This window comes from Nonomuraea sp. NPDC003727, assembly GCF_053586935.1.
On sequence record NZ_JBSFNE010000003.1, the window covers coordinates 512,700 to 570,370 of the forward strand.

51 protein-coding genes (1 of these 51 only partly in view) are annotated in these 57,671 nt (G+C 72.1%); 25 read left to right on the plus strand and 26 right to left on the minus strand.

What is annotated here, in order from left to right:
- From ACWDLG_RS11130 to ACWDLG_RS11145, 4 genes are all read right to left on the minus strand, one after another.
- Positions 1-732 carry the 5' portion of an MFS transporter gene (locus ACWDLG_RS11130; RefSeq protein WP_449918440.1) on the minus strand. It extends 624 nt beyond the left edge of the window, so the window shows 732 of its 1,356 coding nt (coding positions 1-732); the start codon lies at positions 730-732; its stop codon lies beyond the left edge, outside the window.
- Entirely contained in the window at positions 729-4,316 is a 3,588-nt protein-coding gene (locus ACWDLG_RS11135; protein WP_449918442.1) for an MMPL family transporter, read from the minus strand. The genes ACWDLG_RS11130 and ACWDLG_RS11135 overlap by 4 nt, the downstream gene beginning before the upstream one ends.
- Positions 4,309-5,934 (minus strand): fatty acyl-AMP ligase, encoded by a 1,626-nt coding sequence (locus tag ACWDLG_RS11140; RefSeq protein ID WP_449918445.1) that lies wholly within the window; start codon positions 5,932-5,934, stop codon positions 4,309-4,311. The genes ACWDLG_RS11135 and ACWDLG_RS11140 overlap by 8 nt, the downstream gene beginning before the upstream one ends.
- 121 nt (positions 5,935-6,055) lie before the next feature.
- Positions 6,056-6,691: a hypothetical protein gene (locus ACWDLG_RS11145; protein WP_449918448.1), complete on the minus strand. Its 636-nt coding sequence runs from the start codon at positions 6,689-6,691 to the stop codon at positions 6,056-6,058.
- Between the two features lie 63 nt (positions 6,692-6,754).
- Here ACWDLG_RS11145 and ACWDLG_RS11150 point away from each other — a divergent pair, with 63 nt between their 5' ends.
- From ACWDLG_RS11150 to ACWDLG_RS11180, 7 genes are all read left to right on the plus strand, one after another.
- Complete coding sequence (locus ACWDLG_RS11150) at positions 6,755-7,381, plus strand: IclR family transcriptional regulator (protein ID WP_354914374.1); 627 nt, start codon at positions 6,755-6,757, stop codon at positions 7,379-7,381.
- 72 nt (positions 7,382-7,453) lie between these two features.
- The gene (locus ACWDLG_RS11155) at positions 7,454-8,614 is read left to right on the plus strand and encodes a homogentisate 1,2-dioxygenase (RefSeq protein ID WP_354914372.1); all 1,161 of its coding nucleotides are present in this window, start codon (positions 7,454-7,456) and stop codon (positions 8,612-8,614) included.
- A complete protein-coding gene (locus tag ACWDLG_RS11160; protein ID WP_449918451.1) occupies positions 8,611-9,369 on the plus strand; it encodes a hypothetical protein in 759 nt (252 codons plus the stop codon). Before ACWDLG_RS11155 ends, ACWDLG_RS11160 begins: the two co-directional genes overlap by 4 nt.
- Positions 9,369-10,466: a fumarylacetoacetase gene (gene fahA / locus ACWDLG_RS11165; protein ID WP_449918454.1), complete on the plus strand. Its 1,098-nt coding sequence runs from the start codon at positions 9,369-9,371 to the stop codon at positions 10,464-10,466. Before ACWDLG_RS11160 ends, fahA begins: the two co-directional genes overlap by 1 nt.
- A gap of 53 nt (positions 10,467-10,519) precedes the next feature.
- Entirely contained in the window at positions 10,520-11,686 is a 1,167-nt protein-coding gene (locus ACWDLG_RS11170; protein ID WP_449918457.1) for an Ig-like domain-containing protein, read from the plus strand.
- A 124-nt stretch (positions 11,687-11,810) separates the two neighbouring features.
- Positions 11,811-12,242: an NfeD family protein gene (locus tag ACWDLG_RS11175; RefSeq protein WP_449918460.1), complete on the plus strand. Its 432-nt coding sequence runs from the start codon at positions 11,811-11,813 to the stop codon at positions 12,240-12,242.
- A gap of 4 nt (positions 12,243-12,246) precedes the next feature.
- On the plus strand, positions 12,247-13,314 hold the full coding sequence (locus ACWDLG_RS11180) for an SPFH domain-containing protein (protein WP_449918462.1): 1,068 nt from the start codon (positions 12,247-12,249) through the stop codon (positions 13,312-13,314).
- 100 nt (positions 13,315-13,414) lie between these two features.
- Here the strand turns inward: ACWDLG_RS11180 and ACWDLG_RS11185 are convergent, their stop codons facing one another.
- From ACWDLG_RS11185 to ACWDLG_RS11205, 5 genes are all read right to left on the minus strand, one after another.
- The gene (locus ACWDLG_RS11185; protein WP_354914358.1) at positions 13,415-14,584 is read right to left on the minus strand and encodes a Gfo/Idh/MocA family protein; all 1,170 of its coding nucleotides are present in this window, start codon (positions 14,582-14,584) and stop codon (positions 13,415-13,417) included.
- 30 nt (positions 14,585-14,614) lie between these two features.
- Positions 14,615-16,240, minus strand: coding sequence for a hypothetical protein (locus tag ACWDLG_RS11190; RefSeq protein WP_449918465.1), 1,626 nt, complete (start codon positions 16,238-16,240; stop codon positions 14,615-14,617).
- A gap of 25 nt (positions 16,241-16,265) precedes the next feature.
- On the minus strand, positions 16,266-17,147 hold the full coding sequence (locus tag ACWDLG_RS11195; RefSeq protein ID WP_354914354.1) for a carbohydrate ABC transporter permease: 882 nt from the start codon (positions 17,145-17,147) through the stop codon (positions 16,266-16,268).
- Entirely contained in the window at positions 17,144-18,106 is a 963-nt protein-coding gene (locus tag ACWDLG_RS11200; RefSeq protein ID WP_449918468.1) for an ABC transporter permease, read from the minus strand. Before ACWDLG_RS11200 ends, ACWDLG_RS11195 begins: the two co-directional genes overlap by 4 nt.
- A gap of 359 nt (positions 18,107-18,465) precedes the next feature.
- Positions 18,466-19,599 (minus strand): ROK family protein, encoded by a 1,134-nt coding sequence (locus ACWDLG_RS11205; RefSeq protein ID WP_449918471.1) that lies wholly within the window; start codon positions 19,597-19,599, stop codon positions 18,466-18,468.
- 140 nt (positions 19,600-19,739) lie between these two features.
- On the opposite strand from ACWDLG_RS11205, the gene tdh reads away from it, so the two are divergent.
- From tdh to ACWDLG_RS11225, 4 genes are all read left to right on the plus strand, one after another.
- On the plus strand, positions 19,740-20,783 hold the full coding sequence (gene tdh / locus ACWDLG_RS11210) for an L-threonine 3-dehydrogenase (RefSeq protein ID WP_354914348.1): 1,044 nt from the start codon (positions 19,740-19,742) through the stop codon (positions 20,781-20,783).
- A 108-nt stretch (positions 20,784-20,891) separates the two neighbouring features.
- Entirely contained in the window at positions 20,892-22,061 is a 1,170-nt protein-coding gene (locus ACWDLG_RS11215; RefSeq protein WP_449918474.1) for a glycine C-acetyltransferase, read from the plus strand.
- Positions 22,062-22,225: 164 nt separating this feature from the next.
- Positions 22,226-23,107 carry a LysR family transcriptional regulator gene (locus ACWDLG_RS11220; protein ID WP_354914344.1) on the plus strand — a complete coding sequence of 294 codons (882 nt, stop codon included), beginning with the start codon at positions 22,226-22,228 and terminating at the stop codon, positions 23,105-23,107.
- An 87-nt stretch (positions 23,108-23,194) separates the two neighbouring features.
- Positions 23,195-24,007: an SAM-dependent methyltransferase gene (locus tag ACWDLG_RS11225; RefSeq protein ID WP_449918478.1), complete on the plus strand. Its 813-nt coding sequence runs from the start codon at positions 23,195-23,197 to the stop codon at positions 24,005-24,007.
- A gap of 172 nt (positions 24,008-24,179) precedes the next feature.
- Here ACWDLG_RS11225 and ACWDLG_RS11230 read toward each other — a convergent pair whose 3' ends face one another.
- Complete coding sequence (locus ACWDLG_RS11230; protein WP_354914340.1) at positions 24,180-25,013, minus strand: amidohydrolase family protein; 834 nt, start codon at positions 25,011-25,013, stop codon at positions 24,180-24,182.
- A gap of 135 nt (positions 25,014-25,148) precedes the next feature.
- Between ACWDLG_RS11230 and ACWDLG_RS11235 the strand changes: the two genes are divergently transcribed.
- The 3 genes from ACWDLG_RS11235 to ACWDLG_RS11245 all read left to right on the plus strand — a co-directional run bounded on the left by ACWDLG_RS11235 (position 25,149) and on the right by ACWDLG_RS11245 (position 27,666).
- Positions 25,149-26,039 (plus strand): TIGR04222 domain-containing membrane protein, encoded by an 891-nt coding sequence (locus ACWDLG_RS11235; protein WP_449918482.1) that lies wholly within the window; start codon positions 25,149-25,151, stop codon positions 26,037-26,039.
- A 211-nt stretch (positions 26,040-26,250) separates the two neighbouring features.
- Positions 26,251-26,751, plus strand: coding sequence for a GNAT family N-acetyltransferase (locus ACWDLG_RS11240; protein ID WP_449918485.1), 501 nt, complete (start codon positions 26,251-26,253; stop codon positions 26,749-26,751).
- Positions 26,752-26,880: 129 nt separating this feature from the next.
- Positions 26,881-27,666, plus strand: a complete 786-nt coding sequence (locus ACWDLG_RS11245; protein ID WP_449918487.1) for a nucleotidyltransferase domain-containing protein — start codon at positions 26,881-26,883, stop codon at positions 27,664-27,666.
- A 30-nt stretch (positions 27,667-27,696) separates the two neighbouring features.
- On the opposite strand, the gene ACWDLG_RS11250 is transcribed toward ACWDLG_RS11245, so the two are convergent.
- From ACWDLG_RS11250 to ACWDLG_RS11280, 7 genes are all read right to left on the minus strand, one after another.
- The gene (locus tag ACWDLG_RS11250) at positions 27,697-29,289 is read right to left on the minus strand and encodes a GTPase family protein (RefSeq protein ID WP_449918489.1); all 1,593 of its coding nucleotides are present in this window, start codon (positions 29,287-29,289) and stop codon (positions 27,697-27,699) included.
- Positions 29,286-31,145, minus strand: coding sequence for an ABC transporter (locus ACWDLG_RS11255; RefSeq protein WP_449918490.1), 1,860 nt, complete (start codon positions 31,143-31,145; stop codon positions 29,286-29,288). Before ACWDLG_RS11255 ends, ACWDLG_RS11250 begins: the two co-directional genes overlap by 4 nt.
- Before the next feature lie 69 nt (positions 31,146-31,214).
- On the minus strand, positions 31,215-31,895 hold the full coding sequence (locus ACWDLG_RS11260) for a response regulator transcription factor (protein ID WP_449918493.1): 681 nt from the start codon (positions 31,893-31,895) through the stop codon (positions 31,215-31,217).
- Between the two features lie 41 nt (positions 31,896-31,936).
- Positions 31,937-33,310, minus strand: a complete 1,374-nt coding sequence (locus ACWDLG_RS11265) for a sensor histidine kinase (protein WP_449918496.1) — start codon at positions 33,308-33,310, stop codon at positions 31,937-31,939.
- A complete protein-coding gene (locus ACWDLG_RS11270; protein WP_354914324.1) occupies positions 33,307-34,008 on the minus strand; it encodes a response regulator transcription factor in 702 nt (233 codons plus the stop codon). Before ACWDLG_RS11270 ends, ACWDLG_RS11265 begins: the two co-directional genes overlap by 4 nt.
- Positions 34,009-34,034: 26 nt before the next feature.
- Entirely contained in the window at positions 34,035-35,189 is a 1,155-nt protein-coding gene (lhgO, locus tag ACWDLG_RS11275; protein ID WP_449918498.1) for an L-2-hydroxyglutarate oxidase, read from the minus strand.
- A complete protein-coding gene (locus tag ACWDLG_RS11280) occupies positions 35,186-36,142 on the minus strand; it encodes an NAD-dependent epimerase/dehydratase family protein (protein ID WP_449918659.1) in 957 nt (318 codons plus the stop codon). The genes lhgO and ACWDLG_RS11280 overlap by 4 nt, the downstream gene beginning before the upstream one ends.
- Between ACWDLG_RS11280 and ACWDLG_RS11285 the strand changes: the two genes are divergently transcribed.
- Genes ACWDLG_RS11285 through ACWDLG_RS11300 form a run of 4 tightly spaced genes read left to right on the plus strand, consistent with a single transcriptional unit; the run spans position 36,024 to position 37,602 of the window.
- Positions 36,024-36,365, plus strand: coding sequence for a hypothetical protein (locus ACWDLG_RS11285; RefSeq protein WP_449918671.1), 342 nt, complete (start codon positions 36,024-36,026; stop codon positions 36,363-36,365). The two genes, ACWDLG_RS11280 and ACWDLG_RS11285, sit on opposite strands and share 119 nt — an antisense overlap.
- Positions 36,358-36,939: an RNA polymerase sigma factor gene (locus tag ACWDLG_RS11290; protein WP_449918500.1), complete on the plus strand. Its 582-nt coding sequence runs from the start codon at positions 36,358-36,360 to the stop codon at positions 36,937-36,939. The genes ACWDLG_RS11285 and ACWDLG_RS11290 overlap by 8 nt, the downstream gene beginning before the upstream one ends.
- Positions 36,926-37,213 carry a hypothetical protein gene (locus tag ACWDLG_RS11295; RefSeq protein ID WP_449918502.1) on the plus strand — a complete coding sequence of 96 codons (288 nt, stop codon included), beginning with the start codon at positions 36,926-36,928 and terminating at the stop codon, positions 37,211-37,213. Before ACWDLG_RS11290 ends, ACWDLG_RS11295 begins: the two co-directional genes overlap by 14 nt.
- A 14-nt stretch (positions 37,214-37,227) precedes the next feature.
- Entirely contained in the window at positions 37,228-37,602 is a 375-nt protein-coding gene (locus tag ACWDLG_RS11300; RefSeq protein ID WP_449918503.1) for a hypothetical protein, read from the plus strand.
- On the opposite strand, the gene ACWDLG_RS11305 is transcribed toward ACWDLG_RS11300, so the two are convergent.
- The 4 genes from ACWDLG_RS11305 to ACWDLG_RS11320 form a co-directional block, all read right to left on the minus strand.
- Positions 37,574-41,146, minus strand: coding sequence for an SCO7613 C-terminal domain-containing membrane protein (locus tag ACWDLG_RS11305; protein WP_449918506.1), 3,573 nt, complete (start codon positions 41,144-41,146; stop codon positions 37,574-37,576). The two genes, ACWDLG_RS11300 and ACWDLG_RS11305, sit on opposite strands and share 29 nt — an antisense overlap.
- 117 nt (positions 41,147-41,263) lie before the next feature.
- Positions 41,264-42,466: a hypothetical protein gene (locus ACWDLG_RS11310; protein ID WP_449918509.1), complete on the minus strand. Its 1,203-nt coding sequence runs from the start codon at positions 42,464-42,466 to the stop codon at positions 41,264-41,266.
- A 7-nt stretch (positions 42,467-42,473) separates the two neighbouring features.
- The gene (locus tag ACWDLG_RS11315) at positions 42,474-43,754 is read right to left on the minus strand and encodes an MATE family efflux transporter (RefSeq protein ID WP_449918510.1); all 1,281 of its coding nucleotides are present in this window, start codon (positions 43,752-43,754) and stop codon (positions 42,474-42,476) included.
- Positions 43,751-45,007: an MATE family efflux transporter gene (locus ACWDLG_RS11320; protein WP_449918513.1), complete on the minus strand. Its 1,257-nt coding sequence runs from the start codon at positions 45,005-45,007 to the stop codon at positions 43,751-43,753. The genes ACWDLG_RS11315 and ACWDLG_RS11320 overlap by 4 nt, the downstream gene beginning before the upstream one ends.
- 95 nt (positions 45,008-45,102) lie before the next feature.
- On the opposite strand from ACWDLG_RS11320, the gene ACWDLG_RS11325 reads away from it, so the two are divergent.
- Complete coding sequence (locus ACWDLG_RS11325; RefSeq protein ID WP_449918514.1) at positions 45,103-46,071, plus strand: aldo/keto reductase; 969 nt, start codon at positions 45,103-45,105, stop codon at positions 46,069-46,071.
- 7 nt (positions 46,072-46,078) lie between these two features.
- Here the strand turns inward: ACWDLG_RS11325 and ACWDLG_RS11330 are convergent, their stop codons facing one another.
- A complete protein-coding gene (locus ACWDLG_RS11330; RefSeq protein ID WP_449918516.1) occupies positions 46,079-46,330 on the minus strand; it encodes a DUF2530 domain-containing protein in 252 nt (83 codons plus the stop codon).
- 107 nt (positions 46,331-46,437) lie between these two features.
- Between ACWDLG_RS11330 and ACWDLG_RS11335 the strand changes: the two genes are divergently transcribed.
- The 5 genes from ACWDLG_RS11335 (at position 46,438) to thpR (ending at position 50,615) form a co-directional block, all read left to right on the plus strand.
- The gene (locus ACWDLG_RS11335; RefSeq protein WP_449918519.1) at positions 46,438-47,892 is read left to right on the plus strand and encodes an NCS2 family permease; all 1,455 of its coding nucleotides are present in this window, start codon (positions 46,438-46,440) and stop codon (positions 47,890-47,892) included.
- Complete coding sequence (locus tag ACWDLG_RS11340; protein ID WP_449918522.1) at positions 47,889-48,023, plus strand: hypothetical protein; 135 nt, start codon at positions 47,889-47,891, stop codon at positions 48,021-48,023. Before ACWDLG_RS11335 ends, ACWDLG_RS11340 begins: the two co-directional genes overlap by 4 nt.
- A 314-nt stretch (positions 48,024-48,337) precedes the next feature.
- On the plus strand, positions 48,338-48,766 hold the full coding sequence (locus ACWDLG_RS11345; RefSeq protein ID WP_449918525.1) for a MarR family winged helix-turn-helix transcriptional regulator: 429 nt from the start codon (positions 48,338-48,340) through the stop codon (positions 48,764-48,766).
- 23 nt (positions 48,767-48,789) lie between these two features.
- A complete protein-coding gene (locus tag ACWDLG_RS11350; RefSeq protein ID WP_449918527.1) occupies positions 48,790-50,010 on the plus strand; it encodes an MFS transporter in 1,221 nt (406 codons plus the stop codon).
- 59 nt (positions 50,011-50,069) lie between these two features.
- Entirely contained in the window at positions 50,070-50,615 is a 546-nt protein-coding gene (thpR, locus tag ACWDLG_RS11355; RefSeq protein ID WP_449918530.1) for an RNA 2',3'-cyclic phosphodiesterase, read from the plus strand.
- 186 nt (positions 50,616-50,801) lie between these two features.
- Here the strand turns inward: thpR and ACWDLG_RS11360 are convergent, their stop codons facing one another.
- Both ACWDLG_RS11360 and ACWDLG_RS11365 read right to left on the minus strand, forming a co-directional pair.
- The gene (locus ACWDLG_RS11360; RefSeq protein ID WP_449918661.1) at positions 50,802-53,759 is read right to left on the minus strand and encodes a sacsin N-terminal ATP-binding-like domain-containing protein; all 2,958 of its coding nucleotides are present in this window, start codon (positions 53,757-53,759) and stop codon (positions 50,802-50,804) included.
- Positions 53,760-53,848: 89 nt separating this feature from the next.
- Complete coding sequence (locus tag ACWDLG_RS11365; protein ID WP_449918532.1) at positions 53,849-54,649, minus strand: DUF3027 domain-containing protein; 801 nt, start codon at positions 54,647-54,649, stop codon at positions 53,849-53,851.
- A gap of 94 nt (positions 54,650-54,743) precedes the next feature.
- Here ACWDLG_RS11365 and ACWDLG_RS11370 point away from each other — a divergent pair, with 94 nt between their 5' ends.
- Positions 54,744-56,330 (plus strand): MFS transporter, encoded by a 1,587-nt coding sequence (locus ACWDLG_RS11370; RefSeq protein ID WP_449918535.1) that lies wholly within the window; start codon positions 54,744-54,746, stop codon positions 56,328-56,330.
- Between the two features lie 123 nt (positions 56,331-56,453).
- On the opposite strand, the gene ACWDLG_RS11375 is transcribed toward ACWDLG_RS11370, so the two are convergent.
- Positions 56,454-56,846: a cold-shock protein gene (locus tag ACWDLG_RS11375; RefSeq protein WP_449918537.1), complete on the minus strand. Its 393-nt coding sequence runs from the start codon at positions 56,844-56,846 to the stop codon at positions 56,454-56,456.
- Positions 56,847-56,933: 87 nt separating this feature from the next.
- Complete coding sequence (locus ACWDLG_RS11380; RefSeq protein WP_449918540.1) at positions 56,934-57,536, minus strand: HAD family hydrolase; 603 nt, start codon at positions 57,534-57,536, stop codon at positions 56,934-56,936.
- Positions 57,537-57,671 lie beyond the last annotated feature (135 nt).

The window sequence follows — 57,671 nt, forward strand, 5'->3', positions numbered from 1 at the left end:
GGCCCCCGCCACGCACGCCAGACCCGCCCCGACGATCACCGGCGCCGTCCAGCCGTACTCCGAGCCGTGGATCAGCGCGAACGTCCCTGACGACAGCACCACCGCCGAGGCCGCCACGCCCGGCAGGTCCACCCGCGCCGCGCCGCGCTCCCTGCTCTCGGGGACGACCGCGACGGCCAGCGCGGTCACCGCCGCCCCGATCGGCACGTTGATCAGGAACACCCACGTCCAGTGCGCGTGCTGGCTCAGGTAGCCGCCCACCAGCGGCCCGAGCGCCAGGGCCCCCGCGCCCGACGCCATCCACACCGCCACGCCCGCCGACCGCTGCCGGTCGTCCTTCCCCGCGAGTACGGCAAGCGTCGCGGGCAGGATCAACGCCGCGCCCACGCCCTGGACCAGCCGGGCGGCGACCAGCAGCTGGATCGTGGTGGCGAGGCCCGCCGCGAGCGACGCCCCGGTGAACGTCACCAGGCCCGCGACGAGCGCCTTCCTGCGCCCGTACACGTCGGCGAGCCGGCCGCCCGCGAGCATCAGTCCCGCGAAAGTCATGATGTAGCCGGTCGCCACCCACTCCAGCATGGCCAGCCCTGCGCCGAGATCCGCCCTGATCGTGGGGAGGGCGACGGTGACGACCGTGTTGTCCAGCGTGGTCACGAACCCGGCGAGGGCGACGACCAGGAAAAGCGGCCAGACCCTGGAGCTCCTCTTGGCGTGGACGGTGACCTGGGTCATCCCTCCACCTCCTGCCAGCTCCAGCCGGGGCCGTCGGGGCTCGCCCTGACGACCCTGGTGCGCGGCTCGACCTTCACCCAGGTCAGCCGGGGTTCGGGGATCTTCGGCTCGTCCGGCTCCGCCGCCCCGTCGTGAGGAGGAGCCCCAGGAGGAGCCGCCGGAAGGTCCTGGCGAGAGTGCCGGCCCGGCTGCGGGCGGGGCCTGCGGGGGGCGGTGGTGCCGGGGTACGGGTTGAGCCCCCGCTTGCGCCGCACGCCCTTCCCGGGGAGAGCGTCCGCGCCAGGGAGCGCGGCGGAACGAGGGCTGGTGTCGGTCCCGAACAACGGGCCGGGACGAGGGCTGGGGTCGGTCCCGAACAACGGGGCGAGACGAGGGCTGGGGTCGGTGTCGGTCCCGAACAGCGGGCCGGGGGCGAGCACGAGCCCCGGATCCGTGTCCAGCGCGGTCCCACCCGAAGCGTCCGGCACAGGACCGCCAGACGAACCAGGCACCGGACCGGCCGAGACCCCCACAGGACCGGACACCGCGCTGGCCGAGACCCCCGAACGACCGAGCACCGCGCTGGCCGAGACCCCCGAAGAACCGGACACCGCACTGGCCGATCCTCCCGGCACGGGGGCCGCCGAAGAGCCGGACCCTGGACCGGCCGACGGGCCGTGCTCCGGGCTGGCTGACGGGCCGTGCCCCGAGCAGGCCGACCGGCCGGGCCCCGGGCTGGCCGACGGGCCGGAGCGAGAACCGGCCGGGCGCTCCTCCTCGTCGGCCCAGTGCCAGCCCGGCCCGTCGATGTTGGGCCGGACGACACGCCGGCTCCTCCGCCCGCCGGCCTCCGCCCCACTCCGCCCGGAAGCGCTCTCCGCCCTGGGCACCTCGGGCATGCTGTCGGGCCCAGGCCGGCCGGACACACCGGAACCGGACCTGCCGGACGAGCCGGGTACAGGCGGAACAGGAAGGGCGGCCGCCTGGGGCACGGGAGCCGGGGAATCCTCCGGCCGGGGCGAAGTGCGGGTTGGGGAGAAGCTGGAGGTTGGTGAGACGGCGGGGTTCGGGGAGACGGAGTCGGTGGGGGTTGAGGAGCCGAAGTCGGTGGGGGCTGAGGAGACGATGGGAGCTGGGAAGACGGTGGAGGGTGTGGAGACGTCGGGGGTTGGAGAGACGCCGGAGACGCCGGGGGTTGGGGAGATGATGCCGGGTGTCGGGGAGACCGCCAGGATCGGAGGGGTGGCGGCGAGGGCGCGGCGGGTGGGCGCGGGAGCCACGGCGGCCCGCGAGCGGCGGGACCCGGAAACCGCGGCGGTGGCCCGGGAGGCCGCGGCGCGAGGGTCGGTGGCAAGCGCCCGCGAGGCGGTGGTGCCGGCCGGGGCGGCGTGGGGGCCGGAGGTGGGCGGGGGCTCGTCGGGAAAGTGTTCCCGCAGCTCGATCCGCCGGTGGAGCCCGCGTAACGGACCGGGCAGCCACCAGTTGGCCGCTCCCATCAGCCGCATGGTCGCGGGCACCAGCAGCGCCCGCACCAGCGTGGCGTCCACCACGATCGCCACGAACATCCCGACTCCGAGCAGCTTCACGATCGTGATCCCGGCGGTCGAGAAGGCCCCGATGACCACCAGCAGCAGCAGCGCCGCGCTGGTGATGATGCCGCCGGTCTTCTGCAGCCCGGCCGCGACCGCCGCCGCGTTGTCCCCGGTCCGCAGCCACTCGGCCCGTACCCGGGACAGCAGGAACAGCTCGTAGTCCATCGACAGCCCGAACACCACCGCCAGGATGAGCACCGTGACCGTCGCCTCGATGGTGCCGGTGGGTGTGAAGCCGAGGAGTCCGGCCAGGTTGCCGTACTGGAAGGCCCACACGATGACCCCGAAGGACGCGCCGATCGACAGCACGTTCATCAGCAGGGCCTTCACCGGCAGCAGCAGCGAGCCGAACGCCGCGAACAGCAGGACGAAGGTGGCCCCGCACACCACCAGCGCCATCCACGGCAGGGTCGCGGCGAGACTGTCGACCAGGTCCATCTGCGCGGCGGTGGGCCCGCCGACGACGACCGACCTGATGTTCGGCTCGGGCGTCATCGATCTGATCAGGGTGACGAGCGACCGCGCGGAGTCGGACATGGGGTCGCCGTCGTAGCGGACGGCCAGCCGTACGGCGCCGTTGTCCGGGGAGAAGCCGGTGACGTCGACGCCGGTGACGCCGGGCAGGCGGCGCAGGCGGTCGGTGAAGGGTTTGACGTCCGAGGGCAGCACGGGTGTGAGCGGGCTGACCACGGTGTGGCCCTGGCCGAGCGGGCCGGGCAGCAGCGGTTCGGCCTCCTGGAAGTCGCGCTCGACGAGCACGTGGACGTCGACGGCGGCCATGGAGTTCCGGGCGAAGGAGGTGTCGACGGCCTCGGCGACCTGGCGGCTCTCGACCCGCGGCGGCAGCACCCGGTGGTCGACGTTGCCGAACTTCACGTCGACGAACGGCAGCGCGAGCGAGATCAGCACGGCCGTGACGCCGACGAGGTAGAGCAGCGGGGTGCGCATCACGCTGGAGGCGACGGCGTGCCAGGCGCCGCCGTTCCGCGGCCCGCCGAAGGAGGGGGTGATGCGGAGCGCGTCGACCTTCCGCCCGAGGATCCCGAGAACGGCGGGCAGGACGACGAGCGCGGCGACCATCGCGACGAGCACGACGGCGGCGGCGCCGAGCCCGATGGAGCGCAGGAACCTCTGGGGGAACAGCAGCAGCCCGAGCAGCGCGGTCGCCACGGTGAGCCCCGAGAAGGCCACGGTCCTGCCGGCCGTGGCCATCGTCGCCACCACGGCCGCCTCGGTGGACGTCCCGCGCCTGATCTCCTCGCGGAAGGCGCTGAGCACGAACAGGGAGTAGTCGATCGCCAGGCCCAGCCCGAGCATGGTGACGACGTTCAGCGAGAACACCGACACGTCGGTGACCTCGGTGAGCAGCCGCAGCAGCACCAGCGCGCCGAGCACCGACAGCAGCCCGACGAGCAGCGGCAGCCCGGCGGCGACCAGGCTGCCGAAGACCAGCACGAGCAGCACCAGCAGCACGGGCATCGAGATCGCCTCGGCCCTGGCCAGGTCGGCGCCCGTCTGGGTGTTGAGGTCGTCGAGCAGCGGCACCGCGCCGCCGATCTTGACGGACAGCCCTTCGACGGTGCGCAGCCGCTGCTCGATGGCGGTGTACGCGCGCTGCTTGTCGCCCTTGAGCGTGATCAGCGCGTAGGTGGAGCGGCCGTCCCGCGAGATCATCGTGGCGGAGCGGGAGGTCCAGTACGTCGTCATCCGCCGGACGTAGGTGGCCGGCAGGCGGCGCAGCGAGTCGTGGACGGCCTTCCTGTACCTCCGGTCGCGCGCCGGGACCGTGGGGTGGGTGTAGAGCACCACCACGTCGGGCGAGTTCCCGCTGTACCACTCGTCGTTCCAGGTCGCCGACGTGGTCGACTCGGCCGCGGGGTCCTCGAACCCGCCGTCGGCCATCCGCCCGAACAGTTCCAGGCCGAAGGGCGCGACGAGGACCGCGACGGCCACGCTCAGGACGAGGAGCGTCCAGCGGCCGCGGTAGACCAACCGGCCGAGCGACTCAAACAAGCGCGCCCTCCAGGTAGGCCTGCCGGCAGGCCCGCCGGGCGATCTTCCCGCTGGAGGTGCGCGGCACCGCGCCCGCCGCGACCAGCACGACCTCGGCCGCGACCTCGTGGCCGCGGGAGATGGCGGCGCGGACCTCGCGGACGACGCTCTCGTCTGTGCGGCCCGCCCGCGACCGCTCGGCCACGACGACGAGCCGTTCGGTCTCGGCGCCCGGCACCGCGAACGCGGCCACGTGTCCCTTGCGCACGCCGTCGGAGGCGTCCTGCGCGGTCGCCTCGATGTCCTGCGGGTAGTGGTTGCGCCCGTCCACGATCACCAGGTCCTTGACGCGGCCGGTGACGTAGAGCTCGCCCTCGTGGATCACGCCGAGGTCGCCGGTGCGCAGCCAGCCGTCCGCGAAGACCTCGGCGGTGCGCTCGGGGTCGCGCCAGTAGGCGCGGGCCACGTTCGGCCCCTGCACCAGGATCTCCCCGACGTGCCCGTCACCTGGGGAGTCGATCCGCACCCGCTGCCCGGTCGGCTTTCCGCAGGAGACCAGCGTGCTGGCGACGCCCACACCCCCGTCACCGTCGTACGGCACGGCCCGCCCCTCCGCCAGGGCGTCCCTGTCGAAGTCGGTGACCAGCGGCGGCGCGTCGATGGATCCCGCCGTGACGAAGACCGTCGCCTCGGCCAGGCCGTACCCGGGGGTGTGGGCTTCGGGCCGCAGGCCGTACGGCGCGAAGACGGAGGTGAAGCGGGAGACGGTGGCGGGTCGCACCGGCTCGGCCCCGTTGAGCATGACCCGCACCCCCGACAGGTCGAGCCCGTCGAGGTCGGCGGGATCGCTCGCCCTGGCGGCGGTGTACTCGTAGGCGAAGTTCGGCCCGCCGGTGTAGACGTCGGCGTGGCCGGACAGCAGACGCATCCACCGCGTCGGCTTCATGACGAACGCCACGGGGTCCATGAACACCGCCTGGTTCCCGCCGACGATCGGGCAGGCGATGATCGCGATCAGTCCCATGTCGTGGAAGAGCGGCAGCCACAGCGCGGCGACCGAGGTGCGGGGCTTGGCGCCGAAGGCCTCCCACAGCTGGGCGGCGTTGGCGCCGAGGTTGCCGTGGGAGATCTCCACTCCCGCGGGGGTCCTGGTCGAGCCGGAGGTGTACTGCAGGTAGGCGAGGTCGCCGGGGCCGATCGGCTCGTCCTCCCACTCGTCGGCGAGCAGGTCGGAGACCGTGTCGACGGCGATGACGGCCTTGGCGGGGGGCAGCCGGTCGGCCGGTGTGGCGCTGGTGGTGAGCACGACCACGGGGTCGGCGTCGGCGTAGGCGAGGGCCAGCCGCTCGGCGTGGCCGGGCAGGTCGGGCGAGAACAGCGGCACGGCCACCACCCGGGCGTACATCGCGCCGAGCATGGCCACCACGTACTCCAGGCTCTGCGGCGCGAGAACGGCCGCCCTGTCGCCGGGCGCGCAGACCTCGCGCAGCCGTACGGCCAGCGCCCGCGCCTTGAGGTCGACCTGCCGCCAGGTGAGCGTGCGGGCGCGCCCGTCGCCGAGGTGGTCGACGAAGGTGTAGGCCGGAGCGTCGGGGATCTCCCGCGCCCACCGGGCGACCCGGCCGATCAGAACGTCCATGCCGAAAGTCCCCTCGCCGCTGACAGGGACCTAGCAAATTACGGCAGAAAGCCCTGCGATTCTTGCCAAAGGCCTGCACATTCCGCGACCGGTCTTGTTACCGGCGTGACAACCCGCCGGGCTAGGCGATGATGATCCGGACGACGACGCCCGAACAGTCGCTCGCCACGCAGACCTGGACGGGGACGGTGTAGACGCCGGGCTTCTCCGGTACGCCGCCCACGTGCCCGTCCGGCCCGATGGTGACGCCCGGCGGGAGCTGGCGGGGGTCGATGACGGTGAAGGTGGGCAGCACGCCGCGCGGGGCGCCCTCGATCTCGATCTCGCTGTCCATCATCACGTGCACCCGGCCGGGGAAGGTGAGCTGGGTGGGCGACCACGACACCCTCGTGTGCACGACGAGCGTGATCGGCTCGCGGGTGCAGGTGTCGCCCTTGCAGATCTTGAGGGTGGAGGTGTAGGTGCCGGCCCGATTCGGCGTGCCGTACAGGAAGCCGATCTCGGAGATCCCGACGCCGGGCGCGACCTCTTTGCGCTGGAAGTAGTAGCCGCTGTCGACGGTCAGCACCCGCTCGTCGACCTCGACTCCCTCGGTGACGTGGAAGATGTTCTCGACGAGCAGGTGGGGACGGGTGTGGTCCTGGATCACGGGGGTGTCGCGGACCATGGAGACGGGTTGCGTGCTCACGGAGGGAAGGAGAGGAATGGCCGCGAACACGGCCGCGATGGCCGCGAGCGCCAGCCATTTCAACTGCATGACGCATTACCTACCCTTTCGCCGGTCGGCGTCACACTCCGCACACGCGGACATAATCAGGACATGGCTGAATCCGCCCAGACGCTTGAACGCGGGCTCCACCTGCTCAGACTGCTCGCCGACGGCCACGGCGGGCGCACGCCGACCGAGCTCGCGGCCCAGCTCTCGCTGAGCCGGCCGGTGGTCTACCGGTTGCTGACGTCGCTGCAGAACGAGGGCTTCGTCCGGCGCGACCGCGAGGGAAGGGCGCATCTCGGCTACGGCGTGCTGGTGCTGGCCCAGGCCGTGCAGCCGCTGCTGAGGGCGGCGGCGCTGCCGACGCTGCGCAGGCTGGCCGAGGAGGTCGGCGCGACGGCTCACCTCACGGTGGCGGAGGGTGACGACGGTCTCGCCGTCGCCGTGGTCGAGCCCTCGTGGACCAACATGCACGTCGCCTACCGGGAGGGCGCGCGGCATCCGCTCTCCAGGGGCGCCGCGGGCCAGGCGATCCTGGCGATGCGTTCGGGCGAGGCCGGGTATCTCGTCACGGAAGGGCAGTTGCAGGAGGGTGCGCGCGGCGTGGCCGCTCCGGTCACCGGGCTGCCGTGGCTGGAGGCGTCGGTGGGCGTGGTGACGTTCGGTCCGCTGGACGAGCGGGTCGGGCCCCGGGTCGTCGAGGCCGCGAAGGAGCTCACCGTCGCGCTCGGTTGACATCTTCGCCCTGATAAAGGACCGTGAATACGGATAGAGGACACTATTGTCCGATAAACGGACGGAGTTGCGATGCCGTACTACCGCCAGGTGGGCGAGGTCCCGCGCAAGCGCCATGTGCAGTTCAAGCGCCCGGACGGCGGGCTGTACGCGGAGGAGTTGATGGGCGAGGAAGGCTTCTCGTCCGACTCGTCACTGCTGTACCACCGCTACCTGCCGACCGCCATCATCAAGGCGGAGGCGGTCGAGTCGCCGCTGCCACTGGCCACCTCACCCAACCTGCCGCTGTCCCCGCGGCACTTCCGCACCCAGGACCTGACGAGCGCGGGCGACCTGGTCAGCGGGCGGATGCTGCTGTCGGCCAACAACGACGTCCGATTGTCGTACGTCACGACGGACCAGCCCAGCGAGCTCTACCGCAACTCCAAGGGCGACGAGTGCGTCTACATCCAGCAGGGCACCGTCCGCTTCGAGTCGACCTACGGCGCCATCGAGGCGGGCGAGGGCGACTACGTGGTGATCCCGACCGGCACGATCCACCGCTGGGTCCCGTCGGGCCGGGTCAACGCGCTGGTCATCGAGGCGTCCGGGCACATCAGGCCGCCCCGTCGCTACCTGTCGCAGTACGGCCAGTTCCTTGAGCACGCCCCCTACTGCGAGCGTGACCTCAGGACGCCGCAGGAGCCGCTGCTGGAGGAGGGCGAGGAGGTCCCCGTCCTGGTGCGCACGCGCGGCGGGCTCACCCGGCTGACCTACCGCCACCACCCCTTCGACGTGGTCGGCTGGGACGGCTACCTCTACCCCTACGCCTTCAACATCGACGACTTCGAGCCCGTCGTGAAGAAGACGCACGCGCCGCCGCCGGTCCACCAGACCTTCGAGGGGCCGGGATTCGTGGTCTGCTCGTTCATGCCGCGGCCGCTCGACTTCCACCCCGAGGCGGTGCCGATCCCCTACAACCACCACAACGTCGACTCCGACGAGTTCATGTTCTACGTGGGCGGCGACTACTCCGCGCGGGCCGGCTCCGGCATCGACGTCGGCTCGATCTCGCTGCACCCCGCCGGCTTCACCCACGGCCCGCAGCCAGGCGCGGTCGAGGCGGTGATCGCCGCGGGCGCCACCCATACCAACGAGATGGCCGTCATGGTCGACACCTTCCGCCCGCTGGACCTCGGCGAGGGCGCCCTGGCGTGCGAGGATCCGGCCTACGCGTGGACGTGGGCCCGATGAGCGCCGTCGATCCCGGCACGCCGCGGGTCCGGACGGCGCTGTTCTCCGCGCTGGTCGACGACGCGGGCCTGTTCCCGCCGACGTCGCTGCACATGGACGAGGCGGTCGCCCGCCACCAGCGCGACCTGGAGTCGGGCAACCCCGTGCTGACCCACCGCTTCCTCTGCCCGACCAGCCGGATCGACGGCCTGCGCCGGCAGGAACAGCAGCCGCAGCTGGTCGGCCTGATCGTCGACACCGAGACCGTGCCCGACTTCTCCGACCTGCCGGTGGACTTCGTCGAGAGCACCGCGATGCTCCAGGTCCCCGAGCACGTCAGGTTGTTCGTCGAGACGCACCCGAGGCACATCTCCCCCGTGCCGCACGGGGTCGGGCTCAAGGTCCGCTGCGGCGGCATGACCGCCGACGCCTTCCCGTCGGTCGGCGAGCTGTCCGAGTTCATCAGCTACTGTGCCGAGCACGACCAGCCGTTCAAGGCCACCGCCGGGCTCCACCACGCGGTGCGCCACTTCGACCCCTCGCTCGGCGTCGACCGGCACGGCTTCCTCAACCTCGTCCTCGCCGTCTGCGCGGCCGTCGAGAAGCGCGACCCGTTCCGGGTGCTCGGCTCCACCGACGTGGGCGACCTCGTCCGGCAGGCGCAGGCCGTACCGGAGGACGTGGCCCGGCAGGCCAGGCGGATCCTGGTCAGCTACGGTTCGTGCAGCACGGCGGCGCCCGTGGAAGACCTGAAGACCCTCGGATTGGACGGCTGATGAGCTGGGGACTCGACAACCTGCCCTACGGGGTCTTCTCGCGTGCGGGCCAGGCGCCCCGCGTCGGCGTGCGGTACGGCGATGCCGTCCTCGACCTGGCCGCCGCCCTGCACGACGAGGTGTTCGCCACCGGCTCGCTGAACGCCTTCATGGCCCGCGGCCACCGGGCCTGGCGTGACACGCGCGCCCTGATCGTCGAGAAGCTGTCGACGGACCGGTCGATCACCGGACCGCACCTGGTGCCGCTCGACCAGGTGACGCTCCACCTGCCCTTCGAGGTCGCCGACTACGTCGACTTCTACTGCTCGATCGAGCACGCGTCGAACCTGGGCCGGATGTTCCGCCCCGACGACGAGCCGCTGAAGCCGAACTGGCGGCACCTGCCGGTCGGCTACCACGGCCGGGCCGGCACCGTGGTCGTGTCGGGCACCCCGGTCACCCGCCCGCGCGGGCAGCTCGGGGCCGGCAGGTTCGGGCCGACCGCGAAGCTGGACATCGAGGCGGAGCTCGGCTTCGTCGTGGGCTCGCCCGAGGGTTCCTCCTTCGAGGAGCGCGTCTTCGGGGTGACGCTGGTCAACGACTGGAGCGCGCGCGACATCCAGGCCTGGGAGTACGTGCCGCTCGGGCCCTTCCTAGGCAAGTCGTTCGCCACCTCGGTCTCGGCGTGGGTGACGCCGCTGGAGGCGCTGCCCAGGATCGCGGGCCGCGCGCAGGATCCGGCGCCGCTGCCGTACCTGGAGCGCGAGGGCGACTGGGGGCTGGACATCGCGATGGAGGTCGAGCTGAACGGCGAGATCGTCTCGCGGCCGCCGTACCGGAACATGTACTGGACCCCCGACCAGATGCTGGCGCACATGACGGTGAACGGCGCGAGCCTGAGGACCGGCGACCTGTTCGCCAGCGGCACGGTCTCCGGCGAGAGCCCGGACACGCGGGGCTCGTTCATCGAGCTCACCTGGAACGGCGCGGAGCCGCTCAAGCTGGGCGACGGGCAGGTCCGGACCTTCCTGGAGGACGGCGACACCGTCACGATCCGCGCCACGGCGGGCGACATCAGTTTGGGGGAAGTGTCGGGAACCGTCACCCGGAGTGCCTGACCACTCACTCCTCGCTAAACTCTGGAGGCTTCCCCCCGGAGTGAAGGAGTGAGATGCGCAGCGCCCTCCTGCGGCTCACCGTGCTGCTGTCGCTCGTCTGCGGCTGCAGCCCGGTGACGGCGCGCCTGCCGCAGCCCGCCGCGCCGATGGTCATCGTCTCGCCCGCCCTCGGCGACAACCGCGCCAGGCCCGACAAGGGCCTGGTCATCAAGGTCAGGGGCGGCAGGCTGAGCAAGGTCGAGGTGCGCGCGGGCGGCACGGCCGTCCCCGGCAGGCTGGACGCGACAGGCACGGTGTGGCGCTCGACCTGGACCCTCCCGCCCGGCGTGGAGCACGTCGTGACGGTCAGGGCGGCGGGCCCGGACGGCCCGCCCGCGCTGACCGTGGGCCGCTTCCGCACCCGCCCCGCCGAGCACACGGTCAAGGTGGCCTCGGTGTCGCCGCTGCCTAGCGAGACCGTCGGCGTCGGCACGCCGATCATCGTCACCTTCGACAGCCCCATCCGCGCCAAGGCCGCCGTCGAGCGTGCCCTGGAGGTGCGTTCCACCAAGCCGGTCCAGGGCGCCTGGCGGTGGGTCAGCGACACCCAGGCCGTCTACCGCACCCGGCACTACTGGCCGGCCCGGCAGCGGGTCGCTGTCATCGCCCACCTCGCGGGCGTCAGATCCGCCCCCGGCGTGTACGGCAGCGCCGACCACGCGCTCACCTTCGCCGTCGGCCGCAAGCAGACCAGCACCGTCGACACCGTCACCCACCAGATGGTCGTCCGGCGCGACGGCCAGGTCGTGCAGCGGATGGCGATCAGCGCCGGCATGGGCACCACCCGGGAGTACACCACGACCAGCGGCATCCACCTGACCATGGAGAAGGGCGACCCGGTCAGGATGGTCTCGCCCGGCAGGAAGAAGGGCGATGACGGCTTCTACGACCTGCTGATCGACCACGCGGTGCGGATCTCCAACAGCGGCGAGTACGTCCACGCCAAGAACAACGTCTGGGCGCAGGGGCGGCGCAACGTCAGCCACGGATGCGTCAACGCCCGGCCCGACCAGGCGGCCTGGTTCTACGAGACGTCGCTGCGCGGCGACCCGGTCACGATCACCGGCACGTCGCGGGAGCTGGAATGGTACAACGGCTGGGGCTACTGGCAGCTGCCGTGGGAGGCGTGGGTCGAGGGCAGCGCCCTCGGCAGACCCGGATCGCCCACCGCTCTCCGCTGACCCCGTCACGACATGTCCCTGTAACCGGACCGCCGAAAGCTGCCATGCCGGTAATCAAAGGATTACCGTAGAGACGGAACCCCTTTGGGACACGGGCCCGTTCTCCTTCCAGGAGGGCCGGAGTATGGATGATTGGGTCATCTGGATAATCCTCGCCGTCGTGCTCGGCCTCGCCGAGATCTTCTCTCTCACCGCCGCTCTCGGCCTGCTCGCCGCCGCCGCTCTGCTGACGTCCTTGACGGCGGCCATCGGACTGCCCATCCCGCTGCAACTCCTGGTGTTCACCGCCGCGTCGGCCGCGGGCCTGCTGGTCATCAGGCCGCTGGCCATGCGTAGCATCCGGCAACCCCCGCGGCAACGCTTCGGCGTCGAAGCGCTCGTCGGCAAGCCCGCGCTCGTCGTCAGCGAGGTGACCGCCCACTCCGGACTGGTCCGCATCGGCGGCGAGGAGTGGACCGCGCGGGCCTACGACGACACGGTGGTGATCCCCGCCGGAGCGACCGTCGACGTCATCGAGATCGAAGGGGCCACCGCCCTCGTCTACCCTCGGGAGTGATCATATGGCGCTACTCATCGCGGGTCTGGTCGTCGCGTTGTTCGTGGTGTTCACCGTGCTGCGTGCCGTACGCATCGTGCCCCAGGCACGCGCGCGCAACGTCGAGCGGCTGGGTCGCTATCACCGCACCCTGAAGCCGGGCCTGAACTTCGTGATCCCCTACGTCGACCGCGTCTATCCCATGATCGACCTGCGGGAGCAGGTCGTCTCGTTCCGGCCGCAGCCGGTCATCACCGAGGACAACCTGGTGGTCGAGATCGACACCGTCCTCTACTTCCAGGTCACCGATCCGCGGGCGGCCGCCTACGAGATCGCCAACTACATTCAGGCGGTCGAGCAGCTCACGGTGACCACGCTGCGCAACGTCGTGGGCTCCATGGACCTGGAGAAGACGCTCACCTCCCGCGACACCATCAACAGCCAGCTGCGCGGCGTCCTGGACGAGGCCACCGGCAAGTGGGGGCTGCGCGTCAACCGCGTCGAGATCAAGGCCATCGACCCGCCCAAGACGATCAAGGACGCGATGGAGAAGCAGATGCGCGCCGAGCGGGACAAGCGCGCCGCCATCCTGAGCGCCGAGGGTCAGCGCCAGTCGCAGATCCTCACCGCCGAGGGCGACAAGCAGGGCGCGATCCTGCGCGCCGAAGGCGAGCGCACCGCCGCCATCCTCAAGGCCGAAGGCCAGTCACGCGCCATCGATCAGGTCTTCCAGGCCGTCCACCGCAACGACCCCGACCCCAAGCTGCTCGCCTACCAGTACCTCCAGGTGCTGCCGCAGCTCGCCCAGGGGCAGGGCAACACCTTCTGGGTCATCCCCAGCGAGGTCACCTCGGCCCTGCAGGGCGTCTCCAAGGCGTTCACCGAGGCGCTGCCGCGGTCGGCGGCCACCCAGGAGATCTCTCCTGACACCTCCGAGGCCGAGGAGGAGATCGCCCGCGCGTCCGAGGCGGCCGCGGAGGCCGTCGCCGACGCCCGCGAGGCCGAGCACACCTCGGGGCCGCGCCAGCTACCCCCCAGCATCCCCGAGCCCAGCCCCTTCCCCGACCTGGAGAAGAACCACCAGCAGGCGTGACGCGACGAGGAGCCGGCACACAGGTGTAAGCGGGCGGTCGCGCACGCGTGCGGCCCGGCCGTCATGAAGACGGCCGGGCCGGATCCACACGGCGGGTCGGTCAGGCCTGGCCGCGGTCGAAGTAGGCGATCAGCTCAGGATCGAGCGCCGGCACGTCGTACGGCGTGCCGCCGTCGCGCAGCGACATCGTGGCCATGTAGCCGGCCGCGACGCTCATGCGGGCGGCCACCGGCGAGGTGTCGGTGACGCCGCCCTCCCGCACGAACCTGTTGAACTCGCCGATGATCTCGGTGTCCGCGCCACCGTGCGAGCCCTTCGCCTCCGGCACCCGGTAGGCGATGTCGCAGTCGTCGCGGTAGGACGTCGGCCCGGTGTTCCACACCTTCACCGTGTCGCCGGGGCCGTCGCCGAAGTTCTCCAGCCGCCCCTCGGTCCCGATGACGGTGTAGTTGCGCACGTAGTCGGGGCTGAAGTGGCACTGCTGGTAGGCGGCGATGATGCCGTTGTCCAGCCGCATGTTCATGACCGACACGTCCTCCACGTCGATGACGTGGTGGAGGTTCCTGCGCTGGGTGGGCGGCCACTCGAACTCCTTCAGCCAGCCGTCCGGCCGAGGGGTGTCGGGCGCGCGCCGCGGCAGGTCGCCGTACAGCATCAGGTCGCCGAAGGCGTTGACCCTGGTGGTGTAGCCACCGGCGAGCCAGTGGATGACGTCCAGGTCGTGCGCGGCCTTCTGCAGCAGCAGGCCGGTCGTGCGGGAGCGGTCGGCGTGCCAGTCCTTGAAGTAGTAGTCACCGCCGTAGGACACGAAGTGCCGCACCCAGATGGTCTTCGGCTCGCCGATGATCCCCTTCTGGATGATGTCGCGCATCAGCCTGACCACGCCCATGTGGCGCATGTTGTGCCCCACGTACAGCCTGGTCCCCGTCCGCCGCGCGGCGCGCAGGATGTTGTCGCAGCCCTCGACCGTGATGTGCAGCGGCTTCTCCAGGTAGACGGCCTTGCCCGCCTCGAGCGCGTCCACCGCGATGCGCTCGTGGGTGTCGTCGGGCGTCATCACGATGACGGCGTCGAGGTCCTTCCTGTCGAGCAGCTCGCGGTAGTCCTCGGTGAGGATGTCCGCCTCGAACCGCCCCGCCTGCCGCTTGAGCACAGCCGGGTCGGAGTCGCACAGCGCGGCCACGACCGACCCCTTGCCCGGGCGGTGCGCCGACAGCGCCAGGCTGGTTCGCAGCCCGAGGCCGATGACTCCGATGCGCAGGTCTTCCACTTCTGTCCTTTCCTTGACGTACGGCGGGGCTCAGCCCTTGGCGATGGAGGCCTCGTACTCGGCCTTCATCGCGGCGCCACCCTTGTCCATCCACTTCTTGACGAAGCTCTGCCACTCCGACAGCGGCTTGCGGCCGGTGACGAAGTCGACGATCGCGTCTGATGCCATCGTGCTCAGTTCGCCGTTCTTCTGCGTGTAGGTGTCGGAGAAGTGGCCCGTCGTGACGCGCGGCTGGAGCATGGGCGCGACCTTGGTCTCGAAGTCGTGGATGAGCTTGGTCCGCTCCGGCTGGCCGGGCAGGAACAGCGCGGACGGCGAGCCGATCACGAACTGCAGCGGCTGCACGGTGGTGGGCACCTCGGCCTTGCCCTTGTCGGTGAAGCCGAGGTCGCCGTCCTTCTTGGTGAAGTGGGTGCCCTCGACGCCGAAGTTGACGAGCTGGTACTCCTCGGTACCGAACGGCGCGGCCAGGTAGTTCAGCACGCCGAGCAGCGTCTCGACGCGCGCCTTGTCGACCTTGTTGCTGATGGCGGTGAAGCCGACCGAGCCGAGGCCCGCGTTGTAGACGGGCTTGGAGGACGGGGTCGCGGCGAACGGCACGATCGCGCCGAGGTTGTACTTCTGGGTCTTGGCGTCGTTGAGGAAGCCGGGGAAGGACTCGACGTAGGCGCCGATCTGACCGTTGGCGACCTTGTCCTTGATGGTGGCCAGGGCGGGGTCGGGCCAGAACAGGTTGGCCTGGAAGCACTTCACCGCGAACTCCAGCGCGGCGAGGTACTCCTGCGTCTCGTACTGGTGGGTCAGCTTGCCGCCCTCCAGCTTCCACGTGTTCGGCGCGCCGTACCAGTGGCTGAACATGTGGACGTGGTTCACGTAGGACGGCTCGAGCGGGTACTTGTTCTTCTTGACGTCGAGCAGCTGCTTGGTCTTCTCGAGGAAGTCGTCGGCGCTGGTGAAGGTGGCGCCGCCGACCGGCTCCCAGTAGTCCTGGTTGACCAGGAAGACCTGACCGAACTTGCTGTACGAGACGGCCACGCCGTACAGCTTGCCGTCGGTGACGGCCGACTTCCACGCCACGTCGCCGAGGTTGGCCAGGTTCGGGTACTTCTTGATGGCGTCGCCGCTCAGGTACGACGTCAGGTCGTGGAACTTGGCGGCCAGCAGCTCGGGCACCCGCTGCAGGCCCTGGTTCGGCGGGAACCACACCAGGTCGGGCAGGTCGTCGCTGGCGATGATGGCGTTGAACTTGTCGGGGTAGCCGTCGCCGACCACGATGTTCATGTCCCACTCGGCGCCCAGCGCCTTGTTGAGCTCCTGGAGGTAGGCGCTCTGGCCGGGCGCGGGCGGCGCCACGTCCCAGGTCTGGGTGAGCGAGGTGATCTTCTTGCCGTCGCCGGGCGGGGCGGCGACGGACTTGACCAGCTCCGTGGGGTACTTCAGGTAGGCGGGGTCCTGGCCCGCGTCGATCGGCAGGTCCGGCGTGGGGATCTTCGCGGCGGTGTAGGTCGGCAGCACGAGCTTCTTCGACAGCTCGGCGCCGCCCTTCTTGACGCCTGCCGCGCCGCCACCCTCGCCCCCGCAGGCGGCGAGGCCGGCGACGGTGGCACCGGCCAGCGCGAGTCCGAGGAAGCCACGGCGGGACATGGTTGTGGACATGTGTTTCTCCTGGAAAGGGTGCGGTTCAGCCCTTGATGGCGCCCGTGAGGACGCCCTTGGTGAAGTACTTCTGGAGGAAGGGGTAGACGAGCAGGATCGGCACCAGCGCGATGACCAGGACGGCCATCTGCACCGAGGCGGCGGGCAGGTCACGCACGATGGCGACGTCGGAGCCGGTGGCCGAGGTGCCGCGGAAGATGAACTGCCGCAGCACGACCTGGATCGGGTGCTTGGACTGGTCGTTGATGTAGAGGATCGCGGTGAAGAAGGTGTTCCAGTAGGAGACGGCGTAGAACAGGCCGACCACCGCGATCACCGCCTTGGACAGCGGGATCGCGATCCGCCACAGCATCCGCCACTCGGTGCAGCCGTCCATGCGGGCCGCCTCGAACAGTTCCTCGGGCAGGTTCTGGAAGAAGGCCCTGACCACCACCACGTTGAAGGCGTTGACCAGCACGGGCACGATCAACGACTGGTAGGTGTCGATCATGCCGAGCTCCTTGACCATGAGGTAGCTCGGGATCATGCCGGGGGTGAACAGGAACGTGGCCAGCACCATCAGCAGGATCGGCTTGCCGCCGAGCAGGCCCCTGCGCGAGAGCGCGTAGCCGAGGAAGACGGTGCAGATCAGGCTCAGCGCGGTGCCGGTCAGCGTGATGCCGATGCTGATCAGCACCGACCTGGTGACCGCGCCGCCCGACAGGATCAGGCTGTAGGCCTCGAAGGTCGGCTGGGAGGGGAAGAGCACGTAGCTGCCGCCGTTGGCGATGCTCTCCTCCCGCCCCATCAGGCTCGTGCCGACGGCGAGCCCGAACGGGTACAGCACGGCCACCACGACCGCGGCCAGCACGACGAACTTCAGCGCGCGCCCGGCGATCGACGGGCGCTCCATCCATGGCGGCCTCACCGGTAGATCCCCTGCTCTCCGAAGCGGTGTGCGAGCTTGTTGGCCGCGTAGATCAGCGCCGCGCCGATGAGGCCCTTCATCAGGCCTGCCGCGGTGCTCATGCCCCAGTCGCCGTCACGGATGCCGTGGTAGTAGACGTAGGTGTCGATGACCTCGGCGGCGCCGGCGCCGACCGCGTCCCGTTGCAGGACCATCTGCTCGAAGCCGACGGACAGGATGTCGCCGAGGCGCAGGATCAGCATCATCAGGATGACCGAGCGGATCCCCGGCAGCGTGACGTGCCAGAGGCGGCGCTTCCAGTCGGCGCCGTCGATCGCCGCGGCCTCGTACTGGTTCAGGTCGATGGCGGTGATCGCGGCCAGGAAGATGATCGTGCCCCAGCCGCAGTCCTTCCAGATCACCTGAGCCGTGACGAGCAGCTTGAAGGTGTCGGGGTTGGACATCAGGTTGCCGATGGTGATGCCGTGGGAGTTCAGGAACCCGCTCACGGTGCCGGCGCCGCCGATGACCTGCTGGAACATCGCGACCACCACGACCCACGACAGGAAGTGGGGCAGGTAGACGACCGACTGGATGAAGCGCTTGATCCGGTGGCCGACCAGCGAGTTCAGCAGCAGGGCGAGCGCGATGGGGGCGGGGAAGTACAGCAGCAGCTGCAGCGCGGTGATCTCCAGCGTGTTGCCGACGGCGGACCAGAACTCCGGCTCGGCCAGCAGCGTCGCGAAGTTCTCCAGGCCCACCCACGGGCTGCCGGAGATGCCGAGGAAGGGCGCGTAGTCCTTGAACGCGATGACGTTGCCCAGCAGCGGGACGTAGAAGAAGACGGCGAAGTAGAGGACGCCGGGCAGGCACAGCGCCAGCAGCGTCCAGTCGCGTCTCAGCCGGTCGCGGATGCTCCCGCGGTGGGAGTGGACGTCCGTCTGGGCATCCACCAGGGGGGTTGCCGTGGATGCGACCACGTCTCACCTCCAAGTCGGAACGGGTTGCCGTGAGGTTAGCGCCCATTTATGAAAGTTACTAGGGTAAACCCCACATTTATGCGCAGTCGTGCCCCAGCATCGCCGTCCTCGGGCACGCATCCCGCCCCTGTTAAGCAACCTCTCAGGAGAAAGCGGCTACTTGCAGGATCTGCCGCCGCATCACGACGAAGCGGTGCGCACCTTCCAGGCGAAGGGCATCACCAAGCCCCCGGCCGACGGCCGGCACGCTCGCACGGTGGACCCACTTCCTCTGCAGCCGGAACCGGATCACGGCGAGGACCGGCGTGATGGCCGGCGGCACCACCGCCGGCATGGCCGCGTGGCCCGATAAAGACGATCTACGAAAAGAGCACGGCGTCGCCGTGGTTCAGCGCCATCCGCGCCGCGCCGAGCGTGATCGACTCGCTGCCCAGCTCCGACGCCACCACCCTGGGCGGGTAGAGGCAGGCCTCGTCCAGGTAGCTCTGGATCGGTCCGACCAGCAGATCGCCCGCGGTGGACAGGCTGCCGCCGACCACCACCATCTCCGGGTCGAGCGGGTTGACGATGCTGATCAGGCCGCCGGCCAGGTGCCGGGCGAACCTCGAGACCGCCTCCGCGGCCTGCGCGTCGCCCGCGCGGGCCCTGGTGATGGCGAACTCGGCGCTCTGCCTCGTGGACCTGAGCTCGCCCGGCTCCACGGCCATGGCGTAGTCGAGGACGTGCCTGAACGCGGCCCAGTGGTCGCCCGCCTGCACGCCGATCTCACCCGAGGCCGCGTTGGCCCCCCGGTACGGAACCCCGCCGATGAGGAAACCGAGACCCAGCCGGTCGCCGGTGAACAGGTAGACGACGTTGCTCCGGCCCTGGGCGGCCCCCCGCCAGTGCTCGGCCAGCACGGCCAGCCGCATGTCGTTCTCGACGAGGATCGGCGCGGGGATCCGCTTCTCCAGCTCGGCCCGCAGCTCCACACCCGTCCACCCGGGCAGCACGACGCTCTTGACCACCCGGCCCTCGCCGTCGACCACGCCGGTGGTGCCCACCCCCACCGCCACCAGCCCGGACGGCTCGCGCCCCACCTCCGCGGCGGCCCTGAACACCAGGTCGCGCACCAGGGCCAGCCGCTCGACCGGGGCCGCGTCGCGCGGCAGCGGCTCCCTGCGGGAGGCCAGGATGGTGCCCCCGAGGTCGGCGGCCATCGCGCGGACGCTGGACGAGCCGATGCCCACGCCGACCACGTGGCCCGAGGAGGCGCGGAAGCGGTAGCGGCGCGCGGGCCGGCCGCGCTGCCGGTCGCCCTGCTCCTCCTCGCACTCCTCCGCCCAGCCGTCGCCGAGCAGGTCCTCGACGATGACCTCGGCCGTCGGGCGCGAGACCCTCGCAGCTCTGGCGAGCTCGGTCAGCGTCGCGTCTCCCGCCCCCCGCATGGCGCGCAGGATCGCCGCGGAGTTGAGCTTCCTCAGGAGGGACGCGTCACCGCTGACCTGTCTCATGGTGGGTCATTCTACTTTGACAAGGTTCTTTCGATAAATCGTGTAGCGGGGCTGACAGGGCCGTTAAGAAAACCTCGATGGACACGAGGGGTGATCACCGGCACAGTGCGTAAGGTTGTCAGGAGGGGGAAACGACCGTCATGAAAGCGCTGGTCAAGCAGAAGGCCGAACCCGGCCTGTGGCTGATGGACGTGCCCGAGCCCGCCGTACGGCCGGGCGAGGTCAAGATCAAGGTGTTGCGTACCGGAATCTGCGGCACCGACCTCCATATCCGGAAATATGACGACTGGGCGAAGCACACGCTGACGCTTCCGCTCATCGCCGGGCACGAGTTCTCCGGCGAGGTCGTCGAGGTCGCACCGGGCGTCGAGGACATCCAGGTCGGCGACCTCGTCAGCGGCGAAGGCCACATCGTCTGCGGCAAATGCCGCAACTGCATGGCGGGCCGCCGCCACCTGTGCATCAACACCATCGGTCTCGGCGTCCACCGCGACGGCGCGTTCGCCGAGTACGTGACGCTGCCGGCCTCCAACGTGTGGGTGCACCGCATCCCCGTCGACCCCGACATCGCGGCGATCTTCGACCCGTTCGGCAACGCCGTCCACACCGCGCTCTCCTTCCCGATGGTCGGCGAGGACGTGCTGATCACCGGCGCGGGCCCGATCGGCCTGATGGCCGCGGCCGTCGCCACGCACGTGGGCGCGCGCAACGTCGTCATCACCGACGTCAGCCCCGAACGGCTCGACCTGGCCGGCAAGCTGGGCGTCAGCCTCGCCCTGAACGTCGCGCAGACCTCCATCGCCGACGGCTGGAAGCAGCTCGGCATGCGCGAGGGCTTCGACGTCGGCCTCGAGATGTCGGGACACCCGCAGGCCATGCGCGACATGATCGCGAACATGACCCACGGCGGCAGGATCGCCATGCTGGGCCTGCCCGCCGAGGAGTTCGCGATCGACTGGGCCACGGTCGTCACCTCGATGATCACCATCAAGGGCATCTACGGCCGCGAGATGTACGAGACCTGGTACAACATGTCCGTCCTGCTGGAGAAGGGGCTCGACCTCTCCCCGGTGATCACCCACAGGTTCCCCGCCCACGACTTCGACGCCGCCTTCGACACGGCGGCCAGCGGCAGGGCCGGCAAGGTCATCCTCGACTGGAGCGACGCCGCGCCCCGCGCGTGACGGCTCGCCGTACCCACCCCTTCCCCAGCACCACCAGACCCAGGCGACGACGGAGAGGGCGCGCGCGGACCGCGCGCGCGAACCCTTCAGCAGAGATTGGAGCGCGCGATGTTCGGAACGACGCGGGATGACCTGCGGGCCACGCTGGACGAGATCGCCTCGGCAGGGCTGCTCAAGCCCGAACGCGTCATCACCAGCCCGCAGAACGCCACGGTCGGCGTCGCGGGCCGCGAGGTGCTGAACTTCTGCGCCAACAACTACCTCGGCCTCGCCGACAACCCCGAGGTGATCGAGGCCGCCAAGCAGGCGCTCGACACGTGGGGCTTCGGCATGGCCTCCGTGCGGTTCATCTGCGGCACCCAGGAGGTGCACAAGGAGCTCGAGTCGCGTCTTTCCGACTTCCTCGGCATGGAGGACACCGTCCTCTACAGCTCCTGCTTCGACGCCAACGGCGGCGTGTTCGAGACGCTGCTCGACGCCCAGGACGCGGTGATCTCCGACGCGCTCAACCACGCCAGCATCATCGACGGCATCAGGCTGTCCAAGGCCCGCCGCTACCGTTACGCCAACCGTGACATGGCCGAGCTGGAGGCCCGGCTGAAGGAGGCCGCCGACGCGCGGCGCAAGCTGATCGTGACCGACGGCGTCTTCTCCATGGACGGCTACGTCGCGCCGCTGCGGGAGATCTGCGACCTGGCCGACCAGTACGGCGCGATGGTCATGGTCGACGACTCCCACGCAGTCGGCTTCGTCGGCCCCACCGGGCGCGGCACCCCCGAACTCCACGGCGTGACCGACCGGATCGACATCATCACCGGCACCCTCGGCAAGGCACTGGGCGGGGCCAGCGGCGGCTACGTCGCCGCCCGCAAGGAGATCTGCGAGCTGCTGCGGCAGCGCTCTCGCCCCTACCTCTTCTCCAACTCCCTCGCCCCGGTCATCGCGGCGGCGACGCTGCGCATCCTCGACCTGCTGGAGACCTCCAGCGAGGCCCGCGAGCGGCTGCGCGACAACACGCGGCGGTTCCGGACGCAGATGACCGAGGCGGGCTTCGACGTGCTGCCCGGCGACCACCCGATCGCACCCGTCATGATCGGCGACGCCGCCGAGGCCGCCGCGATGGCCGAACGCCTCCTCGACCAGGGCATCTACGTGATCGGCTTCTCCTACCCCGTGGTCCCCCACGGCCAGGCCCGCATCCGCGTGCAACTGTCCGCCGCCCACACCCCCGCCGACGTCGACCGCGCCGTCGCCGCCTTCATCACCGCGCGACACTGATCCCCGCACCCCCGGGCCGGCTCGCCTTCCCTCAAAGGCAAGCCAGCCCGAAAGGCAAGCCAGCCCGGCCACCGCTCCTATAAGGCAAGCCGGCATCCCACCCGGGGCCACGCACAGGTCCGTGCGCAGAGCGGCCACCGGTGGGGGCGGGTCACAATGGGCGGGTGATTGATAGTCGGCGGCTCCGGACGCTGCGCGCGGTGGCGGATCACGGCACCGTGACCGCGGCGGCCGCCGCGCTGCACCTCACGCCCTCCGCCGTCTCCCAGCAGCTCGGCGCGCTCGAGCACGAGGTGGGGCACCGCCTGTTCGCCCGCGACGGCCGGGGCATCAGGCTCACCGCGGTGGGCCGCATCATGCTGGCCCACGCCGACGAGGTCCTCGCCCAGCTCGAACGTGCCGAGGCCGAGGTCGCCGCCTACACGACGGGTTCGGCGGGCGAGGTGACGGTGGCCTCGTTCGCCACCGCGATCAGTGTCGTGCTCGCGCCCGCCGTCAGCGCCCTGCGGGTGAGCGCGCCCGCGCTGAAGATCCGGGTCCTGGACGCCGAGGGCGACCGCGGCCTCACCATGCTGCTCGACGACGAGGCGGATCTGGCCATCGCGGTGGAGTACCGCGGCGCGCCCGACGACCATCGCCTGACCCGGCTGCCCCTCTACGCCGAGCCCTTCGACCTGTTGCTTCCGGCGGACCACGCGCCTGCCGGCACGCTGTCGGAGGTGGCGGACGAGCCGTGGATCGGCCCCTATCCCGGCAATCCGGTCCACGACGTGATCGCGTTCGCCTGTGAGAGGGAGGGCTTCACGCCGGGGTTCGCGCACTCCTCCGACGACTTCCGCGCCGTGGTCGCGCTGGTGGGCGCGGGTGCGGGGGTCGCGCTCGTGCCCCGGCTGGCGTTGCGCGACCTCGACCTGTCCAGGGTGGTCGTCTGCCGGATCCCAGGCCCGGAACGCCGTGTCTTCGCGGCGGTCCGGCGGGGGGCCGACCTCCACCCGTTGCTGCGCCCGCTCCTCACCACTCTCACCGCGAGCCGGCCCCTGGACTGATATCTTGATAATCGAGATAAATCTGAACGATCTCTCGGCGGCGGTTGAGTAGCATGGCGATCCAGAGGTTTGAGGCAAGGAGACGCCGTGGCCGAGTTAGAGCGTGTTCCTCCGGGTGTCGATCCGACGGTGCCGAGTTCGGCGCGCGTCTACGACTACCTCCTCGGCGGCAAGGACCACCTCGCCATCGACCGCGCGGTGGCCGACCGGCTGCTCGCCGTGGCACCCGACACCCGGTTGGTGGCCCGCGCCAACAGGCTGTTCCTCACCAGGGCGGTGCGCCATCTCGCCGAGCAGGGCGTGCGGCAGTTCATCGACCTGGGCACCGGCATCCCGACCTCGCCGAGCGTCCACGAGGTCGCGCGCGCGGTGAACCCCGCGTGCCGGGTGATCTACGTCGACCACGACCCGGTCGTGCGGCTGCACGCCCAGGTGCTGCTGGCCGACGTGCCCGGCGTGGAAGGCATCCAGGCCGATGTGCGCCGCCCCAAGGACATCCTCGGCGACCCCTACGTGGGCGGCCTGATCGACTTCGAGCAGCCGCTCGGGGTGCTGATGGTCGGGCTCCTGCACTACGTGATGGACGAGGAGGACCCCGCCGGGATCGTGGCCGCCTTCAGGGACCGCATGGCGCCCGGCAGCCACCTGGTGCTGACCCACGGCATGGCGGAGAGCCATCCCGAGGCGATCGCCCGGCTGACGACCGCCACGGCCAACTCCCCCGCGCAGGCCGTCTTCCGCGACCGCGCCCGGGTCCTGCGGTTGTTCGACGGGTTCGAGCTGATCGGACCGGGCCTCGTTCCCGTGCAGGACTGGCGCGTCGACGACGAGGACGACCTCAACCTGCTGGACGCCCCGCCGCGCCTGCGCATCGACGGCGGGGTCGGCGTCCTGCGCTGAGCCGTCCCCTCAGCTCGGCTCTGGCCGCCTCGACCGGCCACGAGACCGCGCCGCCCCCGCCGAGCGCCATGGCGGACCGTCTCGGCGATCCCGTGCCAGACGCCTTCGGCTCGGCCTGCTCGGTAGAGAGCGGCGAGGTCGCCGACGGGGCGGCGCGGCTGGTTCTCCTGACTCAGTCCTCCGCGCCCAGCCTGAAGACGCGGCGGGCCGTACCGCCGAGGAAGTCGGCGCGCGCCTCGGCCGTCAGCTCCAGCTCGTCGACCTGGGCGAGCGCGCGGTCATGGGACAGCTGGGGCCAGTTGGTCCCGAACATCACCTTGCCCCTGCCGTAGGTGTTCATGAAGTGCACGAGCTGCGGCGGGTAGTAGCGCGGCAGGTAGGCCGAGGTGTCGATGAAGACGTTGTCGTGCTTCCACGCCATGCCGATCATCTCGTCGGTCCACGGATAGCCGATGTGGCCGCCGACGATCATCAGCTCGGGCAGGTCCAGCGCGATCCTGTCCAGGTACGGCACCGGCCGGCCCGTCTCGGACGGCTTCAGCGGCCCCGTGTGCCCGACCTGGGTGCAGAAGGGAACGCCCAGCTCCACGCAGGTGGTGTAGAGCGGGTAGTAGAGCCGGTGGTCGGGCGGCAGCTCCCACAGCCACGGCACCATCCGCAGCCCGACGAACCCCAGCTCCTCCACCGCGCGGCGCAACTCGGCCACGGCCGCGACCGGATGGGCCAGGTTCACCGCCGCCAGCCCCGCGAACCGGTTCGGGTAGGCCGCGGTGAAGGTGGCGACGTCGTCGTTGCTGATCACCCATCCGCCCGGCCGGTGCCAGGCCGACAGCAGGAGCATGTCGACGCCTGCCGCGTCCATGAGCGCGACCAGTTCCCCCGGCGTGACGGGCTTGTCGATCAGGTCGGCGCTCCCCGACTTCTCGAACAGCCGCCGGATCTCCGGCATGGGCAGCCTGCCTGGCCGTCCGCCCATGGTGGGTTGCGCCCACACATCGATAATCACCTTCCCACCCTCTCCCGCACCGGCCGGACGATCAATGCCGGACAGGCGAAAGATCGTGCACGACCGCTCAACGATGCTCCCAACACGGCTCCCGACATCGCGGCAGGATGAAGGGTGGAAGCTCGAAGGCGACACATGGAGGCGATCATCGACCTCGTCTTACTTCTCCTGTCCTGCTGCGTCGCGGTGGTCTCCGCGGTCGGCGCGCTGAGGGTGCGACCGGGCCGCTACCCGGCCCACGCCGATGTCGGCAGGGACCGGCTCGCCTACCTGGCGGGCGGCCACACCCGCGTCGTCAACGCCGCGCTCGCCGAACTCGTCGCGAGGGGCACGGTCACGATCTCCGCCACGCGGCGCATCCAGGTCTCCTCCTCCGGACCGGAGGCGCGCGGACCGATCGAGACCACTCTCGTCGAGGCCGCCCGCGGCTCCGATGACGGGTTGGAGGTCCATCTGGCGCATCAGGCCGTCACGGACGACGACGTCAAGCGGCTCGTCGGCAAGGGTTGGGTGACCGAGCGGGCGGCGGAGCGGGCCCGCCGGCTGCTGGGCGTCACGACCGGCGCCCCCGCGCTGGGCCTGGTCATCACGCTCGTCCTGCTGGGTCTGCGCGCGATCCCCGCCGCGGGCCTGACGTACGCCGCGGCCGGGGTGTTCGGCCTGGCCACGGCCGCCGGCCTGACCGGCCTCTGGACCACGGGGCGGGTCTCCCGCCTGCTGCGGGACGCGCGGCTCGCCCAACCCCGGGGCGAGCGTCCCGCCCGCCCTTCGCCCGAGGCCATCGGGCGCGGCGTGGCACTGCACGGCCTGCAGGAACTGCCCGACCGCAGAGTCAGGGCCGCGCTCGGCCACCGGCCCCGCCCCCAACCCCGACCCGTCCGGCACACCCGCCGCAAGAGCGGCCGTCGGCGATACGGGGGCGATGGCGGCTACCACCACACCTACGACACCGGTGGCGGCATGGGCGATGGCGGGGGCTGGGGCGATGGCGGCGGCGGCGGAGGAGGGGACGGCGGCGGGGGCTGAAGGGCCTGCCGGGCCCGCTCGCTTCGCGCCATGGCGGCGGCGTCGAGACAGTCGCGGGCTCGACAGGCCGCCCTGCTACTCTGCTGCGGCACGCGAGACGAGGGAGGTCGATGAATATGGCTGTCAGCCGGCCATGTCGTCATGCCCTTGTCCGGGCCGCCGCACGCTGAGAGCGCGGTCCGGCTCCTCCCAACGACCAGGAGTCTTCGCGTTGTCCACTTTCCAGCTCTCCGGCACCGACCTGATCACCGACCGCCTCGTCCTGCGGCCGTGGTCGTCCGCCGAACTCGCCGCCGTCCTCGACGGTCCCCGGCTCGCGCACTGGGCCGAGGACTTCCCCTCCGAGGGTGACCGCGTCATCGCCGGCTTCATCGCCGAGCACCCCGCCGCCGCCGGCGAGTACGGCCAGCGCCAGATCGTCGAGCGCGAAACCGGCCTGGTGGTCGGTGCGATCGGCCTGTTCTGGCCGCCGAACGACGGCTCCCTCGAGATCGGCTACGGCGTCGTGCCGTCCCGCAGGGGCCGCGGCTACGCCACCGAGGCCGCGGGCGCCATGGTCGCGTTCGCCTTCACCGCGCCCGGGGTGCACACCGTGCATGCCGGCGTGGAGCAGGCGAACCCGGCCTCGGCGCGCGTGCTCGAGAAGGCGGGGCTGCGGCTGCTGAGCAGCGACGCCACGACCGCCCGCTACGCGGTCACGCGCCCCGCGTAGTCCAGCCCCGCGTAGTCCAGCCCGCGTAGTCCAGCCCGCGTAGTCCAGTCGACGGGGTCCGGTCGACGGAGTTCAGCCGACGGAGAAGGGGACCGGCGGGCCGCCGCCGGTCCCCGTAGGGTCATCCGGATGACCGACAAGATCGACGCGTCCGTCGAGGCCGTGTGCGCGGCCTATCTCGACCTGGCCGACCGGCACGCGCCCGGGCTGGTCGAGGGGCTGTACCTGCAGGGTTCGGCCGCGCTCGGCGACTTCACGCCCGGGGTGAGCGATGTCGACTTCGTCGCGGTGATCCCCGAGGGCGCCGACGTGGAGCCGTTGCGCGAGGTCCACGCCCGGCTGAAGGAGCGCGGCAGGTCACCGCACTTCGACGGGCTCTACGTCACCTGGGACGACCTGCGGCGCGACCCCGAGCAGACCCCCGCGCGCCCGGGCGTGCACGCCTGGCGGTTCGAGGCCGAGAGCAGGTTCGAGCGGCACCTGGTGACCTGGCACGTCCTGGCCCAGAGCGGGGTGACGGTCAGGGGTCCCGCCGTCGCCGAGATCGGCGTCCACACCGACTGGGACCTGCTGGCCCGCCGTACGCGGGAGAACCTGGCGGGCTACTGGACGCGATGGGCGGAGAAGTCGTCCAGGACCACCTCGCTCTGGGGGCTCGCCGCGCTCGTCCCGGCCCGGACGAGCTGGGGCGCGCTGGGGGTGACCAGGCTGCACCACACGCTCGCCGCGGGCGAGGTGACGTCGAAGACGGCGGCGGGCGAGTACGCGCTGCGCCTCTTCGACGAGCGCTGGCACCGGATCGTCAGGGAGGCGCTGCGCATCAGGAAGGGCGGGGCGGCGCTGTACCGCAACCCGTTCGCCCGCCGGGCCGAGCTGATCGCCTACATGCGGATGGTGCTGGCGAACGTCCCTTGACGGATCGGCGGCGCCGGGGCACGGCCGGTCTCAGGACCTGGCCACGCCCAGCGCCTCGGTGAAGCGGACGTACCTGTCCAGCTCCTCCTTCACCGGCTCCAGCACCAGCTCCTCGCCCACCTCCGCCACAGCCGACCGCAGCGCCCTCGCGACCCGCCTGGCCCTGCGCCGGCCGCCCAGCCGTGCGGCCAGCCGGGAGAGCAGCGCGATCAGCAGGCCGGCGATCGCCCCGCCGATCAGCAGGACGGTCGGCCACGGCACCTCGCCGACCGTCGGCAGGGGCGGCTCGGGCAGCCGCAGATAGGTCAGCAGGAACAGCACGCCGAGCCACACCGCGCCGAGCACCGTCGCCGCGAACACCAGCCACTGCAGCCCGCCGACGGCCGCCCACCAGCGGGGGCTGCGCGTCACACCGAACGAGGCGGCCGCCACCACCTTGTCGAGCGCCGCCGCCAGCTCGCCTTCGCGCGAGCGGGCCGCGTGCCGTACGGCCACGGCCCACGGCGGGGGCAGCTCGCGCGCGGCCGCCTCGCCGACGTCCCTGATGGCGGTCTCCATGCGGGCCCTCTGCACGGCCGACGCCTCGGGCAGCGAGGTCCTGCCCACCAGCTCGCCCTTCGCGCCGCTCCCCAGCCCCAGCCTGCGCAGCGGGTCGGGCCTGAACCTGCGCATCCACCTGGTCACCGGCCAGCCGGTCGCGGCCACCGCGCGGTGCGTGTGGGCCCTGGCGACCGCCTCCACCACCAGCGGCACGCCCGCCGCCTCGGCGAGCGCCGTCGTGAGCCGCCCCTCCCGCGGGACGGCGGGGCCGGAGTGGTCCGCCGCGCCGGCGGCGGCGAGGCGTCCCGCGGCGGTGGACACGTCCGCCGCCAGGCGGGCCGCCCACGACGTCCGTTCGGCGACGCGCTCCTCCAGCAGGGCGCGCAGCTCGGCCAGCCCGGCGCCGGTCCGCGCCGAGGCGCCCATCACGGGCACGCCGCGCAGGCCGTCCTCGTCGAGCAGGCGGCGCAGGTCGGCCGCGCAGCGTTCGGCCGCGCCCGGCGGCAGCCTGTCGATCTGGTTGAGCACGACCACCATCACCTCGCCGTGCTCGGCCAGCGGGCGCAGGTAGCGGTCGTGGAGGGCGGCGTCGGCGTACTTCTGCGGATCGACCACCCACACCAGCAGGTCGACCAGCTCGACCAGCCGGTCCACCTCCAGCCGGTGGGTCAGCTCGATGGAGTCGTGGTCGGGCAGGTCGAGCAGGACCAGCCCCTGAGGGTCGCCGGTCACCTCGTGGCGGTGCGGCACCTGGAGCCAGTCGAGCAGCGGTCCTGCTCCCGTGCCGTCCCACAGCGCCGCCTGGGCGGTCGAGGTGGTGGGCCTGGTGACGCCCACCGTGGCCAGCTCGCCGCCCGCCAGCGCGTTGAACAGCGACGACTTGCCGCTGCCCGTCGCGCCCGCGAGCGCGACCACCGTGTGGTCGACCGAGAGCTCGCGCCGTGCGCCTGCCCGCTCGGCCACCTCCCGCGCCGCCGTGACCGGCTCGTCGGGAAGCCTGCCCTCCGCGAGCTCCGCCGCCTTCAGCAGGCCGGTCAACCGGTCGTCCAGCGAGGGGATCTCCTCGCGCCGCGACAGCTTCACGCGCCCTCCCCGCCCCGCGCCGGCCGCCGCCCGTCCTCGCCCGCCGGGTCCTCCCGCACCTCGACCGGATCGACCAGCCCGTCCGCCAGCTCCGGATCGGCCTGTCCGCTCGCGAGCTCCGGCGCCTCGACCGCCGGGAGTCCGTTGGTCGGGGCCGCCGGGAGTTCGGCTCGGTGGTCGCGGACAGCGTGAGCCGCCGCCAGCAGTTCGCCCGCCATGCCCTCCGGCACCGACACCTCCTCCAGCAACGACGTGAACCTGGCCGCCTCCGCGTCGAGCAGCGCCTGCACCCTGGACCGCAGGTCCTCCCGCGCCTTGGCCGTCAGCGTCCGTACCGCCTGGTCCCCGAAGATCGCCTCCAGGACCTTCTGCGACAGCACCGACGTGCCGCCCGCGATGCCGATCTCCACCCCCGTCAGCCCGCCCGTGGAGGCGAAGACCGCGAGCATCAGCAGCAGCCCCGCCCCGTTGACGCCGAAGGAGGCCGCCCGCGCGCTGGTGCGCTTGGCCGCGCCCTCCTCCCTGACCAGGTCGAGCACGTAACCCTGCCAGCCGCGCACCACGTCGTCGTAGTCGATCCCGGACGAGGCGCGGCCCAGCCTGGCCGCGGCGAGCGCCCCCGCCTTCTCCAGCAGGTCCTTGCCGCCGGGCGCCGCCGTCCAGCCGTCGAGGGCCCGCTCGGCCGCCGCGTCCGCCGCACCCCTGATCAGCGCGGCGACGCCGCTCTCCAGCGCCACCCGCAGCCTGGCCTGCGGCGCCTGCCGTCCGGTGAGCACCGCCGACAGCCGGTCGCGCAGCCAGCCGATGCGCGACTCGAGCGAGCGCATGAGGTCGCCGGTGCCGATGAAGTCCTGCCATCGCGCCATCACCTCGCCGCGCAGCAGCGAGCCGTCCCGCATGCCCTCGTCGAAGTCGGCCATCCCGCCCGAGTAGGCCGCCGCGACGATGTCGGCCAGCCGTTCGGCGCCCTTACGCTGCCTGGCGACGGCCACCGCCAGCGCTGGGACCCTGCTCCCCAGGCTGTCCAGCGCTCCCGCGAGCGTCTGGCGCACCACCCGGGCCCGCGCGGCCGAGGAGGCGGCCAGTCGCGCCAGCCAGTCGTTGATCGGGCGCACGGCGTCGGGGTGCAGCCGCCCCCTCTCCGTCAGCAGCACCGCCTCCTGGACGGTGAACAGCGGCGTGCCCGCGAGGCCGTTGACCTCCAGCAGGCGGGCCAGGTCGGCGGAGACGGGCCCGACCGCGTCGGGCGGCACCCGGTCGAGGATGATCGCGAGCGCGGTGCTCCGCTCGCGCGCCGAGCGCAGGAAGCTCCACGGAACCTCGTCGGCGTAACGGGCGGCGGTGGTGACGAACAGCCACAGGTCGGCCGCCGCGAGCAGTTGCGCCGCCAGCTCCCTGTTCGCGGTCACCACCGAGTCGATGTCGGGCGCGTCGAGCAGCGCGAGACCCTGCGGCAGCGCGGGCGCGCTCACCACCCGCAGCGTGCCCGGGTCGCCGGAGGCTCCTGTCACGCGCGGCAGTCCGGGCAGGACCGCCAAGGACATGAACCAGGGCGTGTCGGCCGGGCTTGCCACCAGCGTCGGCGCCAGCGTGGTGGGCCGCAGCACGCCCGGCTCGGACACGTCGGCCCCGACGAGCGAGTTGACCAGCGTCGACTTGCCGGCACCGGTCGAGCCGCCCACGACGGCCAGCAGCGGCGCGTCGATCGCGGCCAGCCTGGGCAACAGGTAGTCGTCCAGCTGTCCCTTCAGCTCGCGCAGCGCTCGCCTGTCGGCCGCCACGTCCCCGATGTCCAGCGGGAACAGCTCGCGGTCGAGCAGGCCCCGCAGCGAACGCAACGCCTCGAGGAGGTCCATGCCCCCACGCTAGCCAGTGGAGCCGAGCTCGTCGGGACCGCCACGACGGATTCGTGGCATTGGTCCGGCTCAGGACTCGGCCGGCGGCTCCCTGAGCACGTATCCGACGCTCCGCAGCGTGTGGATGAGGCGCGGCTCCACGTCGTCGACCTTGCGCCGCAGGTACGACACGTACGACTCGACCACGCCCGCGTCACCGCCGAAGTCGTAGTTCCACACGTGGTCGAGGATCTGCGCCTTGGACAGCACCCTGCCCGCGTTGGCCATGAAGTAGTGCAGCAGCTTGTACTCGGTCGGCGACAGGTGCACCTGCCGCCCGCCGCGCCACACCTCGCGCTCGGTCTCGTCCAGCACCAGATCGGCCACCTGCAGCCGGGCGCCGCCCACCTCCCCCCTGGTACGGCGCAGCACCGCCTGCACCCTGGCCAGCACCTCCTCCAAGCTGAACGGCTTGGTCACGTAGTCGGAGCCGAGCCCGAGCCCGGTCAGCTTGTCGTCGACCGCGTCGCGCGCGGTCAGGAACAGCACGGGCGCCTCCAGCCGCCTGGCCACCTCGAACCCGTCGAGGTCGGGCAGCATCACGTCGAGCACCACGAGGTCGGGCCTGGCCCGCTCGGCGATCTCCACGGCCTCCAGGCCGTCGGCGGCGGTCAGCACCTCGAAGCCGGAGAAGCGCAGGCTGGCGGAGAGCAGGTCGCGAATGCTCGGCTCGTCGTCCACCACCAGGATCAACGCCTCAGGTGTGTTCACCCCGCCAGCGTGCCGCAGCAGCCTGAGGAAAAGCTGAAGGGTTACTCAGGAGCGAGTGGGAGTTCGACCCTGAACGTCGCGCCCTCGCCGGGCACGCTGTGCACGACCACGCTGCCGCCGTGCGCCTCAACCAGCGCCGCGACGATGGCCAGGCCGAGGCCGCTGCCCCTGTCGTCCTCCGACCGGCGGGCGCGCGCGGAGTCGGCCCGGTAGAAGCGCTCGAAGACCCGTTCGGCCTGCTCGGGCGTGAGGCCGGGCCCCTTGTCCACCACTTCCAGGAACACCGTGGCGCCGGCGGCGCCGACCCTGATGGTGACGGGCGTGTCGGCGGGGGTGTGGGTGAGCGCGTTGGACATGAGGTTGCCGACGACCTGGCGCAGCCGTACCTCGTCGCCGGAGACGATGAGGGCGGCCCCGCCCACGACCTCCAGCGAGATGCCGCGTTCGGGGGCCAGGATGCGGGCGTCGTGGACGGCGTCGGCGGCCAGCGCCAGCATGTCGACGGGCCGCATCTGCAGCGGACGCTGCTGGTCCACCCTGGCCAGCAGCAGCAGGTCGTCGACCAGCAGGCTCATCCGGCCCGCCGCGCGCTCGACCCTGGCCAGCATCTCGGCGGGATCGGCCTCGGGGTTCTGCCTGGCGTACTCGGCGAAGCCGCGGATCGTGGTCAGCGGTGTGCGCAGCTCGTGGGCGGCGTCGGCGACGAAGCGGCGCATCCGCTCCTCCGACCTGCTGGCGGCGTTCTCCGACGCCGTCCGCGCCGCGAAGGCCGCCTCGATCTGGGCGAGCATGCCGTTGAGCGCGCGGGCGAGCCGTCCGACCTCGGTGCGCGGGTTGCCGTCGGGCACCCGCCTGCCGAGCTCGCCGCCGGCGATGGCCTCCGCCGTACGCTCGATCTGGGCCAGCGGGCGCATGCTCTTGCGCACGCTCGTGATGCCCACGACGGTCAGGATCAGCATGATGCCGCCGCCGCCGAGCAGCTCGATGAGCGCCAGCCTGCGGGTGATCTGCGTGACCTCGTCCAGGTCCATGGCGATCAGCACGACGGCGTTGTCCGGGCCGCGCACCTCCTGCACCCGCCACTCGCCGTCGCCGGAGACGGCGGGCACGGTCGTCGGCACGGCCGGCGGCGGCACCGGCACGACGGGCAGCTGCCGGTGGTCTGCGTCGAGGCCGCTGACCCACGGGCCGCCCGCCTTGACGATCACGTCGGGCTCCAGCACCAGGTTCTTCAGCGCCGGGGCGCCCCGGTGCTGCACCCGCATGAGCGCCCTGGCGGCCACCACCGAGATCTGCGTGTCCACCCTGTCGATCAGGTAGGTGTGCAGGACCGAGACGCTCAGCACGCCGATGAACGTGAGCCCGAAGGCCAGCAACGCGAGCGTCGCTGCGATCAGCTTGATCCTGAGGGTCATGTCTCGGGAGGGCTGCGCAGCACGTAGCCGACACCGCGCAGGGTGTGGATGAGCCGCGGCTCCCTGTTGTCGATCTTGCGGCGGAGCACCGACACGTACGACTCGACGATGCCCACCTCGCCCCTGAAGTCGTAGTCCCAGACGTGGTCGAGGATCTGCGGCTTGGACAGCACCCTGCCCGCGTTGGCCATGAAATAGCGCAGGAGCTTGAACTCCGTCGGCGACAGCGACACCGGCCGGCCGCCGCGCCACACCTCGTGGCTCTCCTCGTCGAGCTCGATGTCGGCGAACGTCAGCCGGGGCGGCGGCGCCTGCGGGTCTCCCGCGGTACGGCGGAGCACCGCCCGGATCCTGGCCACCACCTCCTCCAGGCTGAACGGCTTGGTGACGTAGTCGTCGCCGCCGATCGTGAGCCCGCGGATCTTGTCCTCCGTCTCGTCCCGAGCGGTGAGGAACACCACCGGCGTGCCCTGCCCGCTGCTGCGCAGCCGCCGCACGACCTCGAACCCGTCCAGGTCGGGGAGCATCACGTCGAGCACCACGAGGTCGGGCCGGTGCCGCTGCACGGCGGTGACCGCGTCGAGCCCGTTCTTCGCGGTGGACACGTCGAAACCCGCGAACCTCAGGCTCGCGGCGAGTAGCTCGAGGATGTTCGGCTCGTCCTCGACGATCAGCAGGCGTGCTTCCACGGCGTCCATAGTGGCCATCACATCTAAGAATGCCCTTAACGGGCGAGTGCTGGGACAATCCCCGCGATATGCCTGGCTATCGCCAGGCTGGACGTGGCGGCGGGAGAGGGCGCGTTGCGCACCAGCGCGATCCGGCCGTGCAGGTCGACCACGAAGTCGTCGACCATGCCGCCGTCGCGGGAGACGGCCTGGGCGCGCACGCCTCCTTCGGTGGGCGCGAGGTCGGCGGCGGTGATAGCCGGGACGTAACGCCTGGCGGCGCGGACGAACGCGCCCTTGACCGCCGAGCCGTACAGCTCCCGCAGGCCGGTGCGCCAGTGGCGGCGCGCGAGCCTGCGGGTGCCCTCCCAGGTCAGCAGCGCGCGCACGTCGCCGAGCACGGCGTTTGGCCCGACCAGCACCTCGCCGTCGATGCGCCGGGTCAGGTGGACGCCGAGGAACGGGTAGCGGGGGTCGGGCACCGGGTAGATCAGGCCGCGCACCAGGTCCTTGGCCGACCCGGCCAGCGCGTAGTACTCGCCCTTGAACGGCACGATCCGCACCTCGCCCGGCTGTCCCGCCATCCTGGCGACGGCGTCGGTGCCGAGCCCGGCGCACGCCACGAGCCGGTCGAAGGCGAACTTCCGGCGACCGGCCAGGACCTCCACCGCGCTCGCGGTCTCACGGATCGCCCTGACCGGGTGGGCCAGCCGTAGCGAGCCGCCCAGCTCGGCCACGTCGCGGGCGAGCCGGCGGGCGACGGCCGGGAAGTCGGCGATCGCGGTGTGCGGCGAGTGGACGGCGGCGACGCCCACCGCGTGCGGCTCGACCTCGCGCAGGGCCAGCGCGTCGAGCTCGGCGATGCCGGGGACGCCGTTGGCCCTGGCCCGCTCGGCGAGCGCGCGCAGCGCGGGCCGCTCGGCCGCCGTGGAGGCGACCACGAGCTTGCCCACCTCCTCGTACGGCAGGCCGTGCTCGGCGCAGTACTCCCGCAGCAGCGCCATGCCCTCCCGGCACAGGGTGGCCTTGAGCGAACCCGGCTGGTAGTAGATGCCGGCGTGGACGACCCCGCTGTTGTGGCCGGTCTGGTGGGCCGCGACCCGGTTCTCCCCCTCCAGGACGATCACCTCGGCGCCTCTGGTGCGCGCGAGCTCCCGGGCGACGGCCAAGCCGACGATGCCCGCTCCGATGACGCCGATCCGCTCTGTCATATGGTCAAGTGTCCTTCAGCGATGAGCCATCTCACCGTGTCCGCCACGGTGTTCTCCACGGGTCGCAGCGAGACCCCCAGCTCGCGCAGCGTCGGGACGTCGTCGGTGGGGACGAGCGTCAGCATGATGTCGGCGGCGTCGCGGGTCAGCGGGTGGTCGAGGGGCACGACGCGTTTCAGCGCGTCGAGCGTGGAGCCCGTGGCTCGCAGCAGCGCGCCGGGGATCCTGAAGCGCCGCACCCGCCGTCCCGTGACGTCCTCGCAGAGCGTCGCCATCTGCCCCCAGGTCAGGAAATGTCCGCCTAACAGGTAGCGGCGGGCGCCCTTGCCGGGGGTGAAGCACCGGGCGAGCGCGACGGCCAGGTCGCGCACGTCGAGCACGTTCACCCCGCCGGGCACGATCGGCCAGCCCTGCCTGAGCCCGGCCCTGATGCCCTCGTTGAGCGCGTCGAGCGTGGGCTGGCCGGGGCCGACGACGCCGCCGGGGTAGACGATGGTCACGCCGTCGAGATCCCTGGCGTAGCGCTCGCCGTACAGCTTGGTCATGCCGTAGGCGTTGCGCGGCCTGGCCAGCGGGCTGTCCACGGTGATGACGGGGTGGCTGGGCGGCACGAACACCGCGACGGTGGACAGGTGCACGATCGGGTCCAGCCCGAGCTCCACGGCCTGGGCGAGCACGTTCTTCAGCCCGCGGACGTTCGCGCCGTGCAGGTCGACCTCGTGCCCGGTCACGCCGATGTCCGCGGCGGCGTGCAGGACCGCGTCACACTGTGCCAGTGCCTTCCGTACGGCTTCCGCGTCCGTGATGTCCGCCTGGTAGAGGACACCGGGTACCTTGACCACCTTCTTCACCTTTTCCGGATTTCTCACCAGAAGAAGGCATTCATGGCCCGCCTCGCGCAACGCGACGACCGCGTGGGAACCGATGAAGCCCGACGCACCCGTCACCAACACGCGCATGCTCTGGAAGCTAGCGCTTGGATGTTTGCCGTCTCAAGTGCCGGACGGCGACGGTGAATCCTTTCGCGACCGAAACGCCTCTCATAGATGTCCGGCCACCGCGCCGGACCCGGATCCGGAGGTTGTCATGATCGTTGGTGCCGTCATCGCCGCGGCCGTTCTCGTCTGCACGTGCTCCGTCGTCGTGCTGCGCCGAAGGAGCCGCTCGCGTGGCTGACCGTGCCTGGCCCGACGACGTGCTGATCGCCGCCGCCCAGCGTGGAGACGTCGAGTCGATCACCGCGCTGGTCTCCGGCTCCCACCCGCACGTACGGCGATTCGCGCATGCCCTGTGCGCCTCGCCCGAGGACGCCGAGGACGCCGCGCAGGAGGCGCTGATCATCCTGTACCGGAAGATCGGGATGCTGCGCGCCTCCGGAGCGCTGGCCTCGTGGATGTTCCGCATCGTCCGCAACGAGTGCCTGCGCCAGGCGCGGCTGATGCTGCGGCAGTTCCCGCCGGCCGAGGACACCCCGTCATCGGCCGGCACGGCCCTGCCGTCGGCCGAGGACGAGGTCCTGGGCCGCCTGGAGGCCGAAAGGGTCGCGGCGGCGATCGCCGCGCTGCCCGACGACCAGCGCCGGGTGCTGATCATGCGAGACGTCCAGGGCCACAGCGGGCGGATGGTCGCCGACGCGCTCGGCCTCAGCACCGCCGCCATGAAGTCCCGGCTGCACCGCGCCCGCGCCGCGGTTCACGACACACTGCACGGCACCCTCGACACCGCCATCGGAGGCGATGATGACCACTGACGATCGAAGCTTCGCGAGCGCGTCGGTGCCCCGGCACCTGCTCCGCGGGGTGGTGGGGTTCGGCGCGCTGATCGGGTCGCTCGCGCTCGTTCCCACGTTCGGCCTCGCCGCCCTCCTGCTCGCGCCGGTCGGGCTGCTCGCCCTGCGCGGCTGCCCGACCTGCTGGGCGATCGGACTCGCGCAGACCATCTCCAGAGGCCGGTTGCGGCGTTCCTGCGAGAACGGCACGTGCGAGCTGACCGTCGCCCCTCCACGGTCGCACAGTCGAACATGAGTACGATGAGTCTCATGTACGTCCCACCGGAGTGGCCGCCCGAGGTCCGCCCGCCCAGCGTCCCCGACTGGGAGACCTCGGCCGTGGCCTGGCTGCTCGACGCCGTACCGCCCGACTACCGCGGCTACGAGGTGCTCCGCCGCCACCCGATCGCCCTGGCCAGGATGGCCGGCCACCACGTCGACTCGGCCATCGCGGCGGCCAGGGCCGGCTACCGGAGCGCGGCCGTCGACCTCAAGGACCGGCTGCCGCCGCACGCCGTCGAGGCGGTGCTCGACGTCTACCGCGCGGAGGGGCCGCGCCTGGTCCGGCTGGCCCGCTCGATCAGCGTCGTCGAGCGGGCCCTGCGCGGCGAGGCGTTCACCGCAACCTTGCGACAGCGTCCCTGAGCCTGCGCACGTCCCGCTTGCGCGCCTCGTAGGTGGCGCCCACCACCACGAGCAGCAGGCCGCCGAGCGCCATCGGCACCCACCGCGGCACCACGCCGAACAGATCGGCGATCCACGGCGCCAGCTCCCGCACCGCCACCACGGCCACCGTGAGCGCGCCCATGACGGTCGGCGCCTGCAGCCGCCACCTGGCGCCCGCCAGCGTCACGGCCAGCGCCGCCGTACCCAGGAGCAACGCCCTGAGCGGGGTGGCCGCCTGCACCAGGCTCGGCCCGAACGCCAGCGCCAGGCCCGGCCCGTACACCGGCCACGAGGACAGCGCCCTGCCGCGCGCCCCCCACCAGCCGGCGACCAGCAGCAGCACCGCGAACGGCAGCGTGTAGGCCTCCACCACCCGCACCTCGAACGCGGCCGCCACCGCGACCACCTCGCCCGCGACGAGCGCCCCGGACAGCACCGTCCAGCCGAACCGCGCCCGCCCCGTTCCGCCCGCGACGCCGCCGGGACCTCGGACGTCCGTCCACAGCAGTCCGGTGAGCGCCGCGACGGCCGCCAGCGCGGGCAGCACCGCAAGCGTCGCCGCCTGCACCGCCAGCGCCCAGCCGAGCGCCAGCGACCCGAGCCACAGCGCGGCCCCCGCGCTCCCCCGCCTGACCACCGCGTGCCCCGGCCCGCGGGCCGCCACCGCCGCGGCAGCCGCGGCCCCCAGCACCAGCAGGACCAGCACCACCGGGTACGGCACGCGCACCGTCACCGGTACCACCGCCAGTGCGACGGCGCCCGCCGGCACCCCGAACGCCGGCCGGGTCGCCAGCGCCGCCACCGCCCCCGCCACGCCGACCGCGACCAGCGCCAGCGGCCTGCCCCCTGCGAAGGCCGGCGCGCCACTCCACGCGTCCACCACCGGCAGGTACGCCCCCAGCGTCCCGACCAGCACGTCCCCGACGATCAGCACGGCCGCGACCGCCATCAGAACCGCCGTCACCCGCCCGGTGAACGCCGCCCACGAACCGTCCCGCCCGGCGCCCCCCAGCAGCGTCCCGCCCGCAGAAGCACCACCGCCCCCCAGCACCCCAGGACGACCGCCACCCGGCAACACCCCCGTGCCGCCACCGGGCCCCACCGGCCCCGGATGACCGGCACCCGGCATGACCCCCGGCCCACCGCCAGGCCCCACCGGCCCCGGGTGACCGGCACCCGGCATCACTCCCGGCCCACCGCCAGGCCCCACCGGCCCCGGGTGACCGTCGCCCGGCGTCACCCCGGGACTGCCGCCGACCTGCCCCGGCCCGGGACGATCGGCGCCCTCGCCCAGAGGACCCGATCCCAGTGCTCCCCCGGAGTCACCCCCCTGCGTCCCGGCGCCCGCGAGAGCGACCGGCCCCTGAGGCGGCGACGCCGCCGACGACTGCGACGGTGCCGATCCCAGCACCGGTGGCGCGCCTCGCGTGCCGTACCAGCCGAGCAAGGCCAGCGCCGCGCCCACCGCGAGCCCCGTCGCCGCCGCGTCCCTGGGAACCACGCCCAGGCCGTCCAGCGCCAGCCACACCAGCCCCGTGCCCGCGAACGACGCCCCCACCAGCGCCGCGGGCCGCCGGTACAGCGCGCCCCACGCCACCAGCAGCACCCCCAGCACCACGTAGGCCACGGCCCGCTCGTTCAGCGACCACAACACCGCGAGCCCGCCGGAAACCCCCGCCGTCCACGCCCACGGCGCAGCACCCCCGACGATCCCCGCCATCCGCGCCCGAGAACCACCGGCCACCGGCACCCCGCCGGAGCCCTCCGCGCGCGCGGCTGCCCGTTCCGTTCCCTCCGTGCCCGCGGCTGCCCGTTCCGTCCCCTCCGTGCCCGCGGCTGGCCGTCCCGTTCCCTCCGTGCCTGCGGCTGCCAGTTCCGTTCCCTGCGCGGCTGCCCGTTCCGTCCCCAGGAGCGCCGCGGCGAGCGTGCACCCCACCGCCACGACCAGCTGGACGGCCACCACCGCCGTGTACGGCAGCCCGTACGCCACCGGCGCCACCAGCACCGCCGCCACCACCGAGACCGGCGCCATCCACCGCGCCCGGCCCACGATCAGCGGCACCGCCGCCAGCAGGACGAACACGACGGGCGCCGACCGCACCATGACGAGTGTCCCCAGACGGAAGGACTCGTCCCCCATCACCGGCGCCTGCAGCAGGGCCAGCAGCGCCTGCGGCACGACCGGCACCGCGCTCACCAGCGCGAGGCCCACCCCGGCATAGGCGTAAGGCGCGCGCAGCCGTACCGGAAGCCACCTGGCCGCCGTCGCCACCGCCAGCGCGGCCACCGTGTACGGCACCACCCGCCAGGCCGACGGCAGCGGCTCGATCAGCAACGCGCCCGCCGCCACGACGAACGCCGTCGCCGACCCGACGGCCGCGACGCCCCTGCCGACCGCCTCGTCCGACCGGAACGCGACGTACGCGCCGACCGCCGCCAGTACCACCAGCCCGGCCGCATGCCACGGCCCGTGGGTGGCGAACGACGCGAGCCCGGCCCACATCAACGTGACCGTCCCCATGACGGCCAGGCACACCGTGGCCGTGACGCGTGCCGCCCGGCCGCGCGCCGCCGACGTCCAGATGGCGGCGTCGAGGGCGACCGTGGCGGCCAGCGCCCCGCTCGTCCAGCCGCCGCCGTGGCCGATCGACAGCAGCGGCAGCGGCGCCTGCAGCAGCACCACCGCCAGCGGCATCGGCACCTTGAGCGGCAACACCCTGCTGTAGCCGGCCGCCGCCGCGGCCACCACCGCGAGCGTGGCCGCGGTGTAGTCCCACCCGTCCAGGCCGCCGACCAGGCCGACCCTGCGCGCCGCGTACCCGTCGAGCAGCATCAGCGCCAGCCCGAGCACGCCGATGGTCTCCGCGGTCGCGTTGAGCCCGCGCCTGAGCAGCAGCGCCGGTACGGCCAGCGTCACCCCGGTCAGGCCCGCGAGGATGGCCGCCCTGCCGCCGATGCCGAGGTGGCCCCAGCTGACGACCGTGAACACGATCGCCGCCACGGCCAGCATGAGGCCGCCGAGGATGAGCAGCACGTTCTGCGCCGTCCGCTTCGACACCTCCGGCCGCGCCGCCTGCCCGGGACCGCCGGCACCCGTACCCCCCGGCACCCAGCCACCCGCGCCGCCGCCCGCACCACCGCCGGCACCCGCACCCTGCGCCCGGCCGCCCGCGACCGGCCCCGCGGGCCCGCCGGCTCCCGCCACCCCCGCACCGGCGCCTGTCCCCGCATCCCCCGTCGGCCCCGCGCCGGCCCCCTCCTGGCGGCCCGGAGAAGCCGAGTCGCCGGCGAAGGCCCCCGCGGGACCCGGATCGACACCCTGGGGGGCGACCCCCGGCGCGGGCCGTTCCGCCTGCCCCTGGAACCGGGCGCGGTCGGCGCGCAGGAGGGAGAGCAGGTGCTCCCGGCGCGCGTTCAGTTCCGCCTCGCGCGCCCTGAGCCCCGCCAGCGCCCCGTCGACCTGCCAGAGTTCCACCGCTACCGGCCCCGCCAGCGGCAGCGCGCACCGGGGGCATGCCGTCACGGGCCCGTGGAGGGGAAGCCCGCAATCAGGACAGTTCACGTGCATGCGGAGAACAATGCCGCACCCACTTGATGATCGCTTGCGTCTCGCTACTCAGATACGCCTGAGCATCCCGACTCAGCGCGTCTTCCTGGCGATGAACGTGATCACACCGGTGGCGCCCAGCGCCACCGCCAGCCACACCAGGATGTCCCGTCCCGTGATCCCGCCGGGGGCGTCCGCCGCCGTTGCCGAGGCGGGCGTGCTCTCCTGGTCCTCCGCCGGTTCGGCCGCCTCCTCGGCCCGCGCCGACGGCGAGGGGGACGGCGACGGCAGCGCCTTGGCGGGCAACGGCACCCGGTAGACCGGGCTGTCGGCGCCCTCGGTTCCCGTGAGCAGCGCCGTGCCGTCCCGGGTGTAGGCGATCGACTCCGCCTGGTCCATCGCGGGCATCGACACCTTCGCCAGCTGCTCGTCGAACCCGCTGAACACCGTCGCGGAGAAGTAGGTACGGATGACGAAGCTCGACCCGTCGGGCGCGTAGGCCGCGTCCGTCGCCATGATCGGCGCGGAGCCCACCTTGCGCAGGACGTTCGTCCCGCTCGCCCGCAGCCGCCTGGGCGCCTCGTAGATCGCCCCCGCGAACTGTTTGGTCACCACGTACAGCCGGCCGGTCTTCGGGTTGACCATGATGCCCTCGGCGTTGTGGCCGCCGTCCTCGTAGGTGAACCGGTAGCGCACGGCGGGCAGCGTCGCATCGCGCAGCGTGCCGGGCTCCATCACCTTGTAGACGGAGATGTCCGGCCAGGCGCCGTCGAAGTTGTCGCCGATGTCGGCGAACCACAGCACGCCTCGCCCCGTCGCCGGATCCCTGCTGGCGGCCATCGCCTCCCAGTCACGCGCCTGGGCGCCCCGCAGGGTGAAGGTGGCCTTGGTCTTCCCGTCGTCGTCGAGCGCGTAGAAGACCGGCCCCGCGTCGCTGTCGTTGTGGGTGTAGACCACGCCCTCACGGGTCGGCGAGAGCGCCAGCCCGCTCGACTCGGTGATCCGCGGATCGGAGATCCTGAACGCGACCGTCTCGCGCTCCCCCTCAGCAGGAGTCCCCTCAGCGGCGGGACTGCCCGCGGCAGGCGTCGCCGCGGCGGGACGACCCTCAGCCAGGCTCCCCTCGGCGGCAGCAGGAGTCACCGCGCCGGGCGCGAGAAGCCCGGGCGTGGAACCGGCAGCCGTGGACACGGCGGGTGCCGGGACCGCGGGCGTACCGACGGCGAAGGCAGGAGTCACCGGCAGCACGACCGCCACCCCGACCCCAGCAAGCGTGCGAACCAGGACATCCCCCATCCGCCCATCATGCCCCAGCAGTGACCATCCCTATCCGCGCGCTGTGCCGCGAGAACCCGCCGCCCTGCAGCAGGACCAGCACGACGTTCATCACCAGCACCGCCGTCCACAACCCCGGCAACCCCGCGAACCCCGCCACGGGCACCGCGACGCCCGCGAGCATGCCGTACCCGAGGAGAAAGCACCCCAGGCTCCAGCTCGACCGCTTGAGCGCGGTCAGCCCGAACCCCATGACCGCCTGCCAGCCGTCGGCGACCGACGCCGGCACGAGCAGCGGCAGGAGCGCGAGCGCGGTGTCACGCACGCCCGCGTCGCTGGTGAACAGGCCCATCAACGGCTCGCCGAAGGCCAGCAGGCCCACCGCGCCGACGCCTGACGCGGTGACCGCCAGCAGGACGGCGCCCCTGTTGACCCGCCTGGCCCGAGCAGCGTCGGCGGCGCGGGCGATCTCCGGAACAGACGCCTGGGCGACCGCGAGCGCCGCCACCATGAGCAGCCCCGCCAGCGATCCGAGGAGGGCGTGCGCCGCCGCGTTCCGCGTGCCGGTGCCGGCGGCGGCGTAGGTGACGACGGCCAGGGCGCCGAACTTGACGAGCGTGGTCGCCGACAGCGGCAGCCCGACCCGGGCCAGTTCGGCGATCTCCCGCGGCCTCGGACGGCCGGGCCGAAGGGACTGCCCGCGCAGGCCCGGCACGCGCATCAGGGCGAGGTTCGAGACGAGCATGCCGGCGGCCGCCGAGCCCAGCGCGGCGAGGCCGACTCCTCCGACGCCGAGCGACGGCGCCAGCACGACGATCAGCGCCACCTCGACCGCCGTGGCCGCCAGCGCGGACCACAGCACCTGACGGCTACGGCCCAGCGCGATGAGGACCGAGTTGGCACCGCCACCCGCCGCCAGCACCACGACGCAGGCCGCCAGCAGCCAGGGCAACGCGCCCAGCTCGGCGACGACCTCACCGGGCGCGCCACTGGCCGTCGCGATCAACGGCACGCACGTCATGACGGCCGCGCCCAGCCCGCCGACGCCGTAGGCGAGCCAGCGGGCGTCCTTGAGCACGGGTAACGCCGCCGCGGGGTCGCCGGCGTGCGGCGCGACGAACGGGACCATCCCCCGCACCGCGCCCGCCACCGCCGCGACCACCGGGTTGTACACGGCCAGCGCCAGCGCGAGGGCCGCGAGCGCGGCGGCCGACCGGTTGCCGAGGACGGCGCTGCCGACCAGGTGCGCCACCATGCCGGAGACCATCGACAGGAAGAGGGGTACGGCGGCGCCGATCAAGGCCTTCACGAGACGACATGCCTATCAGCCGTGACCGACAGAAACGCGAGCCCCTGCAGGGCCACCAGCAGCAGGTGGGTGGCCAGCACGGCCGTCCACAGCCCCACCAGTCCCCAGGCGCCCACCACCGGCCCGGCGGCGACGACCAGCAGGCCCCAGCCGACGGCGACGGAGCGCAGGCTCCGACCGGACCTCTTCATCGCGGTCAGCGCGAAGCCCAGAACCGCCGACGCCGCCTCCGCCATGCTCGACCCGAGCGCGACCATCACCACCGCGGACACCTGCGCGCGCACCGCCGGGTCGCCGGTGAACAGCCGGACCAGCACGCCGTCGAAAGCAAGCAGCAGGCCCGCGCCGGCCGCCGCCGCCGCGCCTGCCAGGGTGAGCGCGACGCGCGCGACACGCCGTCTGCCGCAGGCCCCGCCGGCGCGGGCGATCTCAGGAACCGCCGCCTGGGCCACGGCGAGCGCGGGCACCATGAGGAACCCGGTCAACGCGTAGACGATCGCGTGGGCGGCGGCCCCCGTGGCACCGGTCCTGGCCGCCGCGTAGGCCAGGACGCCCAGCCCCGCGAACTTGATCAGCATGGTCGCCGACAGCGGAAGGCTGACCCTGGCGATCTCCCTGATCTCCCGCGGGCGCGGCCGTCCCCTGCCGATGGGCCGGCCCAGCACGCGGCGCAAAGCGTGGTTCGCCACGGCGGCACCGGCCAGCGACGAGCCGAGGTAGGCCAGTCCCGCGCCGGCCGGCCCCCACCACGGCACCAGGACCGCCACCAGCACCACCGCCGCGGCCGTGGCCGCGACGCCTGCCCGCAGCACCTTCCCGCCGTGGCCGAGCGCGACGAGCACGGTGCTCACGCCGCCGTTGGCCGCGCCGACCAGCAGCGAGCACGCCAGCAGGTACGGCAGCGCGCCGAACCCCGTCACCGCGGCCCCGCTCACGGCGGCGACGAGCGGCACGCAGGCCACCGCGAGGGCGCCTGCCGTACCGATGGCGAGGGCGAGCCAGCGGGCGTCCCGCAGGACGGGGATCGCGGCGACGGGCTCGTCCCTGTGCGGGGCCACGAAGGGCGCGAGTCCCCGCAGGCCGCCGATGACGGCCATCGAGGCGGGCTGGTGGACGGCCATGGTCAACGCGAACGCGGCCAGTGCCGATGTGTCGTGGCGGCCCAGTGTGGCAGTGACGACGAGGGAGCCGGTCAGCCCGGTGACGGACGACAGCAGGAGGGGAAGCGCGGCGCTCGCCAGGAGTCGGTACATAAACGCACGATCCCGAGGCGACCACCCCGGGAGTTGTGATCATTATATCGAAAGGACTGGCCTGGAGTGGGGTCCGGGTTCTTAGGGTGGGTCTCATGGAATACGTGAACCTTGGACGCAGTGGCCTCAAGGTCAGCCCGCTCTGTCTCGGCACGATGAACTTCGGCCCCGAGACCACGGAGGAAGACTCCTTCGCGATCATGGACAGGGCCCACGAGCTCGGCATCAACTTCTTCGACACCGCCGACGTCTACGGCTGGAAGCTCGGCGAGGGCGTGACCGAGAACATCGTCGGCCGGTGGTTCGCCCAGGGCGGCGGCCGCAGGGAGCGCACGGTCATCGCCACGAAGTTCCACGGCAAGATGGGCGAGTGGCCGAACGAGGGCATGCAGTCCGCGCTGCACATCCGCAGGGCCTGTGACGCCTCGCTGCGGCGGCTCCAGACCGACTACATCGACATCTTCCAGGCCCACCACATCGGCAGGGAGACCCCGGTCGAGGAGTTCTGGGAGGCGATCGACGTCCTGCGCCGGCAGGGCAAGATCATCTACGCGGGCTCGTCCAACTACGCCGGCTGGCACATCGCCAAGGCGCAGGAGGCGGCCGCGAAGCGCAACATGTTCGGCCTGGTCAGCGAGCAGAGCCACTACAACCTGCTGACCCGCGCGGTCGAGCTGGAGGTGCTGCCCGCGTGCGAGGACTACGGCCTGGGCGTCATCCCCTGGAGTCCGCTGGCGGGCGGCCTGCTCGGCGGCGTCCTCCGCAAGATCGACAAGGGCCGCTCGGCCGCCGAGCACATGGTCAAGCAGCTCGAGAAGCACCGCGACAAGATCGAGCAGTACGAGGCGTTCTGCGACGAGCTCGGCGAGGATCCCGCGCACGTCGGTCTGGCCTGGCTGCTGACCAGGCCCGCGGTGGCCGCGCCGATCATCGGCCCGCGCACGATGGAGCAGCTCGACGGCGCCATGCGGACGCTGGAGATCAGGCTCGACGACAAGGCCCTCGCCCGGCTCGACGAGATCTTCCCCGGGCACAGCCCCGCCCCGGAGGACTACGCGTGGTAGCGGAGCCCTAGATCGGCGGTTCGACGGGGGTCTGGTCGGCCGGAAGCTGCCTGCGGCTCCTGCGGTCGACGAACCAGTAGCCGAACCCGCCCAGGACGATGCCCGTCACGCAGGTCCAGATCCACCACTCGTGGTCCGGCCCTGGCCGTACGATCAGCAGGACGGCCAGGGCGACGGCCCACAGCCCTGTCCCCACGAGCACGGCGGCCCGGTCGTTGGTCTCGAGCGGCTCGGGGTCGGGACGCCATGCCTGCTTCACGTCGTCCAGACTAGTCGACGTCCCGTTTCGCGCGATATGGCGGCAAATCAGTCTCGATCAGGTCGCAAGGTCTTTTGGCAGGTGGCAAGCCCTGCCACTCTTCGCGCGTGAAAGACACGATAACTCCCCCTCTTTCCGGTCTTGACCGATTCTTCGCCATCTCGGCTCGTGGTTCGACGGTGTCCCGCGAGGTCCGCGGTGGCTTGGCCACCTTCTTCACGATGGCCTACATCGTCGTCCTGAACCCGATCATCATCGGCACCGTCAAGGACGTCCAGGGCCAGTTCATCGGCGACGGCCTGGCCGCGAACCTGCCGCTGGTCGCCTCCGGCACCGCGTTCGTCGCGGGCCTGCTGTCCATCCTCATGGGCGTGGTCGGCAGGGTGCCGTTCGCCATGGCGGCCGGCCTCGGTCTCAACGCCTTCGTGACGTACGGCATCGCCTCCCAGATGACCTGGGAGGCGGCGATGGGCCTGGTCTTCCTCGAGGGCGTCATCATCGCGATCCTCGTGCTGACCGGGTTCCGCGTGGCCGTGTTCAACGCCATCCCCGCCCAGTTGAAGACCGCGATCAGCGTCGGCATCGGTCTGTTCATCGCGCTGATCGGCTTCGTGGACGCCGGTTTCGTCCGCCGCGTCGCCGCGGGACCGCCGCTGGAGATGGGCATCGCGGGCGCGCTGACGTCGTGGCCGCTGCTCGTCTTCATCATCGGCCTGCTGGCCACGGCCGTGCTGGTGGCGCGCAAGGTCAAGGGCGCCATCCTCATCGGCATCGTCGGCACCACCCTGCTGGCGATGGTCGTCGAGGCGCTCACCAACACGGGCCCGGCCTCCAAGACGAACCCGTCCGGCTGGCAGCTGAACGTCCCCACCCTCCCCGAGCAGATCTTCGGCTTCCACAACCCGCTCACGCTGTTCACCGAGTTCGACCCGCTCGGCGCGTTCAGCCAGGTCTCGGTGATCCTGGCGATCCTGTTCGTCTTCACGCTGCTGGTGACCGACTTCTTCGACACGATGGGCACCATCGTGGGCGTCGGCCGCCAGGCGAACCTGGTCGACGAGGACGGCCAGATGGCGCGCACCCGCGAGATCCTGCTCGTCGACTCCATCGGCGCGGCGGCCGGCGGCGCGGGCTCGGTCTCGTCGAACACGACCTACATCGAGTCGGCCTCCGGTGTCGCCGAGGGCGCGCGGACCGGTCTGGCGGCCGTGGTCACCGGTGTCCTGTTCCTGCTGTCGATCCTGGTCGCGCCGCTGGTCGTGGTCGTGCCGTACGAGGCGGCGGCGCCCGCGCTGGTCGTGGTCGGCTTCATGATGATGACCTCGGTCCGCGAGATCGACTGGAACGACTACGGCATCGCGATCCCGGCGTTCCTGACGATCGTCCTCATGCCGTTCACCTACTCCATCTCGAACGGCATCGGCGCGGGCTTCCTCAGCTACGTGCTCATCCAGCTGGCGAGGGGCAGGCGCAGCGACATCCACCCGCTGCTGTGGGTGGTGGCGGCGCTGTTCGTCGTCTACTTCGCGCTCGGCCCGATCAGGAGCCTGCTCGGCATGTGACGTCCTCGACCCGCCAGGCCGTGGTGGCCTGGCGGGTCCGCGCGATCATGACCAGGGCCGCGCCGACGAGCGCGGCGGCCACCGGCAGGGCCGCCGTGACCGCACGCGGCCAGTACCGTGCCGCCGCCTGACCAGGCCGGCCGCCGCGAGCAGCGCCACGCACGCCGCCGTCGCCACCGGCCCCCTCCGTCGCCACTGGCCGCCGTCGCCACCGGCCCTGGCGTCGCCCCTTGAGCGGGAGCGGCCGGCCGTACTCGTGGGCGAGAACCGACAGGGCGGGAACCGCGAGCGTTCCACCGGCGCCCACCAGGCCGCGGTCACCCAGAATAAGAAGTGCGCGGCGCACTGTATCAATGGGTGAGACAAACCCAACTGAAGGGAATATCGTGGCAAACCATATAGTTAGCAAGGGTAATGAGACGTGCTAACGAATCCCTCGCACAAGATGGACCTGCGCAGCGACGCGGGCCTGGCCTCAGTCCTGCGCGTGTCGCTGGCGCGGCTGACCAGGCGACTCCGACGACAGGCAGCGGCACACACCCTGACACCCACGCAGTTCGCGACGCTCGCCGCCGTGGAACGGCATTCAGGGATAACCCCCGGCGAATTGGCCGAGCTCGAGAAGGTGCAGCCACCCTCGATGACACGGGTGATCGCCGCGCTCGAGGAGCGCGGGTTGGTCGCGCGCTCGCCGCATCCGACCGACCGGCGGCAGGTGACCGTGGCGGTGACCGACGCCGCCAAGGCGCTGCTGAAGGAGGAGCGCCGGTTGAAGGAGGCGTGGCTGACGCAGCGCTTGAAGGAGCTGACACCCGAGGAGCGGGCAGTGCTCCGGCAGGCGGCGCCGATTCTGGAGAAGCTCAGCAAGATATAGAGCCTGACGAACCCAGGACCGGAATGTTCCGGTCGCTTCGGGTTCACAACTACCGGCTGTTCGCGGCCGGAGGCGTCGTCTCCAACGTCGGCACCTGGATGCAGCGCACCGCCCAGGACTGGCTGGTGCTCGACCTGACACACGGCAGCGCGGCGGCGCTCGGCGCCACGACCGCGCTGCAGTTCCTTCCCCAGCTGATGTTCGGCCTGTTCGGCGGCGTGCTCGCCGACCGCTATCCCAAGCGCCCCGTCCTGGTGGTCGCCCAGTCGCTCATGGCGATGCTGGCGCTGACGATGGGCGTCCTCACCGTCACCGGTTCGGCCCAGGTCTGGCACGTCTACACGATGGCCTTCCTTCTCGGCGTCATCTCCTGCGTGGAGGTGCCGACCCGGCAGGCGTTCGTGGTCGAGATGGTGGGTCGCCGCGACCTGCCCAACGCGATCGCGCTGAACGCCTCGATCTTCAACCTGGCCCGCGTGGTCGGTCCCGCCGTCGCCGGCGTGCTCATGTACGCCATCGGCACCGGCCCGATCTTCCTGCTGAACGCGCTGACCTTCGGCGGCGTCATCTCGAGCCTGCTGCTCATGCGCAGGTCGGAGCTGACCCCGGCCGAGCTCGTCCCGAGAGCCAAGGGCCAGCTGCGCGAGGGCCTGCGCTACGTCGTCGAACGCCCGGAGCTGCTGCTTCCCATCCTGGTGATCGCGTTCATGGCGATGTTCACGCAGTCGTTCTCGATGTCGATCGCGCTGATGGCGCGCCAGGTCTTCGGGCAGGGAGCCTCGTCGTTCGGTGTGGCCTCCAGCGCCTTCGCCGTCGGCGCGCTCGCCGGGGCCCTGCTGGCGGCCCGCCGCGCCCGCCCGACCCGCAGCCTGCTCATCGCCGGCGCCGTCGGTTTCGGACTGTTCCAGGTCGTGGTCGGGGTGGCCCCGTTCTACCCGGTCTACCTCCTGCTGCTGGTCCCCACCGGCATCGCGCTGATCACCGTCAACACCGCGGCCAACTCGCTGGTCCAGATGTCCACCTCGCCCGAGATGCGGGGCCGGGTCATGGGCATCTACGTGCTGGTCTTCACCGGCGGCGCCCCGATCGGCGCGCCCCTGATCGGCTGGATCGCGGATATGGGCGGCCCCCGCGTCGGCGTCATGCTCGGCGGGGTGCTCACGCTGGCCGGCACCGGCCTGGCGATCCTGCTCAGCCGGTTGATCACCACCCGGCTCACCCGGCCGGCCCTCGCCACCGCCTGACGGCCGGCGACCCGAGCCCCGCCCGCCGCCCCAGGGCCGCGGGCGGGAGAATCGGTCATGTGAGACTGTTCGCCGCGATCATCCCGCCGCCCGAGATCCTCGACGAGGTGGCCGCCGCCCTGGCGCCCGTCGCGGGGCTGGTGGAGGGCGTGCGCTTCCCCGACCGCGCGACCTGGCACCTCACGCTCGCCTTCTACGGGGACGTGCCCGAACGCGTCCTGCCCGACCTCGAGGAACGGCTGGCCCGCGCCGCCGCCCGCCATCCCGTCAAGCGGGTGGCCTTCACCGGCGCGGGCGCCTTCGCCAAGCGCGTGCTCTGGCTGGGCCTCACCGGCGACCCCCTGGTACGGCTCGCCGCCTCCGCCAGCGCGGCGGGGCGGCGGGCGGGAGCCGTACAGACCGATGACAAGCCGTTCCGCCCGCATCTCACGGTCGGCCGCACCCGCCACCCCACCGACCTGCGCCCCCTGGTGGAGGCGCTGTCGTCGTTCGCCGGGTCGAGCTGGTCGGCCGACGCGGTCGATCTGGTCCGCAGCCACCTGGGCGCCTCGGTGAGGTACGAGTCACTGGGGCGATGGGCTCTCGCACCCGATGAGCGGGGTTAGGCTACGCCGCGTGGACCGTCCTCGTTTCTGGCTTCTTCCGACCGTGCTCGGCGTGCTGCTGCTCATCGTCATCGTCGGCGCGGCGCTGACCTGACCTCGCCGCCGGCGCCGGCCCGACGTGGCTTCAGGGAAGCCCGCGGGAAGCACCCCGGAAGGCCAGGAGCCTCCGGGGCACACCCTCGAGGGTCAGGACAGGTCGGACTCAGCGAGCAGCAGCGGCACCGCCGAGGGGTCGCGCAGGAGGGCGGCGACGGCGAGGCGGTCGTTCCACTGCCCCGTCGCCCACGCCAGCCCCCTGGCCAGCCCGTCGACCCCGTCGCAGTGGACCATCCCGTCGAAGTAGCGCCAGGCGCACGGCACCCCGTCGACCAGCAGCTTCTCGTGCTCGACGTACGCCTCGGGAGCGCCGGGCAGCAGTGACCTCACCTCCGCGGGCACCGTGCGCCGCACCCCTGACGAGGTGACCTCCCCCGTCACCAGCTCGCCCGCCAGCGGCAGGTCGAGCAGCTCCGACAGCGACTCGGCCAGGTCGAAGGGCGCCAGCACCAGCGGCCGGTCGGTCACCAGCTGCAGCAGGTCGGGGGCCTCCACGATCACCGCGTCGTCGGCCCCGGCGATCACGATGTCGCCACCGAGAACGGCCCGCACCGAGGACGGCGGAGCCACCCGCGCCGGGTCGACGGCCGCCAGCGCCATCCACAGCGCCCGCAGCTGGGCCCGGTCGACGGTGACCGCGGGATCCGCCAGGAGCTCCAGGAGCTCCTCAGGGCCGCCGTGGGAGGCCAGCAGGTCGGTCAGCGTGGTGCGGACGCCCAGCATCGCCAGCGCGCCCGTGTCGAGCCCTGAGGGGGCCTCGTCGTACAGCCCGGTGAGCAGCGGGTCGGCTCCCGGCAGGCGCAGCTCGACCGGCCGCCGCCCGTCGAGGACCCGGTGGGTGGACAGCCACCAGGCGGTGTAGGACGGCACCTCGACGCCCTCGATCCGCAGCGGCATCAGCGCCCCCCGCAGCGGCGGCCTGGTGAGCAGCGCCAGCGCGGCCGGCCAGTCGGCCACCAGCTCCAGGTCGCGGATCGCGGTGAACTCCGGCACCACCGGCGGCACGTCGAGCGAGGGCAGCAGGTCGAGCACGTGGTCGAGCCAGGCGTCCTCCTCGTCGAGGTCGTGGTCGCACGAGTCGACGTCGAGCAGCACGTCGGCGTCGTTGACGACGGCGAACCCGTCGAGCACGCCGACGGCGGTGAGCACCCGCGCGTCGTAGGTGTCGGCGGCCACGCCGAAGCCGGCGTCCTCGACCAGCAGCCCCGCCAGCGCTCCTGACGACAGGAGCAGCTCCCCCGCCGGGTACAGCGAGCCGTCGACACCGCGCAGGGCCAGCTCCGACAGCCACGGCTCCTCGCCGGCCGTCAGCCCCGCCGCGTCGACCAGCGACAGGACGGCCCTGGCCACCGCGTCGGGGTCGTCGCTCTCGAGCGACTGCGCCACCGCCGTCCTGGTCAGCGGGTCGTCGAGGACCGTGCGCGGCGTGGCCTCGAAGGCGCCCAGGCGCAGCAGCAGCGGATGCGCCGCGTCGGAGTGCACGATGCGCAGGCCGAGCGGCGCGAGGTCGAGCGGCGTGCTGAGGATGAGCGTGCCGCGCGGACCGCGCACCAGGCGGCCGTCGGCCAGCGGCACGGGCAGCGCCCCGAGGGCCTCGGGGTCGTCGCCCGGCAGCACGTCGTACAGGGAACGCCACCACGACGGGTCGCGCCCCTCGATCGCCTCACCCGACAGCTGGTCGACCACGTCGGCCAGCTCCACCCGGCGCACCCCGAGCGCCGACAGCGCCGGATGCCGCGCGGGCCAGCCGGCCGGCAGCAGGCCGGGCACGATCTCGGCGAGCACCTCCAGCAGCTCCCCCGGACCGTGGACGGCGGACGCCTCCCTGCCGGAGACCACCCACCCGTCACCGGACGGCTCGCGCACCGGGTGCTCGACCTGCCAGGTGGCGTCGGGGTCGTAGAGCGCGGCGTCGTCGAAGGAGGGCGAGGTCACCACCGGCGCGGGCGCCGACAGCGCGGGCAGCAGCGGCACGTCGGGCAACAGGCGCAGGATCGCGCGCCTGATGCGGGCGTCGAGCTCGCCCTTGCCCATCAGCGCGGGCACCAGGTCGAGCAGCCGGGGCGTGCGCGGCAGCTGTTCGAGCAGCTTGACGTAGGTCTCGGCGACCCGCTCGACCAGGAAGTCGGTCAGCGGCCCTGGGGCGACGTGGCGCCGGTCGGTGGCCATCGGGAAGGAGGCGATGAGCAGCGCGGGCAGGTCGAGCGGCTCGTCGGAAGGCGTCGGCGCGTGGACGACCTGCGGCACGGGCAGCGGGCCCGCCTCCAGCGGCACGGCCCAGCGCACCGACCAGTAAGGCCTGGCCCGCTCCTCCGTCGGCCGGTCGGCGAAATAGGTCGCGACCTCCTCGGGGGCGAACTCGCCCGAGGCCGACACGACGTGCCAGCCGGACGGCTCCACCGTGCGGGTGACCCCGTCGACGGTGATCTCGATCGCGGTCAGCGCCGGCATGCCGAGCAGCAGGGCGGGGCTCGTCTCGTCGAGCATCTGGCGCACCACCGCCTCGGCCGAGGGGCGCAGCGGCAGCCGTACGGACGTCTCGAACCCGTCGGGCACCTCGACGGTGGCCGGGAACGGCAGCCGCAGCAGCGGCACGTGGCCCTCGCGGGAGGTCAGCTCGGCGGCCAGCGCCGGCTCGGCTGCCACCAGCGCGGCCGTCTCCTCGCGCGACCAGCGGACCGCGCCCGTCGACCGCGAGCCGATCGACGGCTCGTCGCAGACGGACACGATCGCGGCGAAGCCGACGCCGAAGCGCCCCGCCGCGCCCACGTGGTCACGCTTGGCCGACACCCGCAGCGTCGACAGGCCCTCGACCCCGTCCGCGTCGAGCGGCGCGCCCGTGTTGGCGGCGGTGAGCACGCCGTCGCGCAGCTCCAGCCGCAGCACGCCGGGCACGCCGTCGCGCAGGGCGGCGTCGGCCGCGTTCTGCGCCAGCTCGACGATCAGGCGGTCGCGGTAGCCGCCGAGGGCGAAGTCCTCCTCGGCGTTGGCGTCCTCCCGGAACCGCGCGGGCGAGGCCCGCCAGGCCGTGAGGACGGCGGCGCGCATCCGATCAGTGCCGAAGGTGTCCACGGGGCTAACTCCTAAGGATCAGAGAGGGGCCACCGAAGGCTAGCGGTCGGCGCCGACAAAGCCGATCAGGAGTGACCGAGCTCCTCTGAGGCGGCCTCGTCGACGGAGCCCGACTCGACCTCGATCAGGTCGTAGCCCAGGTCGTCGAGGATCGGCGAGCTCTGCTCGACCGGCGGCGGCACGACCGCGGCCTCGGAGTGGGCACCGCAGCCGTGGTCGGCGGCGACGACCTTTCCGTCGTCGGGCGCGTACTCGTTGGCGCACACCCCGAACTCGCCCCGCAGACCGCCCGCGAGCGGCCAGAAGAAGCCGCAGGTGGAGCACTGCGCGGGCGCGGCGTGGGCGATCGGTGTGTGCGGCCCGGGGGCGCCGGAGTGCCAGCGCTTGGCGGCGCGGTCCCTGCCGATGGCCGACAGGACCCTGGCCCTGCCGAGGCCGTACTCGAAGATCATCTGGTGGTCGAGCTCTTCGTCGTCGCCGGTGAAGCCCGGCACGAGCCTGTCGTCGTCCTCCGCGGTGGGCAGCAGGTCGCCGACGCCGAGATCGCCGGGCAGCAGCCGCTCACTCCACGGCAGCCACGGGGGCGCCAGCAGCGCGCCCGTGCCGGGCGTCAGCACGGCCTCGCTGACCGTGACCTTCTTCGCGCGGGAGGCGCGCGTCACGGTGATGGCCCATCGCCAGCCCCGGTACGCCCGGTCGAGGCAGGCGAAGTAATGCGTAACGATCCGGTCGCCCTCGCCCTCGTAGCCAAGGTGCTCGCCCGGCTCTCCTGGTCCGGCGAGCTCCCGCGCTGCCTCAAGCGCGAGCTCGACGGCGGCGACACAGGCCTGATCAGGCGGGGAAACGCGGGTCCTGGTCCTGGTCAACGGCCCGCTCCCGCCGCAAGGTGCTGTTCGCTCACACTCCATTCTCACCCATGGACGGACGTGCGAGCACCCACGTCGGGTAAGACTGGTAAACGTGGATCGCGTGCTGTCGTGGGTGAAACGGGTGACTCTCGCGCTGGCGCGGGCCGGCCGGTCGACCGCCAGCGGCACCAAGCGGGCGGGAATGGCCACCGCGCGCGGCGGCAAACGGTTCGGGCTGGCCACCGCGAGCGGCGCCCAGCGGGTCGGCCACGCGACACGGCGGCTGACGCACGCCCAGGGCGCGGGCCGTACCGGCCTCGGCCGCCTCATCGAGCTGACGGCGGTCAACAGCGTCGGCGACTCGCTCATCACGCTGGCCCTCGCCGGCACCATCTTCTTCGGCCTGCCCGTCAACGAGGCGCGCGGCCAGGTGGCGCTCTACCTGATGATCACGATGATCCCGTTCGCGGTGGTCGCGCCGTTCGTCGGGCCGGTGCTCGACCGGTTCAGGTCGGGCCGCCGCTACGTGATGGCGGGCACGCTGTTCGCCCGCGGCCTGCTCTGCTTCGCCATGGCCGCCGCCGTGGGCCCCGGTGACGTGCTGACGCTGTTCGCCGGCGCGCTCGGGGTGCTGGTGCTGTCCAAGGCGTACCACGTCTCCCGCGCCGCGATCATGCCAAGCGTGCTGCCCGCCGACATCACGCTGGTCAGCGCCAACGCGAGGGTCGCGCTGTTCTCGCTGGTGGCCGCCGGCGTCGCGGTGCCGATCGCCGCGGGCCTCACCGCCTGGCTGGGAGCCGCCTGGGTGCTGCGCATCGCGATGGTCGTCTTCCTGCTGCTGGGGGTCGTCGCCGTACGGCTGCCGCGCCACGTCGACTCCCCCGACCTGGAGGAGGAGGAACAGGAGCGACCCGGCCGGCGGGCGCGATGGCGGACCCTGCTCGACGTCGGCCCCGCCGTGACCGAGGCCGTACGGGCCAACGCCGCCATCCGCTTCTTCTCCGGCTTCCTGCTGTTCTTCCTGCTCTTCCTGGTGCAGGACGGGCACCTGAAGGACCTGCCCGCGACCACCACGATCGCCGTGCTGGCCGCGGCGGCCGGTCTCGGCGGCCTGGTGGGCGCCGCGACCGCCAACTGGGCGCGCAACCACTCGCCCCAGCTCATCGTGCTGCTCACGCTGGCCGTGACGCTGGTGACGGCGGGCGTCACCGCCTACCTGTTCGGCCTGTGGGCCGCCGTCGCCGTGGCGCTGGTCGCCGCGTTCGCGCAGGAGCTGGGCAAGCTGGCCCTCGACGCGATCGTGCAGCGCGAGATCGGCGAGAAGGTGCGCTCGTCCACGTTCGGCGTGGTCGAGGCCCTGCTCCAGCTCGCCTGGGTGTTCGGCGGGCTGGTCGGGCTGCTGGTGTCGGACTGGTCGGTGGGCCCCGGCGGGCTCGCGTCGGTGGCCGTCGTGCTCGCCGTCACCCTCGGCTGGCTCCTGGTACTCCGGAGGGCGAGGGTGAAGGCCCGCGACGCCAAGCTCCACGCCGCCCAGGCGAGCCGGCCTGAGGAACCGCAGGACCCGCAGGACATGCGGCAGGACCCGCACCAGGACTCGCGGCACGACCAGGCGAGCCGGCCGCGCAAGCCGCACGAGCCGCAGCAGGCCCAGCCGCCCGCGCCGGCCACCACCAAGCCGCTAACCAACCCGCACGGCTGAGCAACCCGCACAGCGGAGCAGCCCGCACGGCTGAGCCCGCACGGCTGGGCGGCCCGAGCACGGACCGGCCGGGAAACCCGAGCTCGTCCAGGACCCCGGCCCCCGCGGGGCGGTCAGTCGCGGTCAGTCGAGGTCGTCGGCGACCGCGCGCAGCACCGTGGCGACCTTCTTGGCGTGGGCCGCGTCGGGGTGCTTGCCCCGCTGGTAGGACTCGGAGACGGCGTCGAGCAGCTTGATCAGGTCTTCCACGATCACGACCATCTCGTCCGGCTTCTTCCGCTTGCCCTTCGGCTTCGACTTGGCCAGCGTCGGCGGTTGCTCGAGGATCCGCACCGACAGCGCCTGCTGCCCCCTGCGTCCCTCGGCCACGCCGAACTCGACCTTCTGACCGGGCTTGAGCGGCTCCCCGCCGGTCGGCAGCGCGGAGGAATGCACGAAGACCTCACCGCCGTCGTCGCGGGTGAGGAAGCCGAAACCCTTGTCGGCGTCATACCACTTGACCTTGCCAGTCGGCACAGGGGGGACCTCGTTCATGCTGTCGGAAAAGATGAATGGAAGTAGGTTATGCCCAGCTGGGCCGGAGAGCGACCGGGTAAATTCGCATCAGTTCCAGGCACCGAACCAGGCGGAGAACTCCGTCAGGTCCGCCAGCGCCACATCGGCTCCGTGATCACGCAGCTCTCCCACCGTGTAAGGGCCAGTGGCGACCGTCACGCTGACGGCGCCGCCCGCTCGCGCCGCCTCGATGTCCGCGACGTGATCTCCAACATAGGCGGCCGCGCCGAAACGCGCGAGAGCCGATCCCTTTTCCGCGCCGAACACCGATCCGACGATCTCGTCCACCTCGAAGCCGAGCAGTTCGACCGTGCTCGTGGCGTCGCGCAGGTTCTTGCCGGTGACCACGATCACCCGCCCGCCCGCCTCCCTGACGGCCCGCACGGCGTCGTACGCGCCGGTCATGGCGGTGTGCACCGGGACGGCGACCTCCGGGTAGAGCTGCCTGAACAGCGTGGCCGCCGCGGGCACGTCGTGCGGCGGCAGCCAGTTGGCCAGTTCGTGCTCCAGCGGCGGGCCGAGGCGGGTGATGACGGTCGCGCTGTCGATGGCGACGCCGAGCCGTTCGGCGAGCTGGTCGTAGACGGCCGCGATTCCCGAACGCGTGTCCGCCAGAGTCATATCGAGGTCGAATCCCACTGATTTCCCCACCCGTGCAGGGTAACGGGCGCCGGTATGGGACCGTTGAAGTGGGCAGAAAGGAATTACTTATCGAAGGAGCGGCCATGGCGGAAAGTCAGGAGACCAGGCCCCATCGCCCGGCACGCCCGGCCGTCCGGAAATCGG

Excerpts from the sequence above, each read along its gene's own strand:
- ACWDLG_RS11180 (WP_449918462.1), top strand. The coding sequence starts at position 12,247 with ATGGCGCTACTCATCGCGGGTCTGGTCGTCGCGTTGTTCGTGGTGTTC.
- fahA (WP_449918454.1), top strand. The coding sequence starts at position 9,369 with ATGAGCTGGGGACTCGACAACCTGCCCTACGGGGTCTTCTCGCGTGCG.
- ACWDLG_RS11175 (WP_449918460.1), top strand. The coding sequence starts at position 11,811 with ATGGATGATTGGGTCATCTGGATAATCCTCGCCGTCGTGCTCGGCCTC.
- ACWDLG_RS11360 (WP_449918661.1), bottom strand. The coding sequence starts at position 53,759 with ATGCGCGCCGCCGTCCTCACGGCCTGGCGGGCCTCGCCCGCGCGGTTC.
- ACWDLG_RS11265 (WP_449918496.1), bottom strand. The coding sequence starts at position 33,310 with ATGACCCTCAGGATCAAGCTGATCGCAGCGACGCTCGCGTTGCTGGCC.
- ACWDLG_RS11140 (WP_449918445.1), bottom strand. The coding sequence starts at position 5,934 with ATGGACGTTCTGATCGGCCGGGTCGCCCGGTGGGCGCGGGAGATCCCC.
- ACWDLG_RS11160 (WP_449918451.1), top strand. The coding sequence starts at position 8,611 with ATGAGCGCCGTCGATCCCGGCACGCCGCGGGTCCGGACGGCGCTGTTC.
- ACWDLG_RS11345 (WP_449918525.1), top strand. The coding sequence starts at position 48,338 with ATGGACCTGCGCAGCGACGCGGGCCTGGCCTCAGTCCTGCGCGTGTCG.
- ACWDLG_RS11255 (WP_449918490.1), bottom strand. The coding sequence starts at position 31,145 with ATGGACCTCCTCGAGGCGTTGCGTTCGCTGCGGGGCCTGCTCGACCGC.
- ACWDLG_RS11145 (WP_449918448.1), bottom strand. The coding sequence starts at position 6,691 with ATGCAGTTGAAATGGCTGGCGCTCGCGGCCATCGCGGCCGTGTTCGCG.
- ACWDLG_RS11190 (WP_449918465.1), bottom strand. The coding sequence starts at position 16,240 with ATGTCCACAACCATGTCCCGCCGTGGCTTCCTCGGACTCGCGCTGGCC.
- ACWDLG_RS11325 (WP_449918514.1), top strand. The coding sequence starts at position 45,103 with ATGGAATACGTGAACCTTGGACGCAGTGGCCTCAAGGTCAGCCCGCTC.
- ACWDLG_RS11300 (WP_449918503.1), top strand. The coding sequence starts at position 37,228 with ATGTACGTCCCACCGGAGTGGCCGCCCGAGGTCCGCCCGCCCAGCGTC.
- lhgO (WP_449918498.1), bottom strand. The coding sequence starts at position 35,189 with ATGACAGAGCGGATCGGCGTCATCGGAGCGGGCATCGTCGGCTTGGCC.
- ACWDLG_RS11295 (WP_449918502.1), top strand. The coding sequence starts at position 36,926 with ATGATGACCACTGACGATCGAAGCTTCGCGAGCGCGTCGGTGCCCCGG.
- ACWDLG_RS11205 (WP_449918471.1), bottom strand. The coding sequence starts at position 19,599 with ATGAGACAGGTCAGCGGTGACGCGTCCCTCCTGAGGAAGCTCAACTCC.
- ACWDLG_RS11170 (WP_449918457.1), top strand. The coding sequence starts at position 10,520 with ATGCGCAGCGCCCTCCTGCGGCTCACCGTGCTGCTGTCGCTCGTCTGC.
- tdh (WP_354914348.1), top strand. The coding sequence starts at position 19,740 with ATGAAAGCGCTGGTCAAGCAGAAGGCCGAACCCGGCCTGTGGCTGATG.
- ACWDLG_RS11270 (WP_354914324.1), bottom strand. The coding sequence starts at position 34,008 with ATGGACGCCGTGGAAGCACGCCTGCTGATCGTCGAGGACGAGCCGAAC.
- ACWDLG_RS11320 (WP_449918513.1), bottom strand. The coding sequence starts at position 45,007 with ATGTACCGACTCCTGGCGAGCGCCGCGCTTCCCCTCCTGCTGTCGTCC.
- ACWDLG_RS11155 (WP_354914372.1), top strand. The coding sequence starts at position 7,454 with ATGCCGTACTACCGCCAGGTGGGCGAGGTCCCGCGCAAGCGCCATGTG.
- ACWDLG_RS11150 (WP_354914374.1), top strand. The coding sequence starts at position 6,755 with ATGGCTGAATCCGCCCAGACGCTTGAACGCGGGCTCCACCTGCTCAGA.
- ACWDLG_RS11235 (WP_449918482.1), top strand. The coding sequence starts at position 25,149 with ATGGAGGCGATCATCGACCTCGTCTTACTTCTCCTGTCCTGCTGCGTC.
- ACWDLG_RS11245 (WP_449918487.1), top strand. The coding sequence starts at position 26,881 with ATGACCGACAAGATCGACGCGTCCGTCGAGGCCGTGTGCGCGGCCTAT.
- ACWDLG_RS11215 (WP_449918474.1), top strand. The coding sequence starts at position 20,892 with ATGTTCGGAACGACGCGGGATGACCTGCGGGCCACGCTGGACGAGATC.
- ACWDLG_RS11350 (WP_449918527.1), top strand. The coding sequence starts at position 48,790 with ATGTTCCGGTCGCTTCGGGTTCACAACTACCGGCTGTTCGCGGCCGGA.
- ACWDLG_RS11310 (WP_449918509.1), bottom strand. The coding sequence starts at position 42,466 with ATGGGGGATGTCCTGGTTCGCACGCTTGCTGGGGTCGGGGTGGCGGTC.